The following is a 57,054-nucleotide window of genomic DNA, read 5'->3' on the forward strand; positions in this document are numbered from 1 at the left end:
CCTTCATTGTCCAGCACAAGGCGTACCGCTCGTTCGCGTACTTCAGGGGAAAACTTGTTCGTCGTTTTGCTCATCGTGCTCCATCCTACTCAGGAGTTGGAGCCTCCGGCAAACCCGGCGCGGTTCATTTTCATTCTTCCATTGGGAACGGTTTGTCTCGATGAACTCTTCCGCAGCGGCGCCAAAGGACGGGACCGCAGAACGGTTCTTGCGCTTCTCGGCCAGCGGATTGATCCCCATTGCAAGTTGGGCACGGGCCGTAGACGCGAGCTCTCTTGCTTGTTTCAGAGAGATTCTAGTAGCAGATCCAAGGCCCATCTCTGTGGGTTTTCCATGCCAGCGGAACAAGAACACCCATCGCCGACCGCCGTTCTTGGAGACCGAAAGATAGAGGTTGCCACCATCAGCATGGCGCCCAGGTTCAGCCAGTGCATTTACGGCAACCGCTGAGAGTCGATTTAGCGTTCTAGCCATCTAATCTGCCCTACTTTCTGCCCTATCATTTAGGTCGGATGTTGGAGGGCGCAATCGGATGTTTCTGGAGAGGTTAACGAGGATATTTCTGAAAATGTGCAATTTTATCAATATGATATCGAATGGTTGTGTAGGCTTTCGGAAAATATTTAGACGGACTTCCTCTCCGCCACTTTCCTTCGGTCCAGTCTCGTCACATGGTTTACATCTGATACCGGAGAGAGCGTTTACACGTTCTCCGTTGTGAATGGGATGTCTGCCGGTTCGACGCGGTTTTCTCTGTCGTCGAAGACTCCCAGATCATAATCGAAGAATGAGACGAGCCGGGTTTAGCCGTCGGTTTCTCGCTGCCCCGGGATCTGGCCTGAGAACACCTGCCTGAGATTGGCTCCCCCGCTTTCCGATACAGATGCGACCGCAACGCGCATGGTGCCGGCGCTCCGCATTCCTTCAGGCATATGGGTCGGAGCTCTCAACGGGCCGGCGCGGACGCGGCCGGCGCGCAAGCGGAGAATCTCTTCACCGTTTCAGGAGGGGAGAGGGAACTGCTGCGGTACCCGACACCTGCGAGCCCCGGAAACCGCCGATCTGCTCAGAGGTCAGGAATTGTGAAGTCTCCGGAATGCCCCGGAACGTCCGCGCGGGCGCGACAGAGGAGTCGCGCTGATGAACAGCCGAACCGCAGGGATGAATGCGCCGACACGCCCCCATCCCCGCGATGCTTTTCAGCAACCGATCGCTTCCTGATCAGGCGCGGGTTGCCTTCACGATATCCATGAAGTCACGTGCGCGTGCCGGGTCGACCGCATTCCAGGTGTGGCCGTCGACCTTAAGCGACGAGCCGACGATGCAACCATCCGCGATCTTGAGGATGTCCGCCACGGTCGCATGCTTGACGCCCGTATTGGCCAGTACCGGTGTTTCGGGGAGGGTTTTCTTCACCGCTTCGAGGTCGTTCATCTCGGCTGCCTCTCCGGTGATCGCACCGGAGACCAGCACCGCGTCGGGAATCGAGGAGAAAACGGCGGACCGTGCACGGTCCGGCAGGGGGCGGGTGTCGAGCGAATGGGCGAATTCGGCGGAAACATTGTTCAGGATCACAAGGTCCTTGCGATCGAGCCGACGCGCCTCGCGCATCGCCCGGCCGGCGTTCGGCGTCCATGGCCCCATGTCCGAGGCATATGTTCCGGTGAAGATCTCGCGCACGAAAGAGGCGCCGGTGGCCGCTGCCAGGGCAACGGTCGCATCGGGGTCCCAGAGCACATTCACGCCGAAGGGCTTGCTGATCCTTTCGCGCAGGCGTCCGATCACGAAAGCCATCGCGGATGTGGTTGCCACATTCACCTGCAGCTCGTAGGGGCGGTCGTTCTCGTTGCCGAACATGACGGCATCGACATCGGCGGCCTGAAGCGCCTCGAGATCCTTCAGCGCGGCCTCATAGATCCCCTCGACACCCGCATCGGCATCATAAAGAGGCGTGCCGGGCATCGGGTTGAGATGGACCATCGCGATAACGGGTTTGATGCCCGGGAAAAGCGACTTGAATTTCATGGAAAGTCTCTCCTTTGTCCCCGCCATGTGCGAGGCTCGGTTGAAGCGGATACGGAGGGGGATCAGGTCTTTCTGCGTTCGAGCAGATAGAAGAAGACCACTGTGATCAGAAGAACGATAACGAGCAGGATGAAGGCTGCGGCGCTTCCCTCGTTCAGGGCAAGGCCTTGGAAAGCGCGCTTGTAGGCAAAGAAGGACAGCAGCTCGGTCGAGATGCCGGGGCCGCCCTTGGTCAGGATGTAGATCAGGTCATATGTGCGGAATTCGTTGATCAGCTGGATCACCACCGCGATCATCGCCACCGGGCGCAGAAGCGGCAGGGTGATATACCAGAACTGCTGCAGCGGGCCGGCCCCATCGACCTCGGCCGCTTCGTAGGGTTCCCGCGGCAGCGAGGCCAGGCCGGCGGAGAGCAGCAGGATCACGAAGGAGGTTTGCTGCCAGATGTCGATGAAAATCATCGTCTTGAGCGCCAGGGCAGAACTGCCCAGCCAGTCGACCATCGGCAGTCCGATCCCGGCAAGCGTCTGATTGACGATGCCCAGGTTGGGCTGCAGCAGCATTCGCCAGATCAGCGCCACGGCGACCGGCGACATGGCCATCGGCAGGGTCAGCACGGCGAAATAGACGCCGCGCATCGCGATCACCTGCCGCAGCATGAGCGCGATCCCCAGCCCGACGATGAATTCTCCCGCCACTGTCGCAACCGAATAGCGCAGGGTAATGCCGAGGGAATTCCAGAACAGCGGCTCGGACATGATCGAGAGGAAGTTTCCGAAGCCGGTGATCACCAGGTCCGGGCGAATGAGGGTCATGGACGAGAGAGAGATTGCCGCTGCATAGAGTACCGGCAGGCCCATCACGACGGTCAGCATCGCCAGACCCGGGGCGGCGAAGCCCCAGCCTGCGCGCATCATATCGGTCGTTCTCGTGCTCATCAGGAGTCTTTCGGTCAGCAGGAAACGGGAGGAGGCAGGCCGCGGGCGGCCTGCCTCCCCGGTAGGTGTTACTTGTTCATCAGGTCGGTCAGGCCGGTTGCTGCTGCCTGGAGCGCGTCGGTGACGGTGGCGTCGCCGCTGGCTGCCAGGGAAACCTGCGTTCCCAGGGTGTCCTCGTACTGCGCCGAATAGGTGAAGATCGGGAAGGACTTCCCGCTCTCAACCACGGCCATCGCGTCCTTGTAGAACGGGTATTTCGCCAGCACCTCCGCATCGGTGTAGACATCGGCCCGCACAGGAGCATGGCCCTGCAGGGCGCGCGCGACGGCGACATCCTTGCTCTGGACCCAGGTGATGAACGTCCAGGCGGCATCCTTTTCTTCCTGGGGAACGTTCTTCGCGATGCCCCAGCCCCAGCCGCCGCTTTCGCCATGGCCGCCCGGCATGACCGAGAGCGCCACCTTGCCGGCCACGTCCGGACAGCTTTCGGCGTTGTCGATCTGCGGCAGCATCCACCAGTAGGTTACCATCGAGAATGCTTCGCCCGAGCACATCAGCCGCATCGTGTCATCAAGCGTCGCGGAAAGTGCCCCGGTCTGCGCAGCGTTGTTGATCGCGTCCTTGTAAAGGGTCAGCGCTTTCTCGCCGGCCTCGGACGCCAGGACGACCTTGCCGTCCGCATCGAGGTATTCGCCGCCTGCGGAGAACAGGTAATTGGAGAATTCCATGGCGTTCGGGTCGCCTTTTTGACCCTGCATCGCGGCGCCGTTGACCTTGCCCTGCGCCTTCATGAACTTGGCGATCTGAACATATTCCTCGAGCGTCTTCGGCGCTGCCAGCTCCTGGCCGGTCTCGGACTTGTAGGCCGCCTTCAGATCCGGATCGTTCAGGAGGTCGGTGCGATAGATCAGGCCCATGGAATAGTTGTACATCGGCACCTGCGGCATGAAGTCTTCGGTGTTGCCCAGAAGCTCCATGGTCGAGGGGATGAGGGCCGACATGTCGAAGCCGGTTTTCTCGGCATAGGGCTTGAGATCCTCGAGCCATCCGGCTGCGGGGAATTCGCCTGCCCAGAGGAAATCGACCTCGAGGAGATTGTAATCGCTTTCACCGCTGACGAGCTGGGCCACCAGCTTGTCATGCATGTCTCCGTAACCGACTTTCTCGAATTCGACCTTGATGCCGGTCTTCTTCTCGAACTCGGGAAGCATGCTCTCGATGATCGTCGTTTCGGGAACGTCTTCCATGAGCGCGCGCAATGTCACGCCGTCGGCCAGAGCGGTTCCGGCCAGAAGAGACGTTCCGATACCAAGTGCCAGCGAAGAAAAGGTCTTTTTCATTTCTGTGTCCTCATCTGTAGGGTTTGACGTTTCTTATTGTTCTTATTGTTGTTATTTCACGGAGCCGAAGGAGAGCCCTTCGACCAGGTATTTCTGAATGAACTTGGCCGCGATCATCAGCGGCAGGATGGCAAGCGACACGCCGGCGGCGACATTCGAGATCTGCACGCCGTTCGACGTCTGCAGACTTGCCAGGGCGACCGGAACCGTGGCGGTCTTCGAGCCGCCCAGGATCAGGGCGAACAGAAACTCGTTCCACGACAGGATGAAACCAAGGACGGCGGCGGCCATGATGCCGGGCGTGGCAACAGGCAGCACGATGCGCCAGAAGGCCCCCCAGCGCGTCGCCCCGTCGGTCATTGCCGCCCCTTCCAGGTCTTCGGGGATCGCTTCGAAGAATCCCATCAGGATCCAGGTCAGGAACGGCAGGTTGATCGCCGCGTAGACGATGGTCAGACCGGTCAGCGAATTGGTCAGGCCGAAATTGCGAAACAGCATGAACGTCGGCAGCGCCAGTGCCACGGGCGGCAGCATCTGGCTGGCAAGAGTGGCGAAACGCGCCAGCCGTCCGCCGGTCCGGAAGCGGGCAAAGGCATATCCGGTCATGGCGGCCAGTGGCATGGTCACGATCACCGACAGGCTCGCCACGATCAGCGAGTTCATGTAGTTGCGTCCGAAATTCTTTTCGGCGAAGAGCGCGCGGTAGTTGTCGAGCGTTACCGAGGGGAGGATCGCCGAGCTGAAGCTGTCTTGCGCAGGCACCAGCGATGTGCGCAGCACCCACAGGATGGGAAAAAGCACGATCGTGACCGCAAGGATCAGGCCGATGTGCGATAGGATCCGCCGGCCCATCTCACGCCTCCCTTGCGATAACGTCACCGCTTGCGGCGTCGAAAAGGTGCATATGCGCAAGATCCGCATAAAGGGTGATCATGTCGCCGACTTTCGGCAGGAAATGGCGGTCGACCCTGGCTGAAAGGGTCTGGCCTGCGGATTCGATCACGATCAGGTTTTCGGGACCCAGCGCCTCCAGCACCGACACGGTTCCCTGAAAGGCCTGCGCACCCGGGGTGGGCTGGGTCTGGATGTCCTCGGCCCGCAGTCCGAACAGCAGTCCCGGTCCGGCGGCCGAACGGTAGAGGGCCGCCTCCCGTTCGGGCAATGGGCCGGAGATGGGGCCGGCGTCCAGCATCACCTTGTCACCGTCGGCGGTCAGGCGGGCTTTGATCAGGTTCATTGCCGGGGCGGCTAGAAATTGCGCCACGAAGGTGTTGCGCGGCCTGGCATAGACCTCCAGCGGCGCGCCGACCTGTTCGATCCGGCCGTTGCGCATGATGCAGATGCGGTCGCCCATGGTCATCGCCTCGACGTGGTCGTGGGTGACGAAAACGGTTGTCTTGCCGACGCGCCTGTGAAGCTTCACCAGCTCCTGGCGCATCTCGCCGCGCAGCTTGGCGTCAAGGTTCGACAGGGGCTCGTCCATCAGGAAGACATCGGGCTCACGCACGATTGCCCGCCCGAGAGCGACACGTTGCCGTTGCCCTCCGGAAAGTGCCGCCGGCTTGCGATTCAGATAGGGTTCAAGGCCGAGCACGGCAGCCGCCTGCGCGATCCGGCGATCCTGCTCGTCCCGGGGGGTGTTGCGCATCTTCATGCCGAAACGCATGTTTTCGCGCACGCTCATATGCGGATAAAGCGCGTAGGACTGAAACACCACGGCCACATTGCGATGGCGCGGCGCCAGACGCGTCACGTCCCGCCCGGCGATGCTGATCTGCCCCTCCGTTGTCTCCTCCAGCCCGGCGATCATCCTGAGTGTGGTGGACTTGCCGCAACCGGAGGGCCCGAGGAGCACCATGAACTCGCCTTCCTCGATCTCCAGCGAGACGTCCCTCACGCCGAAGTTGCCGAGGCCGTAATCCCGGCTGATCTTTTGGAGCTTGATCTCTGACACGTTGGCGTTCCGTCGGACAGGAGAGGGGGCTGGGATGAACAGGCGGCTGTTGCGGTATCAGGTCATATAGACGCCGCCGGTCACATTGATCGCCTGTCCGGTCATGAAACGCGCCGCATCCGAACACAGGAAAACCACCACACCGGCAACATCTTCGGGCGTTTCGATCCGGCCAAGAGGGGTTTGCGAGATGTAGTCCTGCTGCACTTCTTCCGGCGACATGTGGCGCAGCTCCGCCTCCCAGGCGATCTCGCGTTCCTGCATCGACGTCCGCACGAAGCCGGGGCAGACCGCATTCACGCGAATTCCGGAAGGGGCCAGCTCGCGGGCGAGGCCCTGGGTCCAGCCGACCACGGCGAATTTGCTGGCCGAGTAATGCGCCAGCAACGGTGCTCCGACCTTGGCAGCCAGGGAGGCGGTGTTCACGATCGTCCCGCGGCCCTGTTCCAGGAAGTGGCGGGCTGCGATCTGATTGGTCAGGAACACGCCGCGCGCGTTCACATCCATGTTGAAGTCCCAGTCGCGGTCGGTCAGATCCACAGCAGGACGCATGCTGGAAACACCCGCATTGGCGATGCAGATGTCGATGCCGCCTGCCGCTTCGACCGCAGAGGAAAAGGCCGCCTCGACCGACGCCCGCTCACGCACGTCAATCCTGACCGCCCGATGTCCGGAGCCGAGCTTGTCGGCCGCTGCTTCTGCCGCCTCCAGATCCAGATCGGCGACAGTCACGGTAATGTCTTGCGCCGCGAGAGCACGGGCGATGGCCCAGCCGATCCCGCCGGCGGCACCCGTCACGAAAGCCGATTTCCCCGTGAGCTCCGGATGCGTCTGGAGGGCCAGTTCGTGTTCATTCATGTTTCATTTCTCCAAGATTGATCAAAAGCAAACATAGATTCGTAAGCCGGGCAAGAAAATTGTTTGATTTTGTTCGATTGAAATTTAGGCAATGTTCTGATTTGATTGGTTTGATATTATTTGCAGAGACCGCCGAGATGACAGACAGTTCAATCCACCCGACGCCAGACAAGGCGGCCAAACGTGGCCGTACGCCTGCCCAGGCACGACTGGCTGCAATCCGCGAGCGCCTCATCCAGGGAGGATCGGTCTCGGTTGCCGAAATCGCCCGGGAGTTTGCCGTTTCGGACATGACGGTCCGCAGAGATCTGGCCGAGCTGGAAGGGCAGGGCCTGCTGGAGCGGGTGCATGGCGGTGCCGTCAGCCTGCAGCATGGCCCCTTGACGGTGATCGACGATGTGGAGCCGCTGTTCGAGGCCCGCCGTCGCCTGAACAGCGAAGCGAAGGCCCGCATAGCCCGGGCCGCCGTGCGACTGGTGGCAGACCATCAGACCCTTGCCTTCGACCTGGGAACCACAGTGCTCGCCGGCGCCCGCACTCTGGTGTCCTCGGATCCTGCGCAGGGATTGCGGATTTTCACCAACAGTCTGCGGGTGGCTCAACTGGCCGCGGCGGCGTCGGTGCCGACCTATGTCCCCGGTGGACTGATCCAGCCGGGAGAAATGTCGGTGACCGGTCAGAGCGCCGTCGAGAATTTCTCCCGCTACTACTTCGATGCGGCGCTGATCGGAGCGTCCGGTCTGACCCAGGACGGGGTGTTCGACTATTCACCTGAAGAAGCGGCGATGAAATCGGTCTACATTCAACGCTCTTCCCGCCGCATCCTGATGATTGACAGCTCCAAGTTCCGCCGCATCTCCACCGTCCGTGTGGCGGATCTGGCGCATATATCCATCATGGTCACCGATGCCGCCCCGCCGCCGGAACTGGCTCAGGCGCTCGAAGAAGCCAACGTCCAGACTGTTATCGCCTGACTTCCCGAGGTTTTTCATGGCACTTTTTCTAGGTCTCGATATCGGGACGACGTCGACGATCGGCCTGCTCATCGAGCTGCCCGACCGGATCCTGGCCAAGGTCTCGCGGCCGGTCACACTGCAATCGGCCCATCCAGGCTGGGCGGAGGAAGACCCCGGCCAATGGTGGGACAATTGCTGCGCGATTGTCCCCGAACTTCTGGAGAAATCCGGACGAGAGGCGTCAGAGATCGCCGGGATCGGCGTGGCGGGCATGCTGCCGGCTACCATCCTGCTGGACGGGCAGGGCCGACCCTTGCGCCCCTCGATCCAGCAAAGTGACGGCCGTGCCGGGTTCGAGGTCGAGGAAATGCGCCGCGAAATCGATGAGGATGCCTTTCTGGCCGCCGCCGGAAATGGCGTCAACCAGCAGCTTGTCGGCGCCAAGATGCGCTGGCTGAAACGGCACGAACCCGACGTTATCCGGAACGCCAGGACCCTGCTGGGCTCCTATGATTACATCAACTACCGCCTGACCGGGGTGGCGCGGGTCGAACAGAACTGGGCGCTTGAAGCGGGAATCGTGAATGTCGCGACCAACCGGGTCGATCCCGATCAGGCTGCTCTGACGGGGATCGATCCGGCGCTGCTGCCACCGCTTGCGCCCTCGTCTGAGGTCATGGGCAGCGTCACGGCCGAAGCGGCCGCACAGACCGGCCTGGCGGCGGGAACGCCCGTGGTCGGAGGGGCCGCCGACATGATCGCCTCCTGTCTTGGCGCCGGTGTCATCGCGAATGGCGACGTGTTGCTGAAGTTCGGTGGCGCGGTGGACATCCTGACCGCGACCGACAGGGCGATACCCGACAAACGGCTGTTTCTCGATTACCATCTCGTGCCGGGTCTGTGGATGCCCAATGGCTGCATGTCCACCGGCGGATCTGTGCTCAACTGGTTCGTGGATACCTTCGCCACCGGGATCGCGCCGCTGGACGGCTCACGCCATGCGGCACTCGACGCCCTGGCTGCAGATCGCCCGGCCGGCGCAATGGGGCTGACCTTCCTGCCCTATCTTCTGGGAGAGAAAACGCCGATACACGACCCCTCCGCACGCGGGGCATTGAACGGCATGACCTTGTCGCATGATCTGGGCCACATCTGGCGCGCGGTGCTGGAGTCCTACGCCTATGCCATCCGCCATCACGTGGAAACCTTCAACGAGATCGGCTATGAGACAACGCGCTTCTTCGTCTCCGACGGCGGTGCGAACAGCGATGTCTGGATGGGGATCGTCGCGGATGTTCTGGGCGTCTCCCTGCAACGGCTCGGCGGGCATCCCGGTTCCTGCCTCGGTGCGGCCTGGGTCGCGGCAGTCGGTTGCGGCGGCGCGGACTGGAGCGGCATCGCGGCCCTGACGGAACGCGACGCGCTGATCACGCCCGACCCGGCCCATCGTCAGGTCTATGACAGTGGCTATGCCCGGTTCAAGGATCTTTACGAACGCCTGAAGGGGAGTTGCTCATGAGCTTGCGTGCCATTGCCTGGGACATTGACGGAACCCTTGTGGACAGCGAGCCGTTGCACCACCGCGCCCTCGTGGCGGTCTGCGCCGGCTACGGTCTGGAGATCGATCCGCAGGATCAGAGCTTTGTCGGCATGCACATCGGCCATGTCTGGGATCGGCTGCGCCCGCGGTTTCCGCAGACGGTGGACGAGCGGCAGTGGCATCAGCGGATCCGTACCTACTATGCCGAGCACAGCGGCAGCCTTGTCCCGATCCCGGGCGCTGTCGAAACTGTCAGGTTGCTCGCTGAAGCGGGCATTGCGCAGATCTGCGTTTCGAACTCCGAACGGGAGGTCGTCGACGTGAACCTTCGCAGTCTCGGGCTTGCGGAGCTTCTGGTCGGGTCGATCAGTCTCGACGATGTGCCTGCAGGCAAACCCGATCCGGCTCCCTACCAGATGGCGGCCAAGGCATTGAAACTGCCGCCGCAGGATGTTCTTGCCGTCGAGGACAGCGTTACCGGAATGCGCTCGGCACTGGCCGCCGGCATGAAGGTTGCGCTGTTTGGCGGCGATGCATCCGGCGACCCGCCGCACGCGCATTTCCATCCGGTTTCCCTTTCCGAAATTCCGCAGTTCCTGAAGCCGCGGGCGTAGGTTTCGACTTGCGCCACCACTCGTGAACACGGGCGATCCTGTCGACGATCCGCCGTCTTCGTTCCTTACCGGCCGGTAGGTCAAGTGACGAATACAATCCGGCGGAAACTGCCGACGCAAGAGGCCCGGACGGATTGTCCGGGCCTCTCTGTGGTTCGATGGGGGAGGGGAGAATTACTTCTTCAGTCCTACGGTTTCGATCACTTCACCCTATTCCTTGACATCCTTGTTGATCATCTCGGCCATTTCATCGGGGGTGGTGTGCATCAGTGTCATGGAACGGGCGGACATTGTTATCCAGCGCTTCCTGGACGACACCGCCGGCTAGAGGCCGTATAGCTGCGCCCGATGGTTCACTTCACCCCGTCGATGGGGGCAGGTCGGCGAAACGGCGATGCCGGAGTGCTCCTCGACTTGCTGAGTGCGGACATCCATGTCTTGTAACGACATCAGTTTCCCGTGCAGTAACACGTTTCGTAGGCGGTCCGGTTGATGGTGCTTTGGGCACACGCGTAGGCTTGCCAGTTTGAATCCGTGATCTGTCTGGAGTGCGCCTTGACGGCATAAAGGTCGTCGAACCTGGCGCGCAGGGTCTTGTCGTTCTTGATCCGGGCGGCAAGGGCCGCGCGGCTGGCGGGGGAGAGGTCCTGAAGGGCGTAGGTGCTGCGATAGACGTATTCGAGCTGCCAGTCCGGCCGGGCGCCCTGCGCGGCGGCGGAAAGATTTGGCATGTAGAAGGTCGCCGAATCCCTTATGGCGCCACTTGTACGGTCATAGAGAAAGGCCGTGAAGGCCGGATTGTTGCCGAAGACCGGGCTTACGGCCGGGGTGATCTGGCTGGCGACCAGCGGCGTGCCGTCGGTATCCGCGATGATCGCGAAACTGTCCATATGGGTGTGGCCGGAAAACGTGTACTCGACGACGACGCTGTATTTGCGCATGAGGTCCACAAATTTCCCGGAGTAGCGGTCATGCCAGAAGGGGCTGATGCGGGCGTCGCAGCTGCCTGTTCCGTGCACCGTGCTGTAGGCGTTGATGCCCGGTGGCACATGCATGAGAATCTGCGCTTTCCGCCCGGCTTTCCGGGTCCGGGCAAGTTCGTTCTCCAGCCAGGTCATCATTGCGCCGCCGGGATCTCCGCCGCCGGCACCGCAGCTGTCCGCGTAGCGAGGTGTCCAGAAGATGTTGTTGAGGACGATGATGTCCTGATCCGCAAGAGTGGGATGGGCAACCTTGTAGTAGCCGCCGGTCCGGAACCGGTCGAATCGCATCGGCTGCCGGCTCAATGTCGCCCATTGATCGGCGATTCCGGCTGTAAAGGGACTGTCCGGTGCGATCTCGTAGTCGCCGCAGGCGGAATCCGTATTGCCCAACACGCCGTAGACGGGAATGCCGCCGAAGCTCTCCTCGAGAAGGAGCGAGACATATTGCGCGGTCTTGATGGCGAAGGAGGTGTGCCCCTGAGGTGACGGACCGGCATGTTTGAGGTAGTCGGAATTGAAATCGTGGCTCAGGTAGTCTCCGGTGTAGAGCACATAGTCATAGGTCATGTTTTGCGCGGCGGCAGCCTGAAGGGCGGAGACCGTCAGGGCGTAGCCTGCGTCATGCTGGTAGCTGCGGATGACCCCCTTCGCGCCCTTGGCGAAGATCTGCGACCATTCCGAGACCGGGTTCCGGTCCAGCGCCGGAACGAGAGCGGGTACGGTGAACGGATCGAAATGGATGTCCGTCACGATCAGGAAAAGTCCCTCGCCGGGACCGGGCTGAAGAGGGGCGCCCTGCGCCCGGACAGCGGCCTGCGGCAGCATCACCGCTGCCAGTACCGTCAGCGCGAATGCAATCCTGACCAGCATGGCAAGTGTCCCTTCCGCAAAGTGAGTTTCGTGAGGACCAATTCGGTCAAATCCGAAGGACATGGAAAGGGTTTCACCCCGTGTCGCCATTCCCATGCCAGTTCGTCTTCATTTGGGAGTTCACACCCTAGATGAAGGCTTGCGGGAATGGAAACGCGGAAAGACCGAAAGGGAAGCTTGCCGCCATTCGACCCGAGTGGAGGTGGGAAGGGGGGGCGTGGGCCGCCATGGCAAACGCTCCGGGCGTTCGCCATGGCGGCAGAGTCGGACGCCGGCCTAGCGGTAGATCATCGTCGGCAGCCACATGGAGAAGGCCGGCACGAAGGTCAGCAGCAGCAGGACGGTTACCAGCGGGATCAGGAAGGGTGCCGTGGCGGTCACGCATCGTTCGAAGGGCACATGGGCCACCTTGGACAGCACGTAGAGCACCATGCCCACCGGTGGCGTCAGCAGGCCGATCATCAGGTTGAGGATCATGATGATGCCGAAATGCACCGGATCGATGCCGAGGCCGACGGCAACCGGCAGCAGCACCGGTGTCAGGATGGTGATCGCCGCGATGGTTTCCATGAACAGGCCGATCACCAGAATGATCAGCGTGATGATCAGAAGCAGCGCCACCTTGTTGTCCGTCAGACCTACCATCAGCTCCGAGAAATGCCGGGCGGTCTGATTGGCGGTCAGGATCCAGGCGAAGATCGTCGACGCCGCGACGATGAGCATGATCGCTGCCGTGGTCTCGACCGTTTCGAAGGAGACCTTCAGGATCTTCTTCCAGTTCAGCGTGCGGTAGACGCCGACACCGAGGACGAGGCACCAGGCGACGGCGGCAATGGCCGCTTCCGTCGGCGTGAAAATGCCGAACATGATGCCGCCGATGATGATCGCCGGGGTCATCAGCGGCAGAAAGGCGTCGAGGAACGTGCGCCCGAAACGGCTCAGGACGAAGGCCTGGTCCCGGGGATAGTTCCGTCGGCGTGAGTACCAGGCAACCATCACCATGAGCGCCAGTGCCATCATGAGACCGGGGACGATGCCCGCCATGAACAGCTGGCCGATGGACGCGTCGGCAATGACGCCATAGATCACCAGCGGCAGGGATGGGGGAATGATCGGCCCGATCGTCGAGGAGGCGGCGGTGATGCCGACGGCGAAATCCGTGTCATAGCCGGAATCGCGCATGGCCTTGATTTCGATGTTGCCAAGCCCTCCGGCATCGGCCACCGCCGCGCCCGACATCCCCGCGAAAATGACGCTGGCGCCCACATTCACATGACCCAGTCCGCCATGCATCCAGCCGACCGCCGCACGGGCGAAGGCGAAGATGCGGGTCGTGATGCCGGCGGAGTTCATCAGGTTGCCGGCAAGTATGAAGAAGGGAACCGCGATCAGCGGGAAGGAATTGATGCCGTTGACCATATTGGCCAGCACGATCATCGGCGGTAGCCCCTCGAAGGCGACGAAAGCCAGGGAGGCCAGCGCCAGCGCGGCGGCAACCGGTACGCCGATGATCATCAGCGCGAAAAGAAACAGGATCATGAGCACGATGGCCATGCGGTCTTAACCTCAATCGGTGGGCAGATGTGCGTCCAGCGAACGCACGACGTCTTCCGGGCTCTGCCGGAGGCGCCGCCACAGCCAGACGGCCGAATAGAATGCCATGACGCCGAGCGCGATCACGCAGATGGTGTAGATCCACGCCTTCGGGATGGGCAGGGAGATCATTTTCTGCCGGGTCTTCTGGGTCAGCTCGATGCCGATCCACGTCATGGTCGCGAAAAAGCCGAGGGTGATCGCCTGAGCCAGCACCGTCAGTCCCTTTGCCACAGCAGGCGGGACCACGCGCATCAGGAATTCCAGCGTGATGTGGGTTCCGCGCCGTGTCGCCGTGATCGAGCCCAGGAAACAGACCAGGATCAGAAGATAGCGGGCCACTTCTTCGGTCCATGCCAGCGAGTCGTTCAGGACGTAGCGGGTGAAGAATTGCATGAAAACGACGATGGCGAGGATCCAGAAAACGAAGATCCCCGGTGCATCGACCCAGCTGAGATCGCCGAGATCCGTCTCGCCGTCCTCGAAATGCAGCAGATCGGGCGCGCCTGACGCGCGCCCTTCCTGGTGCTCGGCGGAGGCGGAATTGTCCGTCTCCACCGCCCCGTCAGTCTTCCGGATCATTTCGCGAGGGCCTGCATCCGCTCGTAATGTTCCTTGGTGTAGGGCACTTTCGATTCATCCGTCAGGATGGGTTCGACGGCGGCCTGGAAGTCCGTCTTGTCGATTTCGTTCACCTGAATGCCCTGATCACGGAACCACTGCACCAGATCCTGTTCGGACTGGTAGATTTCTTCCGCGTTCCGCGCCAGTGCGTCCTTGACGACGGCATCGACGATTGCCGCGTCATCGCCAAGCTCGCCCATGGCGTTTTCGGAGACCACGACGATCAGCGAGTTGCCGATATGACCGGTCAGGTTGATGTTCGACTGGACCTCGTAGAACTTCTTGAACTTGATGGTCGGCAGCGGGTTTTCCTGAGCATCGACGACGCCCTGCTGCAGGGCCAGATAGACTTCCGAGAAGGCGATCGGCGTCGGGTTTGCCCCCACAGCGTTCGGGAACAGGACCATCAGCGGCGAATCCGGCACGCGGATCTTCAGGCCTTCCATGTCGGCCGGCTTGGTGATCGGGAAATTGGAAGTCACGTGCCGGTAGCCGTACCAGGTGATGCCCAACACCGTATGACCGGTGGCTTCCTTGTAGCCTTCGGAAAGCTCGGCGAAGAGATCGCTGTCGCGGTAGGCCTTCCAGTGATCGTAGTCCTTCAGCATGAAGGGATAGTCAGAGATGGCAATGGGACCGTAGTCGCGTTCCGCGAAATTCGGGCCGGTGTAGATCATGTCGATGGAGCCGATGGTCAGGCCTTCGTTGATCTCCGCTTCCTTGCCGAGGGACGAGGCGGGATAGACGGAAATGGTCACTCGCCCGTCGGTCTTTTCCTTGATCTGCTCGGCGGCCCAGAGCGCCCACTTGTGGTAGCTGGAGCCTTCCTCGTAGACATGCGCCCATTTCAGATCCGCCGCCCAGGCCTGTCCCGCAAGAGCAACCGTCATCGCGGCGGCCAGAAGGCCCCGCGTTACCTTTTTTCCAAACATATCTTTCCTCCCGTTGGCCGGAGCCGAACTCCTCCGCTCGTCTGGCCAATTCATGTATAACTGGTATACAAGATATTTTACGTATATGACATATTTACGGAATGCAAACGAATTCGATCTGGTCAGGCAGGCGGCTGGCTGCTAGTCACGGCCGGACGAATGGGCACGAAACGGGCCTCCGCGGATGGCCCCCGTCCGGGAGCGCAAGGGGAACCGGCAACGTGTGACGCCGGGTGGAAATCACCTGCCCGGAAGGTGCAAGCCGCGTCCTTTGCGGAAACCGGGATGGCTCGGTATCAGGAGAGTTTATGGCCGTATCATTGGATGAAAGGCCCTCTGCGGAAATCAGGTCTCGCAAGCAGAGAGCGCCGAATTCGCCGCCTCGCGGGGCGCCGGACAGGCATGCCGGACAGGCGGCACGCAATTCGGAGATTGTCTATCGCGATCTGCACGATGCGATTGTCGATGTCAGCCTGGTGCCGGGCACGCCTATCGTGGAAAAGGAGATTACGGAAAGATACGGCATCAGCCGTACGCCGGTTCGCGAGGCGATTCTCAAGCTGGCCGAGGAACAGCTTGTGGATGTCATTCCCAAGTCGGGAACCTTTGTCGCCCGCATCCCGGTCGCTGTCCTGCAGGAGGCGATTGTCGCCCGCAGGGCGCTTGAGGAAGTCTGCGTCCGCGAGGCGACCGCGAAGGCGAGCAAGAGCCAGCTCATGGAACTGCGGGCCATCATCCAGCGCGAATACGAACTCAGCGCCGCCGGCGACGAACATGCTTTCCACGAGGCCGACAACGTCTTTCATGCCGGGGTGGCCGCCGCGGGCGGGTATCCGGGCATCTGGACCATGGTTGAGAAAATCCGCCTTCAGGTCGAACGCTACCGTCGGCTGACTTTGCCGCAGCACGGCAGGATGAAGCTGATCGTCGCCGAACATGAGGCTGTCCTGGACGGCATCGAGAACAGGGACGCAAATGCGGCCGTGGCCGCCATGAACAGCCATCTCAACAAGCTGCGGATCGACATCGCAACATTCCGGGATCTCTGGCCGGATTATTTCCTGTTCGACAGGAAGTAGCCCCGCCGAGCGTCCTCTGTCCGATGCGGCCTGCGCCGGTTTTCCGGTGCGGGCAGCTTACGGCGCATTGCGTTGTGAGGGATCTTTCGTGAAGGCGCCCGGAGCGTCGAGGGTGCCCGCTGCCCTCTGGGTCTCGGCCGCCGTTGCCCACCATTTCAGTTGCAGGAGCGTGCGGTCCATGTAGTCGTCCCAGCGCGCGGACTCGGCTTCTTGCGGATAGGCCCCGTCTTCCTCGAAGACCTCCTGTGCTCTGGGGACATGGACCATGGCCGAAACCGGCAGGCACCCCAGCTCGGAAAGATAGGTCCGCATGTTGACGGCGGCGCGGGCACCGCCCCACTGGCCGGCGGAATAGGTCACGATGGCGCTTGGCTTGTAGGAAAAAAGCGAGCTGCCGAAATGATTGAGGAGATGGGACAGGGCCGGTGACATGGAATGATTGTATTCCGGCGAGACCATCACATAGCCGTCCGCGGCACGGATCTGCCGGGCCAGGTTCTCCAGTTGCTCGGGCGCCTTGCCCTGTGCATAGGAAAAATGCGGCTTGAAGGGTGAGGGAAGCGCGATCTCCAGCGGGTCGATGGTTCGGAAATCGAGTCCCAGTGCGTCGAGCCGGCGGGCGCAGGCCCTTGCCACACGCAGGCCGAGACGGGCGGGATGCGGTGGTGTGCTGTCGCGCTCGGTGCCGAGGAAAATCAGGAAATTCATGCTCGGGTCTTGTCCTTCTTTCGCCTGCGGGGAAGCAGCGATTGAGCGGAAAGGATACCGTTCCGGAAGCGGGGAGGCAAAAAAAAGCCACCCCGGCGGACCGGGGTGGCTTGCTGTCGAAAACGCTGCCTTCTCAGCTGATCTGTGTGAGCAGCTTGTCGAGGCTTGCCTTTGCGTCGCCGTAGAACATCCGGGTGTTCTCCTTGAAGAAGAGCGGGTTCTCGATACCGGAATAGCCCGTTCCCTGGCCGCGCTTGGAAACGAAGACCTGCTTGGCCTTCCACACTTCCAGGACCGGCATGCCGGCGATCGGCGAGTTGGGGTCTTCCTGGGCTGCCGGATTGACGATGTCGTTGGAGCCGATGACGATCACAACGTCCGTATCCGGAAAGTCCTCGTTGATCTCGTCCATTTCCATGACGATGTCGTAAGGCACCTTGGCCTCGGCCAGCAGCACGTTCATGTGGCCGGGCAGGCGGCCGGCGACCGGGTGGATGGCGAACCGCACGCTCTTGCCCTTGGCGCGCAGGCGCTTGGTCAGTTCGCTGACCGACTGCTGCGCCTGGGCGACGGCCATGCCGTAGCCGGGAACGATGATGACGCTGTCCGCGTCCTCAAGCGCGGCGACCACACCGTCCGCATCGATGGCGATCTGTTCGCCGTCCACTTCCATGGCCGGTCCGGTGGTGTTTCCGAAACCGCCCAGGATGACGGAGACGAACGAGCGGTTCATGGCCTTGCACATGATGTAGCTGAGGATCGCGCCGGAAGAGCCGACCAGCGCGCCGACGACGATCAGAAGATCGTTGCCCAGCGAGAAGCCGATGGCCGCCGCGGCCCAGCCCGAATAGGAGTTCAGCATCGACACCACGACCGGCATGTCCGCACCGCCGATGCCCATGATCAGGTGATAGCCCACGAAGAAGGCCAGCAGCGTCATCACGATGAGCGTCCAGATGCCGGCGCCGTTGAGGAACAGGAGCAGCAGGATCAGGCTGAGGACGGCCGCACCGGCGTTCAGCATGTGACCGCCCGGCAGCTTTTCCGCCTTGGAGGTGATCTTGCCGGCAAGCTTGCCGAAGGCGACGACGGAGCCCGTGAAGGTGACCGCACCGATGAAGACCCCGAGGAAGACCTCGACCTTGAGGATGGACTGCTCTACCGGGGTCTTGTGGGCCAGCAGCGCGGCGAACCCTTCCAGGGCCTCACGCTCTTCCGCTCCCATGGCCAGAACCCGGCCCAGTTCGATATAGGCGTTGAAGCCGACGAAGACCGCGGCCAGACCCACCAGCGAGTGCATCGCGGCGACCAGTTGCGGCATTTCGGTCATCTGCACCCGCTGGGCGACGAAATAACCGATGATCCCGCCGGCGGCGATGAGCAGCAGCGACAGCAGCCACAGGCCCGAGCCCGGGCCGATCAGGGTGGCGACAACCGCCAGCGCCATGCCGGCAATGCCGTACCAGACCGCACGTTTCGCGCTTTCCTGACCCGAAAGGCCGCCAAGTGACAGGATGAACAATACAGCCGCAACCACATAGGCAGCCGTCGTGAAACCGAATTCCATGGCTCGGCCTCCTTAGGATTTCTGGAACATGGCGAGCATGCGCCTGGTGACAAGGAAACCGCCGAAGATGTTGATCCCGGCCATGAAGACGGAGAGACCGGCCAGCAGGATCACCAGGAAGGATCCCGATCCGATCTGCATGATCGCGCCGAGAATGATGATCGACGAAATGGCGTTGGTCACCGCCATGAGCGGCGTGTGCAGCGCGTGGCTGACGTTCCAGATCACCTGGAAGCCGACAAAGACGGCCAGCACGAAGACGATGAAATGCTGCATGAAGCTGGCCGGTGCGATCAGGCCCACCAGCAGCAGGAGCAGACCGCCGGCAACCAGCAGCGACACCTGCTGTTTGGTCTGCGCCTTGAAGGCGGCAACCTCCTGGGCGCGCTTTTCCTCCGGCGTCGGCTCCTTCGGCTTTTCCTTGGGCTTGGCCGCGATGGCCTGAACCTTCGGCGGCGGCGGCGGGAAGGTGATTTCGCCCTGATAGGTCACCGTCGCGCCGCGAATGACGTCGTCTTCCATGTCATGGACGATCTGACCGTCCTTCTCCGGCGTCAGGTCGCTCAGCATGTGACGGATGTTGGTGGCATAGAGGGTCGAGGCCTGGGACGCCATCCGCGAGGGGAAGTCGGTGTAGCCCACGATGGTGACGCCGTTGTCCGTGACCACCTTCTCGTCCGCGACCGTGCCGTCCACGTTGCCGCCGCGTTCGGCGGCCAGGTCGACGATTACCGAGCCGGGCTTCATGGCCGCGACCATGTCTTCCAGCCACAGTTTGGGAGCCGGGCGGTTCGGGATCAGCGCCGTGGTGATGACGATGTCCATCTCCGGTGCCAGTTCGCGGAACTTGGCAAGCTGCGCCTCGCGGAATTCCGGCGAGGAGACACTGGCATAGCCGCCGGTGGCGGCGCCGTCCTGCTGTTCCTCCTGGAAATCCAGGTAGACGAATTCGGCGCCCATGGATTCAACCTGTTCGGCGACTTCCGGGCGCACGTCGAAGGCATAGGTCACCGCGCCGAGCGAGGTGGCGGTCCCGATTGCCGCCAGTCCGGCCACGCCGGCCCCGACGACGAGCACCTTCGCCGGCGGTACCTTGCCGGCGGCAGTAATCTGTCCGGTGAAGAAGCGGCCGAAGTTGTTGCCGGCCTCGATCACCGCCCGATAGCCGGCGATATTGGCCATGGAGCTGAGGGCGTCCATCTTCTGTGCCCGCGAGATCCGCGGCACCATTTCCATGGCGATCACATTGGCGCCCTTGGCCCTGGCAGCTTCCAGGCCTTCCTCGTTGCCGCCCGGGTTGAAGAAGGAAATCAGCGTCTTGCCCTTGTTCAGGTGACGCGTTTCCTTTTCGTCCGGCGGACGCACCTTGGTGACGATGTCGGATTTCTTCCACAGGCTGGCGGCGGTCTTGATGACCTCAACGCCCGCATCCTCATAAGCCTTGTCGGAAAAACCGGCCGCCGATCCCGCGCCGCTCTGGATCAGGCAGACATAGCCGAGCTTCTGAAGCTGCTTCGCCGAATCCGGCGTCATGGCCACGCGGGCCTCTCCGGGGAAAGTTTCCTTTGGGGTGCCGATTTTAAGGGCTTCTGGCATATGTCGCTCCAAGATGGTGACGCAGGAGTGGCCTTTGGATAGGAGACGCCCGAGGATCGACAACCGGAGCTGCCGGACCCTCACAAGCGCGCAGCGAATATAGAAACGAAAATTCTACTTATGACAAGGTGTGTCCGGCCATGTTCTGAACGGTATTGCAGCTCGGATCAGGGAAAGCTGTCTTTTGCCGCTGAATGTTGGCGGATGCATTTCGAGAACTGCGGACTGTGTTCGCACCCGTTCCGGCAATCAAATACTCAAGATGGCGGTGTTTTTAGTATAGCGTCTCACCCTGCACAGCCTTTGCGGCTGTTGAGTCGCATATATCCTTTGCAGGCTGCAAAAGCGGCTGCTCCTTGGCAGGGCCGCCGCTTTCGCGCTGTCATGCCGCCGTTGCTTAGGCAACCGGATCGAGGTCCGATGCATCGTGGCGTTCGGCCACTCCTTCGGATCTGTCGTCGGTTACGCGGTTCACCTTGCGCCCGCGGACGACCGCCGGGCGGGCGTCGATCTTTTCCGCCCAGGCCATGAGGTGCTTGTACTCGTGTACGGACAGGAATTCTCCGGCGTTATACGCGCGGCCGAGCACCATGCCGCCATACCAGGGGAAAATGGCTATATCGGCGATGGTGTAGTCGTCTCCGGCAATATACGGCCGCTCGGCGAGAGCCTTGTCGAGCACGTCGAGCTGGCGTTTGGTCTCCATGGCAAAGCGGTCGATAGGGTACTGGAATTTCTCCGGCGCATAGGCGTAGAAATGACCGAAGCCGCCGCCGAGATAGGGAGCCGATCCCATCTGCCAGAACAGCCAGTTCAGCATTTCCGTGCGGGCGGCCGGGTCCTTGGGTATGAATTCGCCGAATTTTTCAGCCAGATAAAGAAGGATGGAACCGGATTCGAACACCCGGAGAGGCTTGTCGGTGCTGTGGTCGACCAGGGCCGGTATTTTCGAATTCGGGTTGGCCGCGACGAAGCCGCTGGAGAACTGGTCGCCTTCGCCGATACGGATAAGCCAGGCGTCATATTCGGCGCCCTCATGACCGCGCGCCAGAAGCTCCTCGAGCATGATCGAGACCTTCACGCCGTTCGGTGTCCCCATCGAGTAGAGCTGCAGCGGGTGCTTGCCCACAGGCAGGTCCTTTTCATGGGTCGCGCCGGAGATCGGCCGGTTGATGCTGGCGAAATGACCGCCGCTCGGCTTGTCCCAGGTCCAGACCTTCGGCGGTGTGTAGGTGGGGTCACTCATGAGGAATTGCTCCAGAACAGAATTCATTCGAACGCGTTTGCGGGACTTGGCGCATGGCGTCATGCATAAACCATCGCAATATTACGATCAGATAGTGCAATCGATCCGATTTTCCTAGGGGCTTGAGCCTGATTCCCTATGACATGCGTCCGGGAGAGCCGAAAAATGCCGAAAAACCGGGAGGCGTCATCGGTCTTCCTGGAAGGTCATGACAGGAATTGAAGTCTCGTGAAGAGGAATATGCGGCTCGCTCCGAACGCCTGGCGTATTTCACCTGCTATCAGGTGAACGCGGGAGCTGGCGGTTGCCGGAACGGGCTGTAAACGCACCTCACGGGACAGTTGCCTATAGCCAGCCTTTTTCCCGGTAGTATTTCAGGGCACCTGGATGGAGATCGGCGGTCAACCCCTGCTTGATCATGTCTTCCGGCTGGAGGTTCTCGAGCGCCGGATGGAGTTTCCTGAAATCCTCGAAATTGTCGAAAACGGCGGAGACGATCGTGTAGACGGCCTCATCCGGCATCCTGGCGGAGGTGATCACGGTGGCCTTCGGTCCCCAGGTGGGAATGTCTTCCGGGTTGCCCTGGTAGAGACCGCCCGGGATGACGGCGCTGGTAAAGGCCGGGTTCTCGGCCAGCAGCCTGTCGACGGCATCGCCGCTCAGCGGAAGCATCTTGATATCGCAGGTGGAGACGGCTTCCTGGGTCGAGGCGTTCGGCAGGCCGGCAACCCAGAAACTGGCATCCAGCTTGCCGTCGCACAGGGCAGGGACCTGTTCGGTGGAACTCAGCTCTTCGCTCAGGGCAAGATCGTCCGCGGAAAGGCCGGCATATTCCAGCAACAGCTCGGCCAGGACCCGCGTGCCGGAGCCGAGGTTGCCGATATTGACGTTCTTGCCCTTCAGGTCCTGAAGACTGTCGATACCGGCGTCGGCACGCACCATCAGGTGCACCGGTTCCGCATGAATGGAAAAAAGCGACCGCAACTCCGGATCCGGGCCTGCAGCGGCGAAAGGACCGGTGCCCTGCAGGCTCGCGGCCTGGGTGTCCGACTGCACGATGGCAAAGTCGAGCGTGTGATCGCGGATGGCATTGGCGTTCTGGACCGATCCGCCGGTCGATTCGACGAGACAGCGCAGGCCATGGTCCTTTCGTCCGAGATTGACCAGGCGGCATATGGCGCCGCCGGCTGGATAATAGACGCCGGTCACCCCGGCGGTCCCGAAGGTAACGAATTGCTGTGCGCTTGCCGTACCGGAGTAGATACAAACGGCGGCCAGAAAGACGCCCGAAATCTTCAGTATCCACCTCATTCACTCAGGCTCCCTCACTCGAATCCCGCTGTCTGCGGTCGCCTCAGCATACCGGGTTCAGCTCGGACAAGCGCTAATATTGTCATGTCTGGCGGCCGAATGTGAAGGTTCGCCGTCGCAATTCAGAAATCGGTCCCGCTCCGCCCCCGCTCCGGGCTTGACCCGGGAATTTCCCGGCTCCAAAGGTGAGACCGGGCGTTGGAGTAAAAAGCTGGTGATTCCGTTCGAAGTCCTGACTGTCTTTTTTGCCGCTGCCGTCGCACTGGGTGTCGCGCCGGGGCCTGACAACATCTTTGTTCTGACTCAATCAGCACTTTATGGCCGTTTTGCGGGACTGATCGTGACGTTGGGTCTTTGTACCGGCTTGATCGTTCACACGGTTGCCGTCGCGCTCGGCGTGGCCGCCATTTTTCAGACATCCATGCTGGCCTTCACGCTGCTGAAATTTGCCGGCGCAGGATACCTGCTCTACCTGGCGTTCCAGGCATTCCGGGCCGTACGAACGGATCTGTCCGGCCGGCAGGAGCCTGCCCTCTCCAGCCTGGCGCTGTACCGGCGCGGCATCGTCATGAATGTGAGCAATCCGAAGGTCGCAATCTTCTTCCTGGCTTTCCTGCCGCAATTTGCGGACCCGGCCAGAGGCTCCGTTCCCCTGCAGGTGCTTGTGTTCGGCGGGCTGTTTATCGTGGCCACGGTCCTTGTCTTCGGCGCCGTGGCGCTGGGGGGAGGGATGCTCGGGGCGTTTCTGAAACAATCCCCGAAAGCGCAGATCTGGCTCAACCGGCTTGCCGGCATCGTTTTTATCGGCCTGGCACTCAGGCTGGCAATTGCCGAGCGCTGATCCGGCGCTCGGCTCTCATCCGGCAGCAGTCTGCGAAACGCAGGCAGCTCCACTGGTGGATTGGCCTGTGGGCTGGCGCAAGCTCGCAGGGCAGGCGGCCTCGCCAGATGAACAGGACTTGATTGCCTTCCGCACAGTTCCAGGAGGATCTAGATCGCCTGCAGCGTGTAGATCGAAAAGAGACTGTCCTTGTCCCTGTCCTGATTGAGGACACGCCAGCCGCCCTTGCTGACGATGGAAGTGAAGGCCTCTTCGCTGTATTTGTGCGAATTCTCCGTGTGGATGGTTTCGCCTTCAGCAAAGGCAATGCTTTCACCTGCAATTGTCACCGTCTGGTTTCGCAGGCTTTCCAGGTGCATCTCGATACGGCTGTCATCGGCGTTCCAGAGCGCCCGATGCGCAAAGGAGGCAAGGTCGAAATCCGCGCCCAGCTCGCGATTGATCCGCTGCAGCAGGTTCCGGTTGAAAGCGGCGGTGACACCGGCCGGATCGTCATAGGCCTCGACCAGGACGGCTTCGTCCTTCGGTCGGTCGACGCCGACGATCATGGTCGCCTCCGGCATGGCAGCGCGGATATTGCCCAGAAGAGCGGCGGCTTGGGAGCGTTCGAAATTGCCGATGGTCGACCCGGGGAAGAACACCAGGACCGGCAGTTCGGGAAGTAACGGAAGCTTTTCGAGCGGCTGCGTGAAGTCCGCAGCCACCGGAATCACGGCAAGCGAAGGATGGGCCCGCCGCACCCGTTCGGCGGCGTCCTGCAGATGGTTGGCGGAAATGTCGACCGGCATGTAGACCGAGAGGTCCTGAAAGGCTCCGAGCAACAGGTCGGTCTTGCGGCTGGAGCCGCTGCCCAGTTCCACCATGGCGCCGCCTGCACCGGGAAGATGGCGGTATTTCCTGACGTTGTCTTCAAGGATCGCCAGTTCGGTGCGGGTGGGATAATAGGCATCCAGCCGGGTGATGGCCTCAAACAGATGCGAGCCGACATCGTCATAGAGCCACTTGCTGCTGACCGCCTTGCGCGGTGCAGTCAGTCCGGCAAGGATCTCCGAGCTGAAAGCGGTCCGGGTCATGTCCGGGGCGACGTGTTTGGTCATTGGTTTGCTGCCAGTCTCAGGCCGAGCATCTGCCAGCGCTGGTGGGGATAGAAGAAGGTGCGGTAGGAGGCGCGCATCTGCCGTTTCGGCGTGGCACAGGAGCCGCCGCGCAGGACCATCTGGTTCACCATGAACTTGCCGTTGTATTCGCCGATGGCCCCGTCGGGCGGCGTGAAGCCGGGATAGGGGGAAAAGGCGCTGCTGGTCCATTGCCAGACGTCACCCCAGAGGCCGGACCTGCGACCGACGGGCGTGAAGGCGCCGTTCTCCAGGAAATTGCCGTCGATATCCGTCGGCTCGGCCGCCGCTTCCCATTCCGCTTCCGTCGGCAGCCGGGCGCCGGCCCAGCGGGCATAGGCGTCGGCTTCGTAATAGCTGACATGAACCACCGGTGCGGAAAGATCCACGGGCTGGGGGCCTTGCAGCGTATAGGTCCACCAGACACCGTCCTGGCGCCACCAGTAGAGCGGCGAATCCCAGCCGTTTTTCTCACGCACCGCCCAGCCTTCCATCAGCCAGAGCGTCTGGGTCGTGTAACCGCCGTCTTCCATGAAGGCGATCCATTCGCCGTTGGTGACAGGCCGGTCCGCGAGCCGGAAGGGATCGAGCCAGACCTTGTGGCGCGGACCTTCGCAATCATAGGCAAAGCTTTCTCCGTCATGGCCGATCTCGAGCAGGCCGCCGTCGCAGTGCGTCCAGCCGGTTTCCTGCACCGCGCTGACACCGGCAGGCCTCGGCTCGATGTAGGCGGGAAGGAGCGGGTTGTAGGAAAAGGCGTTGAGCAGATCGGTGATCAGCAATTCCTGATGCTGCATTTCGTGGTGACAGCCCAGGGTGACCAGCGCGTCTAGCTGTTCCGGGTCCAGAGCGAAGGCACCCCGCGCCAGGCCCTCAAGCAGGGCCTCCTCCACGTGGGACCGGTAGCTGCGCACATCGGCGGCGGTCGGCCTCGACAGCAGTCCCCGCCGGGAGCGGGTATGCCGTGGCCCGGCCTGGACGTAGTAGGAATTGAACAGCAACGCGAAGCGCTCGTCCTGCACCCGATAGCCCGGGAGCGAGGGCTTCAGGATGAATTCCTCGAAGAACCAGGTCGTATGCGCGAGATGCCACTTTGGAGGACTGGCATCCTCCATCGATTGCAGGCCCATGTCTTCGTCGTTCAGGGGGGCGACCAGCGCAAGAGACTGCGCCCTGACCATTTCGAAGAGATCCGAAACGGCCGACCCCGGCGAGGGGGCCTCCCGTCCGTCCACATTGGTCATTTGCATTCCTCCATGCGCATACCGGCAAGACTGCCGCCGGCCGGCCCGGGGTCCGGCTGCAGGCGTGTTGAAGGTAGGAGAGCTCCCGGGTTTTCCAATGCCGCAAGTCGCAAACGGTCTGTGCGCAGTAGCGCGGTTCGCAAGCCTGGCTCCGACTTGTTGAAAAAAGGAAACAATGTTCTGTTTGGTGCCATCACGGCCTCGCAGGCAAAGAAAAGTCCACAAAACCTTGTTTTCAGGGCGTGTTGTGAACCGTTCAAACGCGGGAAAGTTCCCGCCGGAGAGCCTGGAAAATAGAAAACCAATCCTGACAGGGCCTGTCAGGATTGGTTTTCGGACCTCTTCACATTGGCGTGAGGTGCCCGCCGGCGGGACTGTCACACCAGTGAAAACCCGGTGCCGAAGCAATCTGCCCGGTCGGGCGAGATCCCGCCGGACACCTGTCACGGTGAACAGTTGCCTTCCGGGCCGTTTTGATGTCACAGCTTGGGGAACAAAGAACAGGTGATCAGAGTTGCGCCGGGCCGTTACAGTCTGATCGAGGAGGTGCCATGCCTGATTTCAGAGGATCCATTCCCGCGCTGGTCACGCCCTTCAGGGACGGCAGGGTGGATATCGGCGCGCTTGAGCGTCTTGTCGAATGGCATCTGGAGGAAGGCAGCCACGGCCTCGTTGCGGTCGGCACCACCGGCGAAAGCCCGACGGTTTCGAAGGACGAGCACAAGGACCTCATCAGGCGAGTGGTGGATCTGGTGAACGGCCGCGTACCGGTTATCGCCGGCACCGGCTCCAACGCCACCGCGCAGTCCCTTGACATGCTTCAGGCCGCGGAAGCGGCCGGTGCCGATGCGGCGCTCGTCGTCACCCCCTACTACAACAAGCCCAACCAGGCTGGGCTGCTCGCTCACTACCGGATCCTGCACGACAACAGCGCGCTGCCGATCATCCTCTACAACATTCCCGGCCGCTGCGTGATCGACATTGTGCCCGAAACAATGGCCGAAATGGCCCGCTGGCCGAGGATCATCGGCGTCAAGGATGCCACCGGACAGATGGAGCGGGTCAGCCGCCAGCGGGCGCTTTGCGGACGGGATTTCCTTCAGTTCTGCGCCGAGGACGCGGCCGCGCTCGGCTTCAACGCCCATGGCGGAACCGGATGCATTTCGGTGACAGCGAATGTTGCCCCGCGCCTGTGCGCGGCCTTCCAGGAAGCGTCTCTTGCTGAAAATCTGGAGCTTGCGCGCGACTATCAGGACAAGCTTCTGCCGCTGCACACGGCGCTCTTTCTGGAACCTCCTGCAGCCTGTACGAAATATGCGCTCTCTCGCCTGGGCCTTTGTCTGGAAGAGGTCCGTTTGCCGCTGACACCTGTCACCGCCGAAACCCGGCAGGCGATTGACCGGGCCATGGAGACCGCCGGGCTGGTCTGATGGAAGAACTTCCGGTGTGCCAGGTTGCGCGGGCACCGGCAGGCGCATGAGTGCTGCTCTTGCACGCTGTGCGCTTCTTTCCTGCTCCGGCGCGCTGCCGGGCATTGACCTGCGAGGTTCACATCGCTGAAACGGTCACGGCACTGCCGGGGACCGGCGACGGAATCTCGTAGACGGAGCCGAAGCCGCACGTGCATTCCGCAGTGTCTGAAGCGCCCGGGGGCGCTTCAGAATTCGATCGTTTACTGCACCCTCGGGAACAGCGTCTCGATTTCTCCAAGGTCGCTGTCGCCCCGGAGCTTGTCGAGTTCCGGTTTCCACGGGCAGGCGGCCTCAGGTGCATTGAGCATTTCCAGAGATCGGGTCGCGGAGCCGGGAATGATCTGCAGCAGGGCTTCCATGACGACGCGCAGGCAGTCGAGGGTCACATAGATCACCGTCTGGCAGCGCTCCCGGGTCTCCTCGTTCTTGATGAGATCCCAGGGGGCCTGTTCGGCGAAATAGTTGTTCATCTCGTCGGCGACGGTGATGATCGACTGCGCCCGCGCCGGAATGTCGGCGAGGTTCATCCATGTACCCATGCCACCGGTCGCTTCCAGAACCGCCTTGCGGATCGCCTCGTCCTGGGCGTTGAGCGGGCCCGGGGCGGGCAGCTTGCCGTCGAAGCGCGCCTTGGAGAACTTTGCCGCGCGCGACAGCAGGTTGCCCACCTTGTTGCCCAGTTCGCTGTTGTAGGTCTGGGTGATCAGGTCGACGGAAATCTGGCTGTCGCTGTCGGCGCGCATGTGCCGGGCCAGGTACCAGCGCAACGCATCGACGCCGAGCTTGTCGATCACTTCGATCGGATCGACGACATTGCCGATGGATTTCGACATCTTCATCCCGCCGGCGCCGACCCAATGGCTGTGCACGGACAGTTTTTTCGGCAGCGGCAGGTCCGCGGCCATCAGCATGATCGGCCAGTAGACGCCGTGCGGCTTCAGGATGTCCTTGCCGATCAGATGTTCGCACTCCGCCCACCAGTCCTCGTAGCCTTCTTCCGGCCAGCCGATGTTGGTCAGGTAGTTGGCGAGGGCGTCGAACCAGACATAGGTCACGAACTCCGGGTCGAAGGGCAGGTCGACACCCAGGGTCACGCGGGCCTTCGGCCGCGAGATGCACAGGTCTTCCAGCGGTTCGGACAGCATCTGCTTCAGCTCGTTGCGGAAGGCATCCGGCTGCACGAAATCCGGATTATCGGCAATATGCTGCAGCAGCCGTTCGCGGAAGGGCTCCATTTTCAGGAAGTAGTTGGTCTCGTCCGTCTGCTCCACCTTCATGGTCGGATGCAGCGGGCACTGGCCGTCCTCGGTGAGGTCGGACTCCTTCTTGAACTCCTCGCAACCCTTGCAGTAGGTGCCGGTGTATTGCTTCTTGACGATCAGGCCCTTGTCGAAGATCGCCTGTTCCATGCCGGCAACAGCCGTCTTGTGGCCCTCCCGGCTGGTGCGCACGAAATAGTCATAGTCCACGTCGAGACGGTCGAAGACGGCGCGGAATTCCTTGCCGCGCATCTCCAGATACTCCGTTACCGACATGTCGAGTTCGGCGGCGGCTTCCTGGTTCTTCTGGCCGTGTTCGTCGACGCCGGTGGACAGCATCAGCTCGTATCCAAGCGCCTTGCGGTTGCGCTTGAGGATATCGGCCATGACGGATGTGAAAGCATGACCGATATGCGGAGAACCGTTGACGTAGTAGATCGGGGTCGTGATGTAGCTTTTCATCCAAGCGCTTTCGAATTTCCGGGCGGAAGGGCATCCGTGCGGACCCGGCCCGCCGGGCCGGTCGCCGGTCCGCCATGTGAGGTGCGAGCTATATTCCACACTCGCTCCAACAAGAAAAGCCCCGGACCTTGAAAAGGGCCGGGACCTCCCTGCACATATGGGGGCGCGGGCGTGAGCTGAAAAGAGCTTAGCCGATCAGCCAGATCCCCCCGAGCACGAACAGCGCCAGGAACATCGTCTGCGTCAGCAGCATCAGGATTGCCGGTTTGCCGACTTCCAGGAGCTTCGGGATCGAGGTCTTCATGCCCACCGCCGCAATGGCGGTCAGCAAAGCCCAGCGGGAAATATCTCCGGCCGCGTCCTTGGCGGCGGCCGGGATCAGGCCGAAGGAGTTGCAGGCGGCCAGCACCAGGAACGCGATCACGAAGGATGGCATCAGAGGAGGGCGGGTGGCCTCGGGGGCGGCGCCCTTGCGCAGCACCAGCGCGGCCACCAGCACGATCGGGGCGAGCATGGTGACCCGGATCAGCTTGACCAGGGTGGACAGGTCGCCGGTTTCCTCGGAAATCGAGAATCCGGCACCGACCACCTGGGCGACGTCATGGATCGTTCCCCCCAGAAAAACCCCAGTCGCATCCCTGGAAAGCCCGAGAGCGCTCGTCAGGATCGGGTAGAAGATCATCGCCAGTGTGGACAGCACGGTGATGATGATGACCGTGAAGGCGAGATCCCGTTCGGAGTGTTCCCGTTTCGGCAGGATCGACCCGATGGCCATCGCCGCGGAGGCTCCGCAGATCGCCACCGCACCGCCGGTGAGAAAGGAAAACAGCCGGTCGCGGCCGAAAAAACGGCCGATCAGCAGGGAGAAGCCGATGGTCGCCAGCACACCGGCGACCACAAGTGCAAGAAAGGGCAGGCCGAGCGCCTGAACCATCTCGACGCTGATACGCGCGCCGAGCAGGGCGACGCCGAGCCGCAGCAGTGTGCGGGCGGAAAAGGCGATCCCCTCCTCGGTCCTTTTTTCGTCGGCAAGAAAGTTCAGAGGCATGCCCAGCAGGATTGCCATGAGCATGGCCGGGGCGCCGTAGTGATCGTTGAGAAACTGCGCGGCAATTGCCACCAGTCCGGCAATGGCGATGCCGGGAAAAAGAACATTTGCCCGGTCCTTGAGGGGTTGAACCATCTGGTTTCCTATTTGCAGTTCGGCAGCTCGATTTACAGCCTTCAACCGGACAGGGCCGCAGGCATGACAGTCGATCGGTTTTAAAGTGTCAGTGCCTCTCGCGTATGAGTGAACGCGCGATGCACTAGCGGTCAATCGGCAATCCGCTCGGAACGGCGTCCGGAATGCCGAAAGGAGGGGCCGTGACGGACGAGGTCCCGGTAAGGGCCCTCAGAAACGCCACAAGATCGGAGATTTCAAGGTCGGAAACTGCGGTTGGTGCGATATCCCGGAACAGGGCCTGCCGCGCCATTTCCCGGGGATCCTTCCAGACCATGAAATCGATGCCTGCAAGCCAGGGCGCCTCCGGCAGGCGGGCTGTCTCCGGGCGCCAGGTTTTCAGCATGCCGTCCGGATCGAGGTGGTGACGCACGATGCCTTCCAGCGTCGGATAGGCGCCATTGTGGCCATAGGGCGCCGTCAGTTCGACATTGCGCAGCATGGGCGTGCGGAACCGGTAGGCGTCTTCCAGTAGGTCGGTTTCGCCCATGACGCCGACGTCGCGCACCATCGGGTCATGGAGGCGCGTGCGGCCGGGACCGAAGGGCGGCAGGCCGAGCGCGTGGAATTTCTGGTCGCTGAGCAGCTTGCCCGTGTGGCACCTTGCGCACCCGGCCTTGCCGTAGAAAAGCTCCAGTCCGCGCTTCCCGCTGGCGTTCAGGGCACTTTCGTCGCCGGACAGGAAACGGTCGAAGGGACTGTCGTGGCTCTGCCATTCGATTGCCTGGAAGGCGGCAAGGGCATTGGCGATTTCCACGATCGTCACGTCTTCCGGCCGCTTCACATGATCGAAGGCAGACACGAACAGGCGCCCGTATTCGGGGATCACCCGCACCCGCTTGGCGAGGATCGGCCACGCGCTGTCGATCCGGTCGTGGATCGCACCGGCGATCTCGTTTTCCTTCGGATTGCCCGCCATCTCGAACTGCGCGGTCACGGGAAAGACCGCCTGGGCGGCAAGCAGGGAATTGAAGCCTTGTGGCAGCCATTCCTCTGCAGGTGAGTTGAAGCCGTTCTCGTAGGTTTCGGCAATCGACAGGCGCCCGTCGTGAAACAGCGTGCGGATCTCCTTCGCCCCGAGGTTCCAGAGACCCGGCGCATTGCGGGGAATCCGTTTGCGGATCCTGTTCCCGCCCAGACCGGCACTCCGCCGCTGCCCCAGGCCTTCGCCGCCTTCACCGATCCCCAGCGACAGGCGATCGCCCGTGCCGAGCGTCGGGTGATGGCAGGTCGCACAGGCGATATTTCTGTTGCCGGACAGGATCTTGTCGTAAAAGAGCAATTGTCCGAGCGCTGCCTGCCTGCGGTCGAAGGCGAGGAAATCCTCCGGGCCCAGGGGCGCTGGCAATTCCGCCGCCGGGGCAGGCGCGGCAAGAAGAACGAGCAGGGGGAGCGACAGAAGGCAATGAACAGGACGTTTGTATCCGCCCTTGCGGGCCTCACCCTGCTGGCCACGCCGGCTCTTGCGGAAATCGAGGAAGCGCGCGACCTGATGGAGGCGGGCCGCTACGAGGAAGCGATGAAGGATCTCCGGCCCGCGGCGCGATCCGGCAATGCGGATGCGGAGGAGCTGATCGGCGTGATGTATGCCATGGGGCTGGGGGTCGAACGCGATGACCAGCGCGCCTTCGAATGGTATCTCAGAAGCGCCATGAAAGGTCATCCGGGCGCCCAGTCCGGGGTGGGCTGGTACTATGAAGTCGGACGTGGCCTGCCTGCCGCCGACCTCGTGCGCGCCTATATGTGGTACACCCTCTCTGCCATCGGGGGCGACCCCGATGCGGCGATCTCTCTTGAAGAGGTGGTCAAGAAGATGACCCGGGAGCAGATTGAAAAGGCGCATGTTCTTGTCGGCGATTACAAGGTCTGGATGTATCCGTTCCGGTAAGTCCGTCCTGTGGTTCTGATCGGTTCAGGACTCGTTTCCGCAAGTTCTGAACGGATGAGAATTTCCGGCGCCGACACAGTCTCAGGCCACTTTCCCGTGGCGCAAGCGATAGTCCCGAACCATCACGCCCCGCCGGAGCAGGGCGTGATGTATTCTTGTCCGGATCAGTTCAGGTCCGCATCGCGGCTGCTGTTGATGGACGACTCGGCTTCGGCCACGGCTTCTTCCAGTGCACCGAAGATTTCTTCGCCACGGCCGACATTGGCCTTGAACCATTCGTAGACCGGCGCGGCGGCTTCCTTGAAGGCGGCTTTCTGTTCCGGAGACGGCACATAGAGGTCGCCGCCACCGGCAACGAAATCCTCATAGGCCTTGATGGACTTGCGCTTCGGCGAGGCGAAGGTCGCCTGCTGCAGGGCATAGAAACCGTCCACCACGACGCGGCGCAGGTCTTCGGGCATGGAGAGGAACTTCTCGTTGTTCATCCACCACAGGGCGCCCATGTAGGCGTGGCCGTCGAGAGTGACATACTGTAGGCCGGCATCCGGGAACTTCATGCCCATGATGTCGGTGATGCCGTTCTTGGAGCCTTCCACGACACCGGTCTGGAACGAGGTGAACAGTTCCGGCCACGGGATCGGAGTCGGCGAGGCGCCGAGGGACTTCACCAGTTCCTGCGGCAGGTCGGCGACCACGGTGCGGATCTTGAGGCCTTCCAGATCCTTCGGCATTTCGACGCGGTGCTTGGTATTGGCGAAATTCCGCCAGCCGCCGGTATTGCCGATGGTCATCAGGCGGATGGAATTCTGGGAATCCTCAAGTGCCATGTCGCGCAGGGTACGGGTGAAATCGCCGGACAGGACGTGCTCGGCGATCCGGTCGTCGGCCATCATGTAGGGCAGGTCGAGAACCTGCACATAGGGGAAGATGCCCGAGGCGCCGCCGGAGGTGGAGATGTAGATGTCGATGGCGCCGTCGGCCACGCCCTGGAGACATTCCGCGCCGTTCGAACACAGCTGCGTACCGATGAAGAGCTCGACCTCGATCGCGCCGTTGGAGGCGGCCTCCACGAAGTTCTTGAAGACGACAAGACCGTCATAGTCCTCGTCGTTCTCGTTGGAATTGGCCGTCGCGCGCAACGTGTAGTCCGCGGCAAGGGCGCTCAGCGACGAACCGGCGAGCATCGCCGCGACGGTGAGCGTTTTCAGTGCAGATTTGAGCATTAGGTACCTCCCTTTGAAACTCAAGATCAGTTGGCAAATCCGGTCAGACGCGGGATCGTCATGGAAAGTGCCGGTATGTAGGTGATCAGGAAGATCACCGCGATCTCCACCGCCAGAAACGGCAGAATGGCCTTGGCTATGGTTTCAACCCGTTCTCCTGAAACCGACGCCGCGACAAAGAGCACCAGCCCCATCGGCGGCGTTGCCAGACCGACGGTCAGGTTCACGCTCATGATGATGGCGAAGTGGATGGGGTCGACACCCATCGATACGAAGATGGGACCGAGGATCGGCCCCAGAATGATGATCGCCGGCCCGGCATCCAGGAACATGCCCACCACGAACAGCAGCACATTGATCAGGAAAAGCAGAAGCAGCGGATTCTGCGTGAGGCTGAGCACGAAGTCGGCCATGATTTCCGGTGCGTGGCTGAGGCTGACAACCGTCTTGAAAGCCATCGCGGCGCCGACCAGAAGCAGGACCATGGCCGAGGTGATGCCCGCCCGGTTCAGCACGGCCGGAATGTCCGAAGGCTTGATTGTCTTCAGCACGAAGAGGCCGATGCAGAGGGCGTAGGCCACTGCGACGGCCGCCGCTTCAGTCGGCGTGAAGATGCCGGCCAGAATGCCGCCCATGATGATCACGGGGGTCAGCAGGGGGAAGAAGGCCTTCAGCGAGGCATCGCCCCGTTCGCTCCATGTGTAGCGGCGGCTCGAGGCAGGGAAATCGTATTTGTTGGCCATGAACTTGACCATGATCATCAGGCCGACGCCGACCAGGACCCCCGGGACGATCCCCGCCAGGAAAAGCGCGGCGACGCTTTCGCCCATGACATAGGCATAGATGATCATGATGCCGGAGGGCGGGATGATCGGGCCGATGACAGAGCTCGCCGCGGTGATCGCCGCGGCAAAGCGGCGGGTATAGCCCTGCTTTTCCATCGCCGGGATCAGCATGGAGCCGAGTGCCGAGGTATCGGCCACTGCCGATCCGGACAGTCCGGCAAACAGCATCGATGAGAGGATGTTCACATGGGCGAGACCGCCGCGCAGATGTCCCATCAGCGCCTGCGAGAACTCCACCAGCCGCATGGTGATGCCGCCCTTGTTCATCAGCTCGCCTGCGAGCATGAAGAACGGAATCGCCATCAGAGGAAAACTGTCCATGCCATTGTAGACGTTACGGTAGAGAAGCACGATGTCGCGCTCCTGGCCGTTCATCCACAACAGCAGGCCCGGCGCGGCGAGCAATCCGAAGAAGACCGGCAGACCGATCATCAGGAACACGAGAAAGACGGGAAGGAACCAGATCAGCATCAGTCGGCCCCCGCCATGTCCGCGTCCGGTATTGCCGCCAGACGGCCCCGGCCGCCCAGAATGGAAATGACGCTGCGCAAAATGAGTTCGATGTTGACCATCGCCAGCAGGATCACGCCGACGAGCATGGAGGCCATCATCCAGCTGCGCGGCGCGCGCACCCATTCGCTCAGGGCGAAGTTGCCGGGCACGTAAAGGGAGGCGGTCGCGAAGCGGCCGCCGAAACCGGAGACTTCCGCATAGCCGATCCGGGCCGCAATCAGCAGCACCGTGAGGGAAACGAACAGCAGGAACAGGCTGAGCAGGTTGCCCGGCAGGCGGGGCAGGGCATGGCCGACCATGTCGATCGCGACAAATCCGCCGCGACGGAACGCGGTCGGGGCCATCAGGCCGGTCATCCAGAGCATGCAGAAACGCGCCGCCTCGTCGGGCCAGGGCAGGGCGTTGTTCAGGACGTAGCGGAACACGACCTGAATAAGGATCGCGATCACCATCAGGGCAATAGCGACAACACCGATAGCGCGTCCGATTCGCAATATGTGCGAATTGACGAACTCGAGCGGTGCCAGGACCGCCAGCAATACGCCCATTCGGGCTCCTCCCTAAATATGTCTGTCCGTCCGGGGCGATCGATCGCCCCGGCGCCGGTTCTATTGTGGTGCGATTTGACCCAGTTTGCCTGCAAAAAAGGTAAGCGCATCTCCCTTGCGCATTTCCGCCTGCAAAACTTCTCCAAGAACGATCAGGTGATCGCCTCCCTCATAGGCCGTGAACCGTTTGCATTCGAAGCGCGCCAGGCAGTTTTCGATCAGCGGAACGCCGTTGCCGTCCACTTCATAGCTCAGTTGATCGAAGGCGTGGGCGTTGCGCACGAAACCGCTGCATACTTCGGCCTGCTCGCGGCTGAGCACGTGAATGGCATAGTGTTCGGCGGTTTCGAAATAGCGGAACCGCCGCGAGCCCTTGTCCGGCATCCACAGAACCAGCGGCGGTTCCAGGGAGACGGAGGAGAAGCTGTTGGCCGTGATGCCGACGGGACCGTCCTCCGAACCGGTGGTCACGACGGTGACGCCGGTGGCGAACCGCCCGAAGGCATCGCGCAGCAGGCGGGTGTTTTCTGCATCGGGCTCGAATGTGACTGTATGTTTGGCGCTCTGCATGGTCATCACGGAACCTCTTGTCCGAGGGCCGCCTCGTACAGGCGGTACCAGGTTTCACGATCCAGATCGACTTTCAGCGCATCCGAGATTTTCGCGATCCGCTCCGGATTGTTGGTGCCCAGAACCGGCAGAAGCTGTGCCGGGTGGGCCAACAGGAAGGCGACGGCCACCGCCGAGCGGTCGACGCCGAACTGTCCGGCCAGTTCATCCAGGACGGCGCCGAGCTGGCCGCCTTCGGAAATCAGCGTACCGCCGCCGAGAGGAGACCAGGCCATCAGCCGTGTGCCGAGCCTCTGATGAAAGGCGAGGTCGCCATTGGTGAACGGTGAGATTTCCTTGAGGGAAATCTCGATCTGGTTGGTCACGAGCCGGTTCGACATGGCCGACTGCAGCAGGTCCCAGTCCCAGGGGCGGAAGTTGGACACACCGACGGCCTTCACCTTGCCGCTCTTCACCAGCCCGTCGAGCGCAGCGCCTGTCTCATGATGGTCCATCAGCGGGTCCGGTCGATGGATCAGCAATAGATCGATGGTCTCGATACCCATGTCCGCAAGGGACGTCTCAACCGACTTTTCGATATGTGCCCGCGAGGTGTCGTAATATTTCACCGCCTTGTCCGCATAGCGTCCGGCGGGGGCGACGATATCGCATTTGGTGACGATTTCCATGCGCTCGCGCAGCGAAGGACTGGCCTTGAGGGCGCCTCCGAGCACCGCTTCCGCGGTGTAGCCGCCATAGATATCCGCCTGATCGAAAGTGGTGATCCCCTGATCGAGGCAGAGCCGGATCTTCCGCTCCACATGCGCGGGCGAGGTGTCGGCATCGTCGCCGATGCGCCACATGCCGTAGATCAGGCGGGAAAACTCGAGGGTGTCTGAAATTCTGACGCGTTCCATTAGCGGCGTACTCCATTGCCAAGCGGGGTGGCGGGGGTGTCGGCGGGAACACGGCCATAGGCTTCCGGCAGCGAGCAGGTCTTCAGGTGCGGCATGACCCGCGTGCCGAAGTGCTTCGCCTCTTCCATGTGCGGATAGCCGGAGAAGATGAAGGCCCGGATGCCCATTTTCTGGTAGGCCTCGATCTTGGACAGGACCTGATCGGTGGATCCCACAAGTGCTGCGCCGCAGCCGGAACGTGCCCGCCCGACACCGGTCCACAGATTGGGTTCGATATAGCCGAACTCGTCGGCGACCTCGCGGTTTTTCGCCTGATGGCTCACACCGAGAGACCGGGCGTCGAGAGCCCGCTCGCGAATGGCCGTTCCCTGGGCGTCATCCAGTTTCGAGACGATGTAGTCTGCGTATTCCTGGGCTTCCTTTTCCGTGTCGCGCACGATCATGTGCACCCGCAGCCCGTAATCCAGGGTGCGGTCGTATTTTTCCGCCACCGTATTGACCGCCTTCATGCGGCCCGCAAGCTCTTCCATCTTTTCCGGCCACATCAGATAGACGTCGCAATGCTGGCCGCAGAGTTCGAGCGCCGCGGGAGAGTAGCCGCCGAAATAGAGAAGCGGGCCGCCCGTCTGATAGGGGCGGACCGGATCGGTGGTCAGCCCCTTGAAGGAATAGATCTCGCCTTCATGGTCGATTTCGTCGCGTGTCCAGGCCTGCTTCAGGATTTCGACCACTTCGCGCGAGCGCTGGTAGCGGTAGGTGCTGTCTGCCTGCTCCCCCGGAAAATCGGAAGAGATGATATTGACCGTTAGCCGGCCCTCGAGCATGTGGTCGAGCGTCGCGATGGTCCGTGCCAGCATGATCGGCTGCATCTCTCCGCAGCGCACGGCGGCCAGAAGATTGATCCGGTCGGTGATCGGCGCGCAGCCGGCGACAAAGGACAAGGTGTCCTGGCCGACCTGATAGGAAGACGGGCAGAGGATGTTGCGGAAGCCCTGCTCCTCTGCGGTCTTCACGATCGATGAGCAATGCTCCCAGGAGGACCGCAGATGGCCTTCCGGGACGCCCAGGAACTGGTAGTCGTCGGAACATAATGCCGCGAACCAGGACACTTCCGCAGCATCGAGATCCGGCGACGTTACTGGGACAATGGTCATATAGGGCCTCCCTGGAACAGCCTGCCATGTGCGAACCGCATGACGGCAGGCTGAGCAATCCTCACAAAGCCGGAACGTTCTGACTGCGGTCCGTTGGACGTCAGCCGTTCCGGAGTTTTCGTTTGTTTTCGATTGGCTTCACTTTGCCTTCGATTTCTTCTTGCATATCACCCGTTTTGATGTAAATCAATAGTGTATCAATTTTGCAGAATAGGCAAATCCACCGCCATGCCCACGGCCTCGCAAACCGCCAATGCACTGCCGCTATATGTGCAGATTAGCGAGCTTTTGATCCGCGATATCGCCGCCGGGAGGCTGATCGACGGCGAGCGTCTGCCCCCGGAAAGGGACATGGCAGAGGAGCTGGGAATCTCGATCGGTACCCTGCGCAAGGCGCTGGCGGATCTTACGGAAAAAGGCTTACTCGAGCGGGTGCAGGGTTCGGGAAATTACATACGTCAGGGCGGCACCGGCGGCAGCGTCTACGCGATGTTCCGCCTTGAGCTGCTTTCGGGCGGCGGCCTGCCGCGTGCCGACATCCTGGACGTCGACCGGCTGAAGAAACCGGAGGACCTGCCGGTCTTCGGCACCAGCGGGGAGGGAACCCGTATCCGGCGTCTCAGATATCTCAACGATGTCATCATCGCGGTGGAGGAAATCTGGCTCGATGGAGATGCCGGGGTGGTGAGGCGGGAGTTCCTGTCCGATTCCCTCTACCGCTTCTACCAGAAGCACCTCGGGTTCTGGATCTTGCGTGCGGAAGACCGGGTCACCATCGGCGAGGTGCCCGGCTGGGCGCCGCCGGAATTCACCAGGGCGCCCGGTACGGTTACCGGCTACATCGAGCGCTTCAGTTGGGCGGACAGGCCCGAACCGGTCGAATATTCGCGAACCTGGTTCGATACGGACAGGGCGCATTACGTACAGCGGTTGAAATAGACAGGCGGGCGTAAAGACCCGCCATCCAAGGAGAACTCAAATGCCTGCGAAGGTAAGATATGGCGTGATCGGCTGTGGCATGATGGGGCAGGAGCATCTGCGCAACATTGCCCTTCTTCCGGATACCGAGGTGACGGTGATTTTCGAACCCGATCCCGAGATGGCCAGGGCCGCTGCGGAACTTGTGCCGGGTGCCACATTCGCGGGGTCCGTGGAGGAGCTGCTGAACGTGGAAGCGCTGGACTGCCTTCTGATCGCCAGCCCGAACCACTGCCATCTGCCGCAGATGGAGGAAATCCGCAAAAGACGCCCTCTGCCGCTGCTGGTCGAAAAGCCGCTTTTCACCGACCCGAAGGATAGTGCCGGGCTGGATGCCTTCAGGGCGTCCTATCCGGCGCCGGTCTGGGTGGCGATGGAATACCGCTACATGCCGCCCATCGCGGCACTGGTCGAGCGCGCCGAGGAGGTCACCGGCGGAATCCGAATGCTGACGATCCGCGAACACCGCTTTCCCTTTCTGCACAAGGTCGGCGCCTGGAACAGGTTCAACCGCTACTCCGGTGGAACCTTCGTCGAGAAATGCTGCCACTTCTTCGATCTCATGCGGCTGATCATGAAGTGCGAGCCAGTGCGCGTCATGGCCTCTGCCGGCCAGGACGCCAATCACAAGGACGAGATATACGATGGCGAGCGTCCGGATGTGCTCGACAACGGCTATGTGATCGTCGATTTCGAGAACGGCGCGCGCGCCATGCTGGAATTGTGCATGTTCGCCGAAGGCTCGCGCTATCAGGAAGAGGTTTCCGCCGTCGGACCGCAGGGCAAGGTGGAAGCCTTCGTGCCGGGCCCCGGCCGGTTCTGGCCACAGGATCTCGGGGAACCGCCTGTGCCGATGCTCGTCGTTTCGCCGCGCTCTCCGAAGGGGCCGCGCCGGATCGATATTCCCGTCGATCCGTCCATACTCGAGGCCGGTGACCACAATGGCTCGACCTTCTATCAGCATGCCGGATTTGTCGCGGTGGTGCGTGGCGAGAAGGACGTTCCGGACGTGACGCTGGAAGATGGCCGCCGCGCGGTCGAAATGGGTCTCGCCGCACAGCAGTCCGCCCGCAGCGGTCAGGCCGTCTCAATGGCGGCAGAGAGTCTGTCCTCGGTCGCCTGCTAGAACGGGAAACGAACCGGACATAAGGATCGGGAGCCGGCGTGGCAGCGGTCACGCCGGCCTTTTGCCTACCAGGGGTTCGCGGGCAGGAACGTGCGTACGGAATCCGAGCTGAACCCGTCGCGGCCCCGGCGCATGTTCAGGGCCTTGATGGGAAACTGATAGTTGCGCCCGGTATCGGTTTTCCGGCATTGCTGCTTGCGGTACTCGAACTGGCCGGGTCTGCCCATGTGGTTCTGAATCAGAACGCAGAACACGTCATAACGGCCATTGATCTCCACGTCGCGAACCGCGCCCTGCGCAACGATCACCTGCTTGTGGCGGGTGAAGGATTTGTCGAACAGCAGAAAATTGCAGTATTTCGAATGCCCGCCCGGGCTGCGTGTGCTCTCGCAATAGAAAATTTCCGCATGCGCCCGCTCCGGCGGGGCAATGCCGAGAGAACCGGTCCACACCAGTCCCGCCAGAATGACAGTCAGGAAGCCGCGGGATATTTGCATTCTGGTAAACTCCTTGGGTTCTGTCGGACAGATGCACAACGTCATGGTGCAGACATGATTGTCACTCTATCTGACAATTACCTGTGACGCGCCGCACTGGAAACAGTAGGATCGTTTTTTTAACGTTTAGGTCCGGGTGCCTGTCTGACAGCCCGAAATCGGCCATCAAGCGGGAACGCCATGGCGCGATACGAATTGTTTTGGGAGGCTCTCATGCGCAAGACCGTTTCTGTTGTCCTTTCCTCCGCACTGCTGGTTCAGTCGGTTCTGGTGAATGGTGTTCTGGCCGCACCGGCGGTGACGACGGCCAATGTCAACTTCCGGCAGGGGCCCGGAACCGGGTACGGCTCCTTCGGCACGGTCCCGAGCGGCACCCCGGTGGAGCTGGAAAACTGCGATGAGGGCGGTGCATGGTGTTCCGTCAGTTATGACGGCCGGAACGGCTTCGTCAGCGGCCGGTACCTGCAGCTGACCGAAGCCGAGAAAACGACCGGCTGGCCCCGTTCGTTCCAGACGGATGCCGGTGCGTCGCTCGTGCTTTACCAGCCGCAATTCACCGCCTGGGACAATTTCAAGACTCTCAAGGCGCTGGTCGCCGCCGAATATCTTGAAAACAAGGACGCCAAGCCGGTCTTTGGCGTCATCGGCGTGAGCGGTCAGACCGTTGCGGATACCGAAAAGGGCGAGGTCGATATCAGCGCGATAGAGGTGACGGAGCTTGATTTTTCCGCACTTGGCCGCAGCGCGCTCACGGATCTGTCCCTGCAGGTTGGCAAGATCATGCCGACCGGTACGATCACCGTGAAGGAGGACCGGATCACCGCGGGTCTCGCCGAATACCAGCGCGTGGAGGACGTTCAGGGTCTGAACGCCAAGGCCCCGCCGATCCATGTCTCCACGGAACCGGCCATTCTGGTGCAGACGGAAGGAGCGCCCGTCTTTGCGCCGGTCAAGGGTGTGCAGGGCCTCAGCTTCGTCGTCAATACCAACTGGGATATCCTCAGGGTCGACGAGACAGAGGCGCTTTACCTGCGCGATGAAAAGGCCTGGCTGACAACGACAGACGTTTCGTCGGGCTGGCAGCCGGTCGAAGAACTCCCTGACCTGATCGGGTCACTGCCCGATGACGACAACTGGAAGGAAACCCGCGAGGCCGTTCCGGGCGAGCCGTTTCCGGACAACCAGCCGCCAAAGGTGATCTATTCCGATCAGCCGGCGGAAATGATCGTTTTCGACGGCACGCCGAAGCTGGAGCCGGTCGAGGGCACGGGCCTGGAATGGGCCTCCAACACCGACAGCGATGTGTTTTTCCTGAAATCCACGTCCACCTGGTACATCCTTGTCTCCGGCCGCTGGTTCAGGTCGGCCTCGCTTGAGGATGGGCCGTGGACCTTTACCACGCCGGACATGCCGTCCGACTTCCTGAACATTCCCGAGGACGCACCCTATTACTCGGTTCGGGCCTCCATTCCCGGCACATCCGAAGCTTCCCAGGCCCGTCTGAAAGCCAGCATTCCCACGACGGCGCGGGTGGAGGTGGGCTCGCTCAGCACGGAGGTCGCCTACGCGGGTGATCCGGAATTCGAGCCGATCGAGGGCACTTCCATGTCCTATGCGGTCAACACCAATGATCAGGTGATACAGGTCGGCACGAAATACTACGTGCTGCAGGACGGTGTCTGGTTCGTGGGCGACACTCCGCAAGGGCCGTTTGCGGTCGCCACGGCGGTCCCGGACGAGATCTACACCATCCCACCGTCCTCGCCGGTCTACAACACCACATATGTCCGGATCTACGAGAGCGAGCCTGACGCGGTCTGGTACGGCTACACGATGGGCTACCTGACGGGATATCTGGCCTGGGGCGTCTTCGTCTACGGCTCGGGTTACTATTACCGCCCATGGTACCGGCCCGGCTACCGGCCGATCTATTTCCCGAGGCCGGTGACCTACGGCATCGGCGCCTTCTACAATCCGGTCCGCGGGACCTATGGCCGTTACGGCTACGCCTACGGACCGGCACGGGGCATCGCCGGCGGCGGCATCTACAATCCGCGCACCGGCGGCTATATCCGCGGAGGGGCGGTCAGCGGGCCGCGCGGCAGTGCCGGCTTCATCTCCGCCTATAACCCGCGCACCGGCAACCGTGTCGTCGCAGGTGGGGCGCGTGGCATTTACGGCTCCTGGGGCGGCAAGGTCGTGTCCGGACCGCAATGGTCGCGGACCCACGATCTTCAGGCCGGTGCGGTCAAGCGCTGGCAGCAGGAAGGCGCTGCCGGCCGGCCGGCAAGTCTCGGCCGTCGCGGCGATGTCTTCGCCGGACGGGACGGTGCGGTCTACCGCCGAAACGGCGAGAGCTGGCAGAAATTCGAGGGCGGGCGCTGGGGCGACGTCGCAGCGCCATCGCGCGAAAACATTCAGGACAGGCTTGGGAGAGCGGGCGCAGGCACAGGGGCGGCTCTGGCGAACCGGCCCGCCGGTGACAGGGTCCGGAACCGGCCCAGTGGCGGAGATCGCCCCAACCTGCAGCGTCCCAATGTACAGCGCCCGAACGTGCAAAAACCGAACGTGCAGCGGCCAGCACAACGCCCGGCCGTCCAGCGACCGGCTCAGCGTCCGGCGACCCAGAGGCCGGCGTTGCAAAGACCGCCGGCACAAAGACCGAATGTGCAGCGGCCGGTGCAACGGCCTCAGGCCCCGGCGCATCTGAACCGGGACAGCAGGGCGCGTCAGGCCGGCAACCAGCAGATCAACCGCAATCGCAATGTGCAGCGCTCGCGTCCACAGCCGCATCGGGGTGGTGGTGGCGGCCGCCGCCGCTGACATCCCGGTTGTCCGCGTCCCAGGGCATCCATGAGCGGCGGGCCCGAGTTGCATCGAGGTATTGGCATTCTTTCCGGTGAAGAACCCGGTTGTCCCGTCTGGACGGCACGCGGCTTTTCCGGTCTCATGCCTGCAAGTGTGGTCGGCAGGGGCATCGCGTTTGTGCGCGATCCCGGGCGTGTCCACGGAACGGCGGCGGCGCGGTTTTCATAAAAACGAGCTTCCGCCCATTAAGCGGCAGGGTGGACTGCCGTCTGAAGGAACGGAAGTGCATGTGCCGCTGGGCTGCCTGGAGCGGGGCTCCAAGATATCTTGAAGAGGTCATCTGCGATCCGGCCCATTCACTGATCGCACAAAGCCGCAACGCCGTTTCCTGCAAGACGGCCGTCAATGCGGACGGTTTCGGGATCTCATGGTATGGCGACCGGCAGATCCCGTGCCTCTACAAGGATGTGCGACCGGCCTGGTCGGATCCGAACCTGCTTCAGATCGCCCGGCATGTTCGTTCCGGGCATTTTCTGGCCCATGTCCGGGCATCGACCGGCACCGCCACGGCCCGCGACAACTGCCACCCCTTCACTCACGACCGCTGGACGTTCATGCACAACGGTCAGGTGGGCGGATACGACAAGGTCCGCCGGCGTCTCGACAACATGATCCCGGACGACCTCTACCGCAACCGCATGGGCGCGACGGACAGTGAGAGCCTGTTTCTGGTGGCTGTGGCCTATGGCCTCGACCTCCACCCGCGCGCGGCAATGGCCCGCGCAGTGTTCGAGACCGAGGCCCTTTCCAGATATGCCGGCACCGCGCCGCACATGCGCTTTGCCGCCGCGTGGTCGAACGGGGACGTTCTGTATGCAGCCCGCTACGCGTCGGACAGATTCGCGCCGACTCTCTATTACCGGGAGTTTGGCGACGGCGTGATGATCGTCTCCGAACCGCTCGACGGCGCCCGCGACTGCTGGCGGGAGGTTCCCCAGGGCCAGATGATCGAGGTGCGCGCCGGAAAGGTCGAGCAGATGGCCTTCCTGAGCGACGAGGAGCTGGTCGGTGCCTGAAGGTGACGGCTCCGCGGGGGCTTTCGGCCCGCGAAGCCATTTGCGGCAACCGGTCATCGCAGATGGCAGACTGCGGACGGCACCGGACTGACCGTCAGGCGTCGCTCAGAACGGTTGTTTCATAGACGTCGCTGCCCGCAAGCGGCAGCAGCCGGTGAGCCATTTCGTATTTCAGTTCTGTCAGGCGTGTTTCTTCCTCGGGCGTGCGGTCCTGCTTCTTGCCGAGAAGGACGAATTCCTCGCGCACAAGCCCCGGACGGATGACAGCTTCGACCAGCCGGCCGCGGTAGCCGAAGCGCCAGAGATAGGGGCCCGGCGGTGCGCTGATGACATCGGCGCCGCCAAGGCTCTTGTCGACGGTGAACCGGTCGCCGGACACCGCGCGCGTCACCATCTCGATGGCGTCCCGCCCGCCCGGTCCCGAAAAGGCCGTCAGCAACGTGACTTCCCGGCGCTCCGGCGGTGAGCTGTTCAGCAGCGGGAAGGCCGCCTGCATGGCCTTCAGCGCGTGAACGACACCGCCCGGAAAGCCGGGGCCGTGAAATTTCATCAGGTCGTTGAAGCTGAAGGTTATTTCCTGTCCGCTGTCGCGAACCGTAATGTTGTCCATTCTCAGGGTCCTCAGAGTTCCCGAAGCTGCGGAAGCAGGGCTTCGAGGAACTGCGTTGCAGCCGGCATGAAATGCGAGCCGTGGTGATAGCAGGGGTCGAGGGAGGTCGCGATGAGGCGCCCGGGGGCGTAGCTCTGCCTGTCCTCGAACATCAGCACGCCGATGTCATCTTCGATGAGAGCTTCCTGTTCGGGCTTCGGCGCGAAATGGCCGTGCAGGTGCCAGGTCGCCGCCGATGCCGTCATGTTCTTCATCAGCGCGTGCGAAGGGTTGGCAATGCGTGGTGCCGGACCTTTCTCACCGGTGATCCACCACCAGAAATTCGTCTGGCAGGGGGTGAACTCGATGCCGTCCAGCCAGCGGTCCGGAAAGATCTCTCCCATGACGATCAGGGTGCCGCCGCCCTGCATGTAGGCGACAAGCTGGCCCTTGAGGGGAGCGATCAGCAGGCTGTTCAGGCGGCAGGGCAGGAACAATATGTCGAAACGCGACAGATCCGTCTGCGCGACATCGCCGATATAGACGATCTCGTCGAAACAGGTTTCGAACGGCGCCTCGGTGAGCGTGCGGTGGTGAAAATAGGTTCCGCCGTCGATGGCGCCCACAAAGCTCATCGGATGCTCCTTTCGAAATGACTGAAGAACTGTTTCAGCACGCTCAGTCCTTCCGGGTCGGCCCGATGGAGGAAGGAAAAGAGGTCGTTGCCGGTGTGGACGAAGAGCTTTCCCCTGCCGACAGGAGCGATCCAGTCCACCGGGGCGCGGTCGATACCGATCGTCGTCAGAACAGTGGCTCCTTCCGGTGGCGGGTTGGTCCCGCGGCTGTAAAAGCCGGCGACGCCGCGCTGAAAGGTCAGGTCGTCCGAAGTCAGGCCGTCAAACAGCGCATGGCCGGCCTCGACATGAATTCTGAAGCTCTCCAGCCCGTTCTGGACAATCGGGCGAAACGGGGAAAGCCCGGTCAGGAAGGGATGGGCGACATGCCCGTTGAAAACAACCGAACCGCCACCTTCAAGGAAGCTCTCCAGCCGGGACGATACGCTCTGCAGATGCTTCTGGTCGGAATGCATGGTCAGCACGATGCCGTCATAGGCCGGGAGATCGCTGGATTCCAGGACCGGTTGCTGTGCGACGTCGAAGGTGTGTCCGCCGATATCGTCGACGTATTTCGGCGCTCCGTCCGGTGTGTTCAGAAGCCACAAGAACTTGCCCATGTCAGATGACCTTTCCAATGAGTTGCACGCGCTCGATCAGCCAGTAAGCCGCTATCACGATGGCGATCGACGCCCCTGCCAGTCTCAGTGCCCTGGGGAAATGAACGCCCGCGTTGCGGGAGAGCCCGAGCAGGGCGAAGACCACGGCCACGATTGCCAGCTGTCCGATTTCGACGCCGATGTTGAAGGAAAGAAGCGACAGGATCAGATCGGGTGACTGACGTCCGAGCACGTCGGCCAGGACGAAGGAAAAGCCGAACCCGTGCAAAAGCCCGAGACCGGCGGTGACGACGAGGCCGGGTCCCTGCGCCCGGCCGAGAAGGGCAACGGCACCCGCATAGATGATCGAGGCGGCGATCGCGGCCTCCACGGCGGGAATGAACCAGCTGGCTGAGGGAGCGAAGCCCAGAAAACCGGCAATCAGCGTGACCGTGTGGCCGATGGTGAAGCCGGAGACGGTCCAGATGAGGCGGGAAAGGGACGCGGAGGCGAGGACCAGGCAGATCACGAAGAGAACATGGTCGGGACCTTCCAGGATATGCTTCACGCCTTCGACGACATATCTGCCGATGGTTTCCGGCAGGCTGCGTTCCAGAATGACGGGATCAGTCAATTGTCCGCTGACATCCCGCATTTCGACGCCGCCGCCTTTCCAGTCAAGGAAGTGATTGTCGATGGAAATCTCGGCGGGGAGATCTATCTCCGGCAACCTGTTGCGGATGGCGACGGTCTGCGAAAGCGGGCCGAGAGCGATGGAGATATCGACCATCGCATCGGCGACATAGGGGGCAATGCCCGTCGTCTGTTCCAGCGCTGCCTCGGCGTCGCCGATATCCGCAAAGGGAGGCAGGTCCTGTTTCAGATGGACGGCCACCGCCTGCGGTGTCAGGTCGACGGCTTTGCCGCCGGAGAAGACTTCGTAGCCGTCGGCGATCTTGTTCATGAACACGTCCGGCCTTGCGGCGATAGCCCCGGTGTCCAGCCGGTAGATCCATTGCCCGTTGATCCGGCTGGCGTCGATGAAGTCCGACTCGATCGGCTCGTCAGGCCCGGACCGCGCGGCGAGTTCTTCCGCGAAGATGAGTGGAGCCGCGATGCGGATGAAGAGCCGTTCCTCCTCCCTGTCGAGCAGGAACACCCGATGCTGGCTGTTGGTCGCGAAATGGGCCATGGCTGCGGTAACCGGCAGCAGGAGTGCGAAAAGGATCAGGAGAAATCTGCGCACTAGGATATCCTCGCGCTGCTGGGGTGCTCGACGGCCTCGATGAGACGGCTGGTGTATTCATGGACGGGATTGAGGGCGACATCGTCGGCCTGGCCGAGTTCGACAACCACGCCGTCGCGCATGACGGCCACGCGGTCGCAGAAGTGGCGCGCCAGGACGATATCGTGGGTGATGAAAAGGATGCTCGTGCCCAGATCCCGGCGCATGTCTTCAAGAAGGTTCAGGATTTCCAGGCGGATCGACTGGTCGAGCATCGACGTCGGCTCGTCCGCGAGGATGACCTGCGGACGGGTGATCCGCGCCCGGGCAAAGGCGACACGCTGGCGTTGCCCGCCCGAAAGAGAGCCGACGCGGCGGTTCAGGAACACATTGTCGTCGGGCAGGTGGACGTCGCGCAGCGCGGTTGCGATATCCGCGGGCTTGCAGGTGCGTCCGGCGATCCGCAAGGGTTCGGCCACCGCTTCCATGACGCTCATGCGCGCGCTCAGGGACTGATACGGATCCTGGAAGATCATGTGGACCGGCGTGCCGGAGGCCCTGTGAAGTGGCTTGCCGTCGAAAAGGACAGCACCGTTATCCGGAGCATACTGGCCGAGCGACAGTCTGGCCACGGTCGTTTTGCCCGATCCCGATCCGCCGACAAGTCCCAGGACCTCGCAGCGGCGCAGTTCGACCGAGACCCCGCGCAGGGCATGGACGGGCCTTGCGCCCCGCAGTCGGGCAGCAAATCCCGCATTGAAGGACATCGAGACATTCTCGAGCGTCAGGATCCTGTCACCGGCGTGCGGGCCGCGCTGCCAGATCCGCGGTGCATGCAGCCTGGGGACCGATGCGAACAGGGCGCGGGTGTGCGGATGGCTGGCGTTTCGTTCCAGATCCCCTGGCGTTCCCGTCTCGACGATCACACCCTTTTCCATGATCGCCAGCCGGTCGGCCTCGGCGGCGATCAGCGGAAGGTCGTGGGTAATGAACACGATGGCGATGCCGAGCCTGGTTCGAAGGTGTGCGAAAAGCGCCATGATTTCGGCCTGAACGAGCACATCCAGACCGGTGGTGGGTTCATCGGCGATCAGCACTTTCGGATCGTTGGCAAGGGCAATGGCGATCACCACCCGCTGCCGCATTCCGCCGGACAGCTCGTGCGGAAAGGCCGCTGCACGGGACGGGTCGATCTGCACCAGCTGCAGCAGCCTGGCGACTTGGGCCGCCCCGCCTTGCCTGCCGTGTATCCTGAGTGCCTCGGAAATCTGCCAGCCGATGGTGCGCACCGGATTGAGCGCGTTCATCGCAGACTGCGGAACGAGAGCGATGCGGCTGCCCCGCAGGGCGCGCAGCCGGGCGTCTTCGGCACTGAAGAGATTTTCCCCGTCGAGCCAGACACCACCGCCGGTGATTTTTCCGGCCGGTGGCAGAAGCCGCAGCAGGGACATGCCCAGTGTCGATTTTCCGGACCCGGATTCGCCGACCAGCCCCAGGAGTTCCCCCTGTCTCAACTCCAGTGACACGTCCCTGACGGCGGGAACGGTTCCCTGTCCGGTCCGATAGGCAATGCTGACATGTTGCAGCGACAGAATCCCGTCCGAGGGCTCTTTCTCGACATCATCGAGCGCCCTGGCGTTCCGGTCGGCCCGGGGCGTCTTGTCGTCGCCGATGCCGTAGCCCATCAGCGCGAAGGCCACGACGGCAAGCGCAATCGCGATGCCCGGCGGCAGGATCCACCACACCCAGCTTTCCGTCAGGAAGGCGGTGCGCGCGTTGGCATGAAAGAGGATCGTGCCCCAGCTCTTGCGCAGGGGATCGCCGAGCCCGAGAAAGCTGAGCGAGCTCTCGATCAGGATCGCGTTATGGGCAACGCGCACGAACTGCGGCACGATCAGCGGTGCGAGGTCCGGCAGGAGGTGCTTGCGCGCGATCCAGGCAAATCCGCCCCCCATCGCTCGCGCTGCCTCCACATGCTCGGCGGATCGCAGACTGAGGACCTGGCTGCGCAGCTCACGCACCGGCTGTGCCCACATGACCAGCGTGATCACCAGAACCTGCACGGGCAGGGACGCCCCGAGAAACGTGCCCAGGACGATCACCAGCGGCAGGAAGGGCAGGGACATGATCACGTCGACGACGCGCATGGCCAGCTGGTCGGTCAGGCCGCCGTAATAGGCGGCCCCCACGGCGACCAATGTCGCAAGCGCCGTTGTCAGAAGGGCGGTGACGACGCCGACGCTGAGCGATATCCGGCCACCGGTCAGAACCCCGGCCAGGATATCCTGACCCGCGTCGTTGCACCCCAGAAGATGCGCCGCCGAGGGCGTTGCGAAAGGCTGGCAGACGATCTCCTGCGCCCCGTAGGCGAGCAGCATCGGGCCGAAAACCGCCGCGCCGATCATCAGGGTCAGGATGGTGAGGCCGGTCAGGCGGATCACCTGTTCAGCGGTCAGGGCACGACGGCCCGGTGCGCCGTAGATCCGGTTGGAGAGAACCGTGTCGCTCATGCCTGCCTCGCGCGTGGATCCAGAAGCGGATAGCCGAGATCGGCAGCGAGATTCGCCAGGACAACGCTCATGGTGGCCAGAAGAAAGACGCCCTGCAGAAGATTGTAGTCCCGGGCGCCCACGCCCTCGACGATCAGGCTGCCGATGCCCGGATAGGAAAAGACCGTTTCAATGACCAGTGCCCCGCCGACCAGATTGCCGATGCCGATCATGATGTTGGTGTAGATGGGCAGGCAGGCGTTGCGGAAGGCATGGGCGGTAAAGATACGATTCTCGCTTGCTCCCTTGGCCCGGGCGAAGGTGATGTAATCCTGGCCCAGGGCAATTGTCATGGCCGAACGCGCGGTCAGGAGGATGTTGGCTGTCTGGAACAATGTCAGGGCCGTGACCGGCATGATCAGCCGCAGGGCAACGCCGGAAACCCATTCCCATGACCCCGGCATGGCGGTCAGGGGCGCGGCGCCATAGGACGGCAACCAGCCGAGATGGGCCGAAAACAGCGTGATGAGCAGCATGGCGATCCAGAAGGGGGGCGCGGAGCCGAGAAACATCACGCCGACAAGGGACATGATGTCGAGCTTCCCGCCCTTCAGCCTGGCGGCGGCGACCCCGAGCACCGAGCCGACGATTGCGCTGATGGCCAGGGCCCACCCCATCAGCAGAAGTGTCCAGGGCAGGCGGGACAGAACCACGTCCCACACCGGCATGCCGAAGCTGACCGAGGTACCCAGGTCTCCCGAGAAGACGCCGCTGACATAGTTGGAAAATTGTGTGCCGAGGGGCAGGTCCAGACCGAATTCCCGCATCACCTGCGCATGTTCTTCCGGGCTCATGTTGACGAGCACGTCCTCGGGAAGAAGGAAATCGATGGGCTCCCCCGGCGCGATGCGGGGGAGCGCGAAATTGAGCGAAAGCGCAACGGCAAGGACGGCTGCATATTGCAGAACGATGCGAAGATAGACCATTGCGCCGGGCTCCCGATCTTACTCGGAAAGGAGCGGGGAGACTGTTTCGCCCCGCACCTCTTCCGGCAGGAAGGAATACTTGTGGAAGATCCCGTAACCGGTGGAAGGAACGTAGTTGTCATAGGCCTGCCAGCGGTAGGCAAAGACCGTTTCCGGATACCAGAGCATGACCCGGTTGGGGTACCTTGTCTGGTATTCCTGCAGCTCGTAGCTGATCTTCAGACGGTCCTCGCGGGTTTCCGCATCCAGCCAGCGGTCGACGATCGCCTTCTTGTCCTCGTCGAGCAGCATCTCGTTCTTGATGTCGCCCCGGTAGAGGATGACCAGCATGTCCTGGTCGGCAATGCCGTGCGGCGTGATGTCGGCAATGCGCAGGTCGAACTGGCGGGTACTCCACATCTGGCCCATGGAGCCGGGATCGATGGATGTGACCTTGACGCCGATACCGACCTCTTTCAGCTGTTCCGTGACGATTTCGGCCGCGCGCAGGAAAGTCGGCTGGTTCGAGGCGATCTTCAGGTCGAAGACCAGCGGCTTGCCGTCGGGCGTCTCGCGGACACCGTCTCCGTCGCGATCTTCATATCCTCCCTCGTCGAGCAACGACACGGCCAGCTCCGGATCGTAGCCGGCGGCAAGGTCGGGCTTCGTCCAGAAACTGTCCACATGCGGCCAGCCGTGACTGCCGGATTTGCCCTGGCCGAGGACCACACGCTCCAGCATCGGTTCCGGATTGATGGCCAGCGTCACGGCGCGGCGCAGCTCCCGGTCGTCGAAGGGTTTGCGGCCGACGTTGATATCCAGCCAGACGCCCCAGAGGGTGGGCGCGCTGACCATTTCGAGGGCGCTTTCGGTCTTCCACTGCTGAACAAGCTCCGGCGGCATCGGGCGGGCGGCGCCGTCGATCTCGCCGGTCTTCAGCGCTGTGAACATCGTCTGCGGATCCTTGATCATGACGATGTTGAGTTTCTTGACCGTCGGCTTGCCGCGCCAGTAGTTCTCGTTGGCCTCGAACTTGTAGTAGCGGTCCGCCTCGTAGTCGACGAGCCTGTAGGGGCCGGTGCCGATGCCCATGTCGGTGAAGGAGCGGGGATCCTCGACGCCTTCCCACTGGGCTTTCTGTATGATCGGCAGATCGGTCGCGGTGATACGGTCGAAATTCGGCATCGGCTTTTCCGATGTCAGGCGCACCTTGTAGGTATCGATGACCTCGATGCCGACCATGCGCGGTACCGAGGAGGCGTGGTGGGTCCAGCGGTTGGCCGGGCCTTCACGGTAGTACTCGAAGGTAAAGGCGACATCTTCGGCGGTGAATTCGCTGCCGTCGTGCCATTTCACGCCCTCACGCAGCTCGATTTCCCAAACGCGCGCGTCTTCGGAAACCTGGGTGATGGAGGTCGCCAGCCAGTCCTCCGCCTTGCCGGCATAGGGGGAGGGCTCGCGCAGCTTGTCGTAGACGAGCCAGAGGATCCAGTCGTTCCAGGAATTGCCGATGGTATAAGTGGTGACGTTGCCGGCCTTGACCCACATGCCGAGCGTCAGCTCGTCGGCTTCCTTCGGTCCGTCATTCTGCGCCGCACTGAGGTAAACCGCCGGCGGCGCCTTGTTGCCGGATTCTCCGGCGCCCTGCGCCAGGGCACCCGCCGCGGTCATCGCGGTGAACGCGCCGGCAGCGAACAGGCTGAAGCACTTTGTGATCATTGGAAACTCCTTGGTCAACGCGCAGAGCCTGGCGGTGCAAGGTGCAACTGGCTGGGCCACGGGTCTGTGTTTTTAGAAATCCGTTGGGCCCCGAATAGTAAAACATGAGTATGTAAGTCAAGTATGAACTTGATAAAAATACTCATGTTTAAAATAGTTCCAAAAGACAGCCCGCAATGCCCGAACCGGCCTTTTGTCCGCGGCGGGGCGCGACAGGCCTCAGTTTCCGGTCCGGATGGCCGGCTGGTTTGCAGGACGGGAAAAGAGCATGAAAGAGCGTCAGGTCAGCCGGACACGGCAGGCTGGATGCCTGAGCCTGTGCGCAGGCAATCCTGAGGGCAGGGCAACCTCGTGGGAGCTATTCGCAGGACGTGAAACAGGTAACGCGGTGCGCACCGTCATCACACTTCAGCATTCGATTGTCACGACGGGGAGCCGATCCATTGCCAGGCGGTCTCGATATCCTTCCTGTCGAAATGCTTTTCCTCGATACTGGCCAGCTTCGCGAAAGTGGCGTCCACCGCCACGAGGGCGGCAAGAAGCTTGCTGTCGCTCACGATCGCGATCTTTGTCAGGTGTTTCATGTTGGCGAGCATCCACTTCAGGTCCGCCGTCGCAGCTTCGAAGGAGGCGCCCACATGATCGCCCAGCACCACGAGCAGACTGATTCTGCCGTGTTCCCTGATCAGCTCTTCGGCCTTCGCCTCAAGCGCCCGCTCCTGGGCAATATCCACTTTTCCATTGATTTCGACACCCAGAACGGGGCCCCGGCTGCGCGGCAAAATGGTGTACATGATTGTTCCTCCGTAGAATTCCGACTCCGGACCTGAGCACCTGCGTCCGGTCGACCGCAGACGGAACGCTCCGCCTGCATGGGACGAATGCGGATGATTGTTTCCGGTCGCGGCAGTGTCGGAGCCGTGCTGCTGAGGAGTGTAGCAATCAATCGGCTTCAGCCGGAAAGTTTCCCGGCGATTGCACTCCGCCACCTTCCAGAATCCGGATCGTTTCGCGGGTGCCTGCATCGGCGCGCTCCCGGATCTGCCGTGTCAGCGGGTGATAATCAGTGCGGTCGCGTCCATAGGTCAGGTTGAACTCGTAGAACCCTGCGCTGGGCGGTGGCATGAGCAGATGCTGGAAGATGGTTTCCAGCTTGTCGAAAGCCTTGGCAAAACGTGCTTCCACAGTCGCGGCTTCGGCATATTCATCCCACAGGACAAGCAGTTGCTTTGCCAGATCCTGCGGGAGCGGAGCGCAAAGCGTCTGGAAATCAGCCCGCTCGCGCGCCTGACGGTTGTCGCCGGGCTGCTGCTCGGGAGCCGGAATGTCTCCGGAAATCGCTTCGCCGAGGTCGTGGATCAGGCAAAGTTTCAAGAGCTTGAGAAAGTCGATGTCTTCCAGCTCCTTCTCAAGAAGCAGCACCATGAGAGCCAGGCGCCAGCTGTGCTCGGCCGTGCTTTCGGGTCGGCCCTTGCGGGTCGAGCCGGATCGGATCGTGTCCTTCAGTTGTTCGGCGGACTGGAGAAACGTCAGGATGCCCGACAGGCGCTCATCGTCCATGCGCTGTCCTGATCTCGGAGGAGTGGGTGTCATCTGTGTCATGACGGAAAGACTACGGGCTTCGCGCCGACCAGACCATGGCGTGAATATTTTATGCAGGCTCCGTGCCGCGAGGGGCTTCGCGCACGAGGCGCACGAAGCTGCCGTCGGACAGCGGTAGCCGCGAAATCCTGATTCTGCTTTCGGGAATGAACATCTCCGGAAAATCCGCCGGCTCGGTCCCATAGACGATATCTGCCGGCAGTGGCTCGAACCAGCCGCGATCCACCAGCTGGAACTCCATTTCCCGGATGCTTTGCGAGGCGAACCGCCACAGCGGCCGGTTCATGAATTGCGCCACGGGCAGGTGCCACTCCCGTGCCCGCGCCGGAGAAATCGCCAGAAGCCTGTGAGTGAGATCGCAGACGAGATGGACCGGCACCGATGCCTGCGTAACCAGATCCAGCAGCGCCCTGTCGGCGGCTGTTTCCGGCCGGGCACGCAACAGCCGGGTGATTTTCAGTCTTTCCGCGCCGTCCGGCTGCGCAAGACCGCTTTCCCAGCGCGAGATCCTGCTCTGGGAGACGCCCAGATCATCCGCCAGCGCTTCCTGCTTGATACGGTTCAGCACGCGCCATCTGCGCAAGGAAGGCCCGAGGCTGGTTTCCAGGATTGCTGCTTCATTGGACATGCGGATGAGTTTAACGTCAAACAGGTCGCCTGGGGAGGGACATTTGTCAGTCTGTCGCCATTTGCCGACAGGCCCGGCTGGACACTTGAAGCGAATTGCCATCCGGATCCTTGGCATTCGCGAACTGGTAACCGTCTGCCTGATGCGGCGATCCGAAAACAAGGCCATGGCTCTTGGCCATTTCGCAAAATCCGGAAATATCCTTGACGTCAAAGACCAGTTTCACCGCCACCTGACCGAGTTTCTGGGCCTTGCCCGCCTTGTGCAGCAGCAGCCGCGTGCCGCCGTCCGCAGGGACCAGTTCCGTGATCCTGTCCGAAGGCGATCGCTGAACGGAAAATCCGAAGTGAAGCGCATAGAACGCTGCGCTGCGTTCCACATCCTTGACGTAGAGAATCACGCGGGTGAGTGGGGCCAAAATCGCGACCTAATCCTGTTTTGCCGGACGGAACGCGCTCTGGCAAACCGCGGCAACCGGCTGCAACGGCATCTGGCTTTGGGCATTTCCATCGGTCTTCATCCCGTAAGGTTCACGGCACCATATCAGCAGGCCGAACGGAATGAAAAGCGGGCCTCCCGGATGTCGATCAGCGGTCTTACCGGTATTTCTCGATAAACCCGTCGATCGGCAGGGCGCGGAAATCCGGCAGCCGCTCCTTGAGCTGCCCGTGGTTCCAGTCCCACCAGGCGATTTCCATGAGGGCTTCTTCCTGCGGAACCGTGAAGCGGCGCTTGATCGGTTTGGCGGGGACGCCGCCAACGATCGTATAGGGCGCGACATCCTTGGCAACGACAGCACCGGCGGCGATGATCGCGCCGGTGCCGATGGTCACGCCGGCAAGCACGGTGACATTGTGCCCGATCCACACGTCATGGCCGATGGTCACCCAGTCGTCCTTGCGCCACTGGAAGAAACCGGCGTCGTCCTCGCCCAGTCCGTAGGCGGCGGCGCGATAGGTGAAATGATGCTGGGACGCGCGCCAGGTGGCGTGATTGCCCGGATTGAGGCGGACCCGCCGGGCGATGGAGCAGAACTTGCCGATTGTCGACCAGACGACGTCACCTTCCTGAACGATATAGGAATAGTCGCCCATCCGGCTCTCGCGCATTTCCGTGAGGGCACCCACTTCGGTCCAGATGCCTAGTTCGCAATTCACGACGCTGGCTTCGGGGTGAACATTCGGGGTTTCGCTCAGAGCGGGTTTGTCGGTGGGGGCAGACATATCAAACTCCGGATGGAAGGCTGCGGACAGGCGGGAAGTGTTTGTAGAGGGCCGGGAGACGGGTTTGATGACGGTTTGATGTCGGTCCCATGACAGTATTCAGGTTTTTCAACATCCCGTCAGCGGAAAAAACAGAGATCTCCTGCGTGAAATTCCCCGCGGCAGCACCTTCTTGTCGTGAAGGTGGATCTTGTCGTCTTTCAGGGGGAGTGTCTGAGCAGGAAAGGGAATGAGAAGTCTCCTTGTTTGTTGATTGGATAGCTCTGCCGACTGTCATTTGTCTGTCATGAATCTTTAGTCGTGGAGACAGGTAATTGTCATCACTTTGTAATGTTGGGATGGCTCTTGTGCGCTGGCAGAACGAACAGCAACGGGCAGGACCGACGCGTGATTCAAATACGAGAAGTCACCAAGACCTTTGGGTCCCGGACAGCGGTCAACAAGGTCAGTTTTGATATCGACAAACCCATGATGGTCGGGATCATCGGCCGTTCCGGTGCGGGCAAATCAACCCTGCTGCGCATGATCAACCGGCTGACCCCGGCAACCTCCGGTCAGATCCTTTTCGAGGATCGCAATATCCTCGGCCTGAAGGGCGGCATGATGCGTCGCTGGCAGCGTGATTGCGCCATGGTGTTTCAGCAATTCAATCTGGTTCCGCGTCTCGACGTGGTGACGAATGTCATGCTCGGCCGGCTGAATGCCCATGGCACGCTCAGGAGCCTCTGCAATATTTTCGGCCAGGACGATGTCCGGAACGCCCTGGCCGCGCTCGACCGTCTCGGCATCGTTCAGGAAGCCACCAAACGCGCCGAGGAACTGTCCGGCGGCCAGCAACAGCGCGTGGCGATCGCCCGGGCTCTGATGCAGGACCCGCACATGATCCTGGCGGACGAGCCGATTGCCTCGCTCGATCCCATGAACGCAAAG

The 57,054-nt window shown here is 62.0% G+C and carries 51 protein-coding genes (1 of these 51 only partly in view); 12 read left to right on the top strand and 39 right to left on the bottom strand.

The features are described 5' to 3' along the window. Window positions 1-1,221: 1,221 nt before the first annotated feature. From DCO57_RS18420 to DCO57_RS18445, 6 genes are all read right to left on the bottom strand, one after another. Window positions 1,222-2,025 (bottom strand): BtpA/SgcQ family protein, encoded by an 804-nt coding sequence (locus DCO57_RS18420; RefSeq protein WP_116700384.1) that lies wholly within the window; start codon window positions 2,023-2,025, stop codon window positions 1,222-1,224. 62 nt (window positions 2,026-2,087) lie between these two features. Further along, the gene (locus tag DCO57_RS18425) at window positions 2,088-2,963 is read right to left on the bottom strand and encodes a sugar ABC transporter permease (RefSeq protein ID WP_205756211.1); all 876 of its coding nucleotides are present in this window, start codon (window positions 2,961-2,963) and stop codon (window positions 2,088-2,090) included. A 68-nt stretch (window positions 2,964-3,031) separates the two neighbouring features. Next, the gene (locus tag DCO57_RS18430; RefSeq protein WP_116700386.1) at window positions 3,032-4,303 is read right to left on the bottom strand and encodes an extracellular solute-binding protein; all 1,272 of its coding nucleotides are present in this window, start codon (window positions 4,301-4,303) and stop codon (window positions 3,032-3,034) included. A 51-nt stretch (window positions 4,304-4,354) separates the two neighbouring features. Further along, complete coding sequence (locus tag DCO57_RS18435; RefSeq protein WP_116700387.1) at window positions 4,355-5,155, bottom strand: carbohydrate ABC transporter permease; 801 nt, start codon at window positions 5,153-5,155, stop codon at window positions 4,355-4,357. 1 nt (window position 5,156) lies between these two features. Continuing rightward, window positions 5,157-6,257, bottom strand: coding sequence for an ABC transporter ATP-binding protein (locus DCO57_RS18440; RefSeq protein WP_116700388.1), 1,101 nt, complete (start codon window positions 6,255-6,257; stop codon window positions 5,157-5,159). 57 nt (window positions 6,258-6,314) lie between these two features. Then, complete coding sequence (locus tag DCO57_RS18445; protein ID WP_116700389.1) at window positions 6,315-7,115, bottom strand: SDR family NAD(P)-dependent oxidoreductase; 801 nt, start codon at window positions 7,113-7,115, stop codon at window positions 6,315-6,317. 137 nt (window positions 7,116-7,252) lie between these two features. On the opposite strand from DCO57_RS18445, the gene DCO57_RS18450 reads away from it, so the two are divergent. Genes DCO57_RS18450 through DCO57_RS18460 form a run of 3 tightly spaced genes read left to right on the top strand, consistent with a single transcriptional unit; the run spans window position 7,253 to window position 10,225 of the window. Continuing rightward, window positions 7,253-8,089, top strand: coding sequence for a DeoR/GlpR family DNA-binding transcription regulator (locus DCO57_RS18450; protein ID WP_116700390.1), 837 nt, complete (start codon window positions 7,253-7,255; stop codon window positions 8,087-8,089). A 16-nt stretch (window positions 8,090-8,105) separates the two neighbouring features. Then, the gene (locus DCO57_RS18455; protein ID WP_116700391.1) at window positions 8,106-9,590 is read left to right on the top strand and encodes an FGGY-family carbohydrate kinase; all 1,485 of its coding nucleotides are present in this window, start codon (window positions 8,106-8,108) and stop codon (window positions 9,588-9,590) included. Further along, on the top strand, window positions 9,587-10,225 hold the full coding sequence (locus DCO57_RS18460) for an HAD family phosphatase (RefSeq protein WP_116700392.1): 639 nt from the start codon (window positions 9,587-9,589) through the stop codon (window positions 10,223-10,225). The genes DCO57_RS18455 and DCO57_RS18460 overlap by 4 nt, the downstream gene beginning before the upstream one ends. A 449-nt stretch (window positions 10,226-10,674) precedes the next feature. Here DCO57_RS18460 and DCO57_RS18465 read toward each other — a convergent pair whose 3' ends face one another. From DCO57_RS18465 to DCO57_RS18480, 4 genes are all read right to left on the bottom strand, one after another. Continuing rightward, window positions 10,675-12,078 carry a metallophosphoesterase gene (locus DCO57_RS18465; RefSeq protein ID WP_165814786.1) on the bottom strand — a complete coding sequence of 468 codons (1,404 nt, stop codon included), beginning with the start codon at window positions 12,076-12,078 and terminating at the stop codon, window positions 10,675-10,677. Between the two features lie 276 nt (window positions 12,079-12,354). After that, the gene (locus tag DCO57_RS18470; protein WP_116700394.1) at window positions 12,355-13,632 is read right to left on the bottom strand and encodes a TRAP transporter large permease; all 1,278 of its coding nucleotides are present in this window, start codon (window positions 13,630-13,632) and stop codon (window positions 12,355-12,357) included. 12 nt (window positions 13,633-13,644) lie between these two features. Then, window positions 13,645-14,253 (bottom strand): TRAP transporter small permease, encoded by a 609-nt coding sequence (locus tag DCO57_RS18475; protein ID WP_116700395.1) that lies wholly within the window; start codon window positions 14,251-14,253, stop codon window positions 13,645-13,647. After that, entirely contained in the window at window positions 14,250-15,227 is a 978-nt protein-coding gene (locus tag DCO57_RS18480) for a sialic acid TRAP transporter substrate-binding protein SiaP (protein ID WP_116700396.1), read from the bottom strand. Before DCO57_RS18480 ends, DCO57_RS18475 begins: the two co-directional genes overlap by 4 nt. A 308-nt stretch (window positions 15,228-15,535) precedes the next feature. Between DCO57_RS18480 and DCO57_RS18485 the strand changes: the two genes are divergently transcribed. Further along, window positions 15,536-16,306 carry a GntR family transcriptional regulator gene (locus DCO57_RS18485; protein ID WP_116700397.1) on the top strand — a complete coding sequence of 257 codons (771 nt, stop codon included), beginning with the start codon at window positions 15,536-15,538 and terminating at the stop codon, window positions 16,304-16,306. A 57-nt stretch (window positions 16,307-16,363) separates the two neighbouring features. On the opposite strand, the gene DCO57_RS18490 is transcribed toward DCO57_RS18485, so the two are convergent. From DCO57_RS18490 to DCO57_RS18510, 5 genes are all read right to left on the bottom strand, one after another. Further along, a complete protein-coding gene (locus DCO57_RS18490; RefSeq protein WP_116700398.1) occupies window positions 16,364-17,014 on the bottom strand; it encodes an NAD(P)H-dependent oxidoreductase in 651 nt (216 codons plus the stop codon). A 133-nt stretch (window positions 17,015-17,147) separates the two neighbouring features. Next, a complete protein-coding gene (locus DCO57_RS18495) occupies window positions 17,148-18,581 on the bottom strand; it encodes an NAD(P)(+) transhydrogenase (Re/Si-specific) subunit beta (RefSeq protein WP_116700399.1) in 1,434 nt (477 codons plus the stop codon). A 12-nt stretch (window positions 18,582-18,593) separates the two neighbouring features. Continuing rightward, window positions 18,594-20,177 (bottom strand): Re/Si-specific NAD(P)(+) transhydrogenase subunit alpha, encoded by a 1,584-nt coding sequence (locus DCO57_RS18500; protein ID WP_116700400.1) that lies wholly within the window; start codon window positions 20,175-20,177, stop codon window positions 18,594-18,596. A gap of 397 nt (window positions 20,178-20,574) precedes the next feature. Continuing rightward, window positions 20,575-21,423, bottom strand: a complete 849-nt coding sequence (gene yghU, locus DCO57_RS18505; protein WP_116700437.1) for a glutathione-dependent disulfide-bond oxidoreductase — start codon at window positions 21,421-21,423, stop codon at window positions 20,575-20,577. 345 nt (window positions 21,424-21,768) lie between these two features. Further along, window positions 21,769-22,734 carry a TAXI family TRAP transporter solute-binding subunit gene (locus tag DCO57_RS18510; protein ID WP_116700401.1) on the bottom strand — a complete coding sequence of 322 codons (966 nt, stop codon included), beginning with the start codon at window positions 22,732-22,734 and terminating at the stop codon, window positions 21,769-21,771. 214 nt (window positions 22,735-22,948) lie between these two features. Between DCO57_RS18510 and DCO57_RS18515 the strand changes: the two genes are divergently transcribed. Beyond that, on the top strand, window positions 22,949-23,575 hold the full coding sequence (locus DCO57_RS18515; RefSeq protein ID WP_205756212.1) for a LysE family translocator: 627 nt from the start codon (window positions 22,949-22,951) through the stop codon (window positions 23,573-23,575). Window positions 23,576-23,724: 149 nt separating this feature from the next. Here the strand turns inward: DCO57_RS18515 and egtD are convergent, their stop codons facing one another. Together egtD and egtB are read right to left on the bottom strand one after the other, a co-directional pair. Continuing rightward, entirely contained in the window at window positions 23,725-24,672 is a 948-nt protein-coding gene (egtD, locus tag DCO57_RS18520; RefSeq protein ID WP_116700402.1) for an L-histidine N(alpha)-methyltransferase, read from the bottom strand. After that, on the bottom strand, window positions 24,669-25,934 hold the full coding sequence (gene egtB / locus DCO57_RS18525) for an ergothioneine biosynthesis protein EgtB (RefSeq protein WP_208978034.1): 1,266 nt from the start codon (window positions 25,932-25,934) through the stop codon (window positions 24,669-24,671). Before egtB ends, egtD begins: the two co-directional genes overlap by 4 nt. A gap of 551 nt (window positions 25,935-26,485) precedes the next feature. On the opposite strand from egtB, the gene dapA reads away from it, so the two are divergent. Beyond that, window positions 26,486-27,364 carry a 4-hydroxy-tetrahydrodipicolinate synthase gene (dapA, locus tag DCO57_RS18530; protein WP_116700404.1) on the top strand — a complete coding sequence of 293 codons (879 nt, stop codon included), beginning with the start codon at window positions 26,486-26,488 and terminating at the stop codon, window positions 27,362-27,364. A gap of 242 nt (window positions 27,365-27,606) precedes the next feature. Here the strand turns inward: dapA and metG are convergent, their stop codons facing one another. The 3 genes from metG to DCO57_RS18545 all read right to left on the bottom strand — a co-directional run bounded on the left by metG (window position 27,607) and on the right by DCO57_RS18545 (window position 31,697). Next, a complete protein-coding gene (gene metG / locus DCO57_RS18535) occupies window positions 27,607-29,127 on the bottom strand; it encodes a methionine--tRNA ligase (protein ID WP_116700405.1) in 1,521 nt (506 codons plus the stop codon). A 187-nt stretch (window positions 29,128-29,314) separates the two neighbouring features. Further along, entirely contained in the window at window positions 29,315-30,310 is a 996-nt protein-coding gene (locus DCO57_RS18540; protein WP_116700406.1) for a YeiH family protein, read from the bottom strand. A 124-nt stretch (window positions 30,311-30,434) separates the two neighbouring features. Then, a complete protein-coding gene (locus DCO57_RS18545; RefSeq protein WP_116700407.1) occupies window positions 30,435-31,697 on the bottom strand; it encodes a cytochrome c peroxidase in 1,263 nt (420 codons plus the stop codon). A gap of 57 nt (window positions 31,698-31,754) precedes the next feature. Here DCO57_RS18545 and DCO57_RS18550 point away from each other — a divergent pair, with 57 nt between their 5' ends. Further along, window positions 31,755-32,237: a tetratricopeptide repeat protein gene (locus DCO57_RS18550; protein ID WP_116700439.1), complete on the top strand. Its 483-nt coding sequence runs from the start codon at window positions 31,755-31,757 to the stop codon at window positions 32,235-32,237. A 164-nt stretch (window positions 32,238-32,401) separates the two neighbouring features. Here DCO57_RS18550 and dctP read toward each other — a convergent pair whose 3' ends face one another. The 6 genes from dctP to DCO57_RS18580 are packed head-to-tail and all read right to left on the bottom strand — an operon-like array spanning window position 32,402 to window position 37,986. Then, complete coding sequence (gene dctP, locus DCO57_RS18555; RefSeq protein WP_116700408.1) at window positions 32,402-33,460, bottom strand: TRAP transporter substrate-binding protein DctP; 1,059 nt, start codon at window positions 33,458-33,460, stop codon at window positions 32,402-32,404. 26 nt (window positions 33,461-33,486) lie between these two features. Beyond that, window positions 33,487-34,776, bottom strand: a complete 1,290-nt coding sequence (locus tag DCO57_RS18560) for a TRAP transporter large permease (RefSeq protein ID WP_116700409.1) — start codon at window positions 34,774-34,776, stop codon at window positions 33,487-33,489. Continuing rightward, on the bottom strand, window positions 34,776-35,366 hold the full coding sequence (locus tag DCO57_RS18565) for a TRAP transporter small permease subunit (protein ID WP_116700410.1): 591 nt from the start codon (window positions 35,364-35,366) through the stop codon (window positions 34,776-34,778). The genes DCO57_RS18560 and DCO57_RS18565 overlap by 1 nt, the downstream gene beginning before the upstream one ends. A 60-nt stretch (window positions 35,367-35,426) precedes the next feature. Next, window positions 35,427-35,942, bottom strand: a complete 516-nt coding sequence (locus DCO57_RS18570) for a flavin reductase family protein (RefSeq protein WP_116700411.1) — start codon at window positions 35,940-35,942, stop codon at window positions 35,427-35,429. After that, complete coding sequence (locus tag DCO57_RS18575) at window positions 35,942-36,832, bottom strand: aldo/keto reductase (RefSeq protein ID WP_116700412.1); 891 nt, start codon at window positions 36,830-36,832, stop codon at window positions 35,942-35,944. The genes DCO57_RS18570 and DCO57_RS18575 overlap by 1 nt, the downstream gene beginning before the upstream one ends. Beyond that, on the bottom strand, window positions 36,832-37,986 hold the full coding sequence (locus tag DCO57_RS18580; protein ID WP_116700413.1) for an LLM class flavin-dependent oxidoreductase: 1,155 nt from the start codon (window positions 37,984-37,986) through the stop codon (window positions 36,832-36,834). Before DCO57_RS18580 ends, DCO57_RS18575 begins: the two co-directional genes overlap by 1 nt. 228 nt (window positions 37,987-38,214) lie before the next feature. Between DCO57_RS18580 and DCO57_RS18585 the strand changes: the two genes are divergently transcribed. Beyond that, window positions 38,215-38,925, top strand: a complete 711-nt coding sequence (locus DCO57_RS18585) for a GntR family transcriptional regulator (protein ID WP_116700414.1) — start codon at window positions 38,215-38,217, stop codon at window positions 38,923-38,925. A gap of 40 nt (window positions 38,926-38,965) precedes the next feature. Continuing rightward, on the top strand, window positions 38,966-40,090 hold the full coding sequence (locus DCO57_RS18590) for a Gfo/Idh/MocA family oxidoreductase (protein ID WP_116700415.1): 1,125 nt from the start codon (window positions 38,966-38,968) through the stop codon (window positions 40,088-40,090). A gap of 65 nt (window positions 40,091-40,155) precedes the next feature. Here DCO57_RS18590 and DCO57_RS18595 read toward each other — a convergent pair whose 3' ends face one another. Beyond that, window positions 40,156-40,587, bottom strand: coding sequence for a hypothetical protein (locus DCO57_RS18595; protein ID WP_116700416.1), 432 nt, complete (start codon window positions 40,585-40,587; stop codon window positions 40,156-40,158). A 213-nt stretch (window positions 40,588-40,800) separates the two neighbouring features. On the opposite strand from DCO57_RS18595, the gene DCO57_RS18600 reads away from it, so the two are divergent. Both DCO57_RS18600 and DCO57_RS18605 read left to right on the top strand, forming a co-directional pair. Continuing rightward, a complete protein-coding gene (locus DCO57_RS18600; RefSeq protein WP_116700417.1) occupies window positions 40,801-43,410 on the top strand; it encodes an SH3 domain-containing protein in 2,610 nt (869 codons plus the stop codon). Between the two features lie 272 nt (window positions 43,411-43,682). Then, a complete protein-coding gene (locus DCO57_RS18605; RefSeq protein WP_116700418.1) occupies window positions 43,683-44,471 on the top strand; it encodes a class II glutamine amidotransferase in 789 nt (262 codons plus the stop codon). 94 nt (window positions 44,472-44,565) lie between these two features. Here DCO57_RS18605 and DCO57_RS18610 read toward each other — a convergent pair whose 3' ends face one another. The 12 genes from DCO57_RS18610 to DCO57_RS18665 all read right to left on the bottom strand — a co-directional run bounded on the left by DCO57_RS18610 (window position 44,566) and on the right by DCO57_RS18665 (window position 56,124). After that, window positions 44,566-45,081 (bottom strand): hypothetical protein, encoded by a 516-nt coding sequence (locus tag DCO57_RS18610; RefSeq protein ID WP_116700419.1) that lies wholly within the window; start codon window positions 45,079-45,081, stop codon window positions 44,566-44,568. Between the two features lie 11 nt (window positions 45,082-45,092). Then, window positions 45,093-45,695, bottom strand: coding sequence for a hypothetical protein (locus DCO57_RS18615; RefSeq protein ID WP_116700420.1), 603 nt, complete (start codon window positions 45,693-45,695; stop codon window positions 45,093-45,095). Next, window positions 45,692-46,294, bottom strand: coding sequence for a hypothetical protein (locus DCO57_RS18620; protein WP_116700421.1), 603 nt, complete (start codon window positions 46,292-46,294; stop codon window positions 45,692-45,694). Before DCO57_RS18620 ends, DCO57_RS18615 begins: the two co-directional genes overlap by 4 nt. 1 nt (window position 46,295) lies before the next feature. Then, window positions 46,296-47,519 carry a HupE/UreJ family protein gene (locus DCO57_RS18625; RefSeq protein ID WP_116700422.1) on the bottom strand — a complete coding sequence of 408 codons (1,224 nt, stop codon included), beginning with the start codon at window positions 47,517-47,519 and terminating at the stop codon, window positions 46,296-46,298. Next, window positions 47,519-50,008 (bottom strand): ATP-binding cassette domain-containing protein, encoded by a 2,490-nt coding sequence (locus tag DCO57_RS18630; RefSeq protein WP_116700423.1) that lies wholly within the window; start codon window positions 50,006-50,008, stop codon window positions 47,519-47,521. The genes DCO57_RS18625 and DCO57_RS18630 overlap by 1 nt, the downstream gene beginning before the upstream one ends. Continuing rightward, window positions 50,005-50,973: an ABC transporter permease gene (locus tag DCO57_RS18635; RefSeq protein WP_116700424.1), complete on the bottom strand. Its 969-nt coding sequence runs from the start codon at window positions 50,971-50,973 to the stop codon at window positions 50,005-50,007. Before DCO57_RS18635 ends, DCO57_RS18630 begins: the two co-directional genes overlap by 4 nt. An 18-nt stretch (window positions 50,974-50,991) precedes the next feature. Continuing rightward, complete coding sequence (locus tag DCO57_RS18640; protein WP_116700425.1) at window positions 50,992-52,671, bottom strand: ABC transporter substrate-binding protein; 1,680 nt, start codon at window positions 52,669-52,671, stop codon at window positions 50,992-50,994. 422 nt (window positions 52,672-53,093) lie between these two features. Beyond that, window positions 53,094-53,465, bottom strand: coding sequence for an STAS/SEC14 domain-containing protein (locus DCO57_RS18645; protein ID WP_116700426.1), 372 nt, complete (start codon window positions 53,463-53,465; stop codon window positions 53,094-53,096). Between the two features lie 148 nt (window positions 53,466-53,613). Next, window positions 53,614-54,231 carry an HD domain-containing protein gene (locus DCO57_RS18650; protein ID WP_116700427.1) on the bottom strand — a complete coding sequence of 206 codons (618 nt, stop codon included), beginning with the start codon at window positions 54,229-54,231 and terminating at the stop codon, window positions 53,614-53,616. Between the two features lie 91 nt (window positions 54,232-54,322). After that, window positions 54,323-54,901, bottom strand: coding sequence for a helix-turn-helix transcriptional regulator (locus tag DCO57_RS18655; protein WP_116700428.1), 579 nt, complete (start codon window positions 54,899-54,901; stop codon window positions 54,323-54,325). A gap of 46 nt (window positions 54,902-54,947) precedes the next feature. Further along, complete coding sequence (locus DCO57_RS18660) at window positions 54,948-55,319, bottom strand: VOC family protein (RefSeq protein WP_208978035.1); 372 nt, start codon at window positions 55,317-55,319, stop codon at window positions 54,948-54,950. Between the two features lie 178 nt (window positions 55,320-55,497). Beyond that, entirely contained in the window at window positions 55,498-56,124 is a 627-nt protein-coding gene (locus DCO57_RS18665; protein WP_116700430.1) for a DapH/DapD/GlmU-related protein, read from the bottom strand. Window positions 56,125-56,511: 387 nt separating this feature from the next. Here DCO57_RS18665 and phnC point away from each other — a divergent pair, with 387 nt between their 5' ends. After that, a protein-coding gene (gene phnC / locus DCO57_RS18670) for a phosphonate ABC transporter ATP-binding protein (RefSeq protein ID WP_116700431.1) crosses the window boundary here: on the top strand, window positions 56,512-57,054 show its 5' portion. The gene runs 288 nt beyond the window's last position; 543 of the gene's 831 nt are visible here — the first part of the coding sequence; it begins with the start codon at window positions 56,512-56,514; its stop codon lies beyond the right edge, outside the window.

The organism is Labrenzia sp. 011 (genome assembly GCF_003075075.1).
Classification (GTDB): Bacteria; Pseudomonadota; Alphaproteobacteria; order Rhizobiales; family Stappiaceae; genus Roseibium.

Coding starts and splice junctions, on each gene's coding strand:
- DCO57_RS18595 (WP_116700416.1), bottom strand. CDS start 40,587: ATGCAAATATCCCGCGGCTTCCTGACTGTCATTCTGGCGGGACTGGTG.
- DCO57_RS18425 (WP_205756211.1), bottom strand. CDS start 2,963: ATGAGCACGAGAACGACCGATATGATGCGCGCAGGCTGGGGCTTCGCC.
- DCO57_RS18640 (WP_116700425.1), bottom strand. CDS start 52,671: ATGATCACAAAGTGCTTCAGCCTGTTCGCTGCCGGCGCGTTCACCGCG.
- DCO57_RS18550 (WP_116700439.1), top strand. CDS start 31,755: ATGAACAGGACGTTTGTATCCGCCCTTGCGGGCCTCACCCTGCTGGCC.
- DCO57_RS18605 (WP_116700418.1), top strand. CDS start 43,683: ATGTGCCGCTGGGCTGCCTGGAGCGGGGCTCCAAGATATCTTGAAGAG.
- DCO57_RS18645 (WP_116700426.1), bottom strand. CDS start 53,465: ATGTACACCATTTTGCCGCGCAGCCGGGGCCCCGTTCTGGGTGTCGAA.
- DCO57_RS18430 (WP_116700386.1), bottom strand. CDS start 4,303: ATGAAAAAGACCTTTTCTTCGCTGGCACTTGGTATCGGAACGTCTCTT.
- DCO57_RS18655 (WP_116700428.1), bottom strand. CDS start 54,901: ATGTCCAATGAAGCAGCAATCCTGGAAACCAGCCTCGGGCCTTCCTTG.
- DCO57_RS18630 (WP_116700423.1), bottom strand. CDS start 50,008: ATGAGCGACACGGTTCTCTCCAACCGGATCTACGGCGCACCGGGCCGT.
- DCO57_RS18590 (WP_116700415.1), top strand. CDS start 38,966: ATGCCTGCGAAGGTAAGATATGGCGTGATCGGCTGTGGCATGATGGGG.
- dapA (WP_116700404.1), top strand. CDS start 26,486: ATGCCTGATTTCAGAGGATCCATTCCCGCGCTGGTCACGCCCTTCAGG.
- DCO57_RS18580 (WP_116700413.1), bottom strand. CDS start 37,986: ATGACCATTGTCCCAGTAACGTCGCCGGATCTCGATGCTGCGGAAGTG.
- DCO57_RS18485 (WP_116700397.1), top strand. CDS start 15,536: ATGGCCGTATCATTGGATGAAAGGCCCTCTGCGGAAATCAGGTCTCGC.
- DCO57_RS18570 (WP_116700411.1), bottom strand. CDS start 35,942: ATGACCATGCAGAGCGCCAAACATACAGTCACATTCGAGCCCGATGCA.
- DCO57_RS18455 (WP_116700391.1), top strand. CDS start 8,106: ATGGCACTTTTTCTAGGTCTCGATATCGGGACGACGTCGACGATCGGC.
- DCO57_RS18435 (WP_116700387.1), bottom strand. CDS start 5,155: ATGGGCCGGCGGATCCTATCGCACATCGGCCTGATCCTTGCGGTCACG.
- egtD (WP_116700402.1), bottom strand. CDS start 24,672: ATGACCAAACACGTCGCCCCGGACATGACCCGGACCGCTTTCAGCTCG.
- DCO57_RS18445 (WP_116700389.1), bottom strand. CDS start 7,115: ATGAATGAACACGAACTGGCCCTCCAGACGCATCCGGAGCTCACGGGG.
- DCO57_RS18450 (WP_116700390.1), top strand. CDS start 7,253: ATGACAGACAGTTCAATCCACCCGACGCCAGACAAGGCGGCCAAACGT.
- DCO57_RS18650 (WP_116700427.1), bottom strand. CDS start 54,231: ATGGACGATGAGCGCCTGTCGGGCATCCTGACGTTTCTCCAGTCCGCC.
- DCO57_RS18610 (WP_116700419.1), bottom strand. CDS start 45,081: ATGGACAACATTACGGTTCGCGACAGCGGACAGGAAATAACCTTCAGC.
- DCO57_RS18635 (WP_116700424.1), bottom strand. CDS start 50,973: ATGGTCTATCTTCGCATCGTTCTGCAATATGCAGCCGTCCTTGCCGTT.
- DCO57_RS18465 (WP_165814786.1), bottom strand. CDS start 12,078: ATGCTGGTCAGGATTGCATTCGCGCTGACGGTACTGGCAGCGGTGATG.
- DCO57_RS18510 (WP_116700401.1), bottom strand. CDS start 22,734: ATGAGGTGGATACTGAAGATTTCGGGCGTCTTTCTGGCCGCCGTTTGT.
- DCO57_RS18585 (WP_116700414.1), top strand. CDS start 38,215: ATGCCCACGGCCTCGCAAACCGCCAATGCACTGCCGCTATATGTGCAG.
- DCO57_RS18500 (WP_116700400.1), bottom strand. CDS start 20,177: ATGCCAGAAGCCCTTAAAATCGGCACCCCAAAGGAAACTTTCCCCGGA.
- yghU (WP_116700437.1), bottom strand. CDS start 21,423: ATGAGTGACCCCACCTACACACCGCCGAAGGTCTGGACCTGGGACAAG.
- DCO57_RS18615 (WP_116700420.1), bottom strand. CDS start 45,695: ATGAGCTTTGTGGGCGCCATCGACGGCGGAACCTATTTTCACCACCGC.
- DCO57_RS18475 (WP_116700395.1), bottom strand. CDS start 14,253: ATGATCCGGAAGACTGACGGGGCGGTGGAGACGGACAATTCCGCCTCC.
- DCO57_RS18575 (WP_116700412.1), bottom strand. CDS start 36,832: ATGGAACGCGTCAGAATTTCAGACACCCTCGAGTTTTCCCGCCTGATC.
- DCO57_RS18480 (WP_116700396.1), bottom strand. CDS start 15,227: ATGTTTGGAAAAAAGGTAACGCGGGGCCTTCTGGCCGCCGCGATGACG.
- dctP (WP_116700408.1), bottom strand. CDS start 33,460: ATGCTCAAATCTGCACTGAAAACGCTCACCGTCGCGGCGATGCTCGCC.
- DCO57_RS18420 (WP_116700384.1), bottom strand. CDS start 2,025: ATGAAATTCAAGTCGCTTTTCCCGGGCATCAAACCCGTTATCGCGATG.
- DCO57_RS18620 (WP_116700421.1), bottom strand. CDS start 46,294: ATGGGCAAGTTCTTGTGGCTTCTGAACACACCGGACGGAGCGCCGAAA.
- DCO57_RS18540 (WP_116700406.1), bottom strand. CDS start 30,310: ATGGTTCAACCCCTCAAGGACCGGGCAAATGTTCTTTTTCCCGGCATC.
- DCO57_RS18495 (WP_116700399.1), bottom strand. CDS start 18,581: ATGGAATTCGGTTTCACGACGGCTGCCTATGTGGTTGCGGCTGTATTG.
- DCO57_RS18565 (WP_116700410.1), bottom strand. CDS start 35,366: ATGGGCGTATTGCTGGCGGTCCTGGCACCGCTCGAGTTCGTCAATTCG.
- metG (WP_116700405.1), bottom strand. CDS start 29,127: ATGAAAAGCTACATCACGACCCCGATCTACTACGTCAACGGTTCTCCG.
- DCO57_RS18460 (WP_116700392.1), top strand. CDS start 9,587: ATGAGCTTGCGTGCCATTGCCTGGGACATTGACGGAACCCTTGTGGAC.
- DCO57_RS18600 (WP_116700417.1), top strand. CDS start 40,801: ATGCGCAAGACCGTTTCTGTTGTCCTTTCCTCCGCACTGCTGGTTCAG.
- DCO57_RS18665 (WP_116700430.1), bottom strand. CDS start 56,124: ATGTCTGCCCCCACCGACAAACCCGCTCTGAGCGAAACCCCGAATGTT.
- DCO57_RS18560 (WP_116700409.1), bottom strand. CDS start 34,776: ATGCTGATCTGGTTCCTTCCCGTCTTTCTCGTGTTCCTGATGATCGGT.
- DCO57_RS18470 (WP_116700394.1), bottom strand. CDS start 13,632: ATGGCCATCGTGCTCATGATCCTGTTTCTTTTCGCGCTGATGATCATC.
- egtB (WP_208978034.1), bottom strand. CDS start 25,934: ATGACCAATGTGGACGGACGGGAGGCCCCCTCGCCGGGGTCGGCCGTT.
- DCO57_RS18490 (WP_116700398.1), bottom strand. CDS start 17,014: ATGAATTTCCTGATTTTCCTCGGCACCGAGCGCGACAGCACACCACCG.